At 66.1% G+C, this 56,023-nt stretch carries 58 protein-coding genes and 1 pseudogene (1 of these 59 cut by a window edge); 43 read left to right on the top strand and 16 right to left on the bottom strand.

Annotated features, from left to right (window positions below):
* The 34 genes from PC39_RS14060 to PC39_RS13895 form a co-directional block, all read left to right on the top strand.
* A protein-coding gene (locus PC39_RS14060) for a TolC family protein (protein ID WP_353254038.1) crosses the window boundary here: on the top strand, positions 1-1,096 show its 3' portion. 317 nt of this gene lie to the left of the window's left edge; 1,096 of the gene's 1,413 nt are visible here — the last part of the coding sequence; the start codon falls outside the window, past its left edge; the stop codon is at positions 1,094-1,096.
* A complete protein-coding gene (locus tag PC39_RS14055) occupies positions 1,093-2,385 on the top strand; it encodes an efflux RND transporter periplasmic adaptor subunit (protein ID WP_353254037.1) in 1,293 nt (430 codons plus the stop codon). The genes PC39_RS14060 and PC39_RS14055 overlap by 4 nt, the downstream gene beginning before the upstream one ends.
* An 11-nt stretch (positions 2,386-2,396) precedes the next feature.
* Positions 2,397-5,519, top strand: a complete 3,123-nt coding sequence (locus PC39_RS14050) for an efflux RND transporter permease subunit (RefSeq protein WP_353254036.1) — start codon at positions 2,397-2,399, stop codon at positions 5,517-5,519.
* A 49-nt stretch (positions 5,520-5,568) separates the two neighbouring features.
* Complete coding sequence (locus tag PC39_RS14045) at positions 5,569-5,880, top strand: P-II family nitrogen regulator (protein ID WP_353254035.1); 312 nt, start codon at positions 5,569-5,571, stop codon at positions 5,878-5,880.
* An 87-nt stretch (positions 5,881-5,967) separates the two neighbouring features.
* Positions 5,968-6,351 carry a YHS domain-containing protein gene (locus tag PC39_RS14040; RefSeq protein WP_353254034.1) on the top strand — a complete coding sequence of 128 codons (384 nt, stop codon included), beginning with the start codon at positions 5,968-5,970 and terminating at the stop codon, positions 6,349-6,351.
* Positions 6,344-6,949 carry a ubiquinol-cytochrome c reductase iron-sulfur subunit gene (gene petA / locus PC39_RS14035; protein WP_353254033.1) on the top strand — a complete coding sequence of 202 codons (606 nt, stop codon included), beginning with the start codon at positions 6,344-6,346 and terminating at the stop codon, positions 6,947-6,949. The genes PC39_RS14040 and petA overlap by 8 nt, the downstream gene beginning before the upstream one ends.
* A 37-nt stretch (positions 6,950-6,986) precedes the next feature.
* Complete coding sequence (locus PC39_RS14030) at positions 6,987-7,184, top strand: YHS domain-containing protein (RefSeq protein WP_353254032.1); 198 nt, start codon at positions 6,987-6,989, stop codon at positions 7,182-7,184.
* An 84-nt stretch (positions 7,185-7,268) separates the two neighbouring features.
* On the top strand, positions 7,269-7,934 hold the full coding sequence (locus PC39_RS14025; protein WP_353254031.1) for a methyltransferase family protein: 666 nt from the start codon (positions 7,269-7,271) through the stop codon (positions 7,932-7,934).
* 51 nt (positions 7,935-7,985) lie between these two features.
* Positions 7,986-8,270, top strand: a complete 285-nt coding sequence (locus PC39_RS14020; protein ID WP_353254030.1) for a DUF5676 family membrane protein — start codon at positions 7,986-7,988, stop codon at positions 8,268-8,270.
* Between the two features lie 202 nt (positions 8,271-8,472).
* Positions 8,473-9,414, top strand: coding sequence for a cation diffusion facilitator family transporter (locus PC39_RS14015; protein ID WP_353254029.1), 942 nt, complete (start codon positions 8,473-8,475; stop codon positions 9,412-9,414).
* On the top strand, positions 9,411-10,343 hold the full coding sequence (locus PC39_RS14010) for a DMT family transporter (RefSeq protein WP_353254028.1): 933 nt from the start codon (positions 9,411-9,413) through the stop codon (positions 10,341-10,343). The genes PC39_RS14015 and PC39_RS14010 overlap by 4 nt, the downstream gene beginning before the upstream one ends.
* A gap of 217 nt (positions 10,344-10,560) precedes the next feature.
* Positions 10,561-11,019 carry a hypothetical protein gene (locus PC39_RS14005; protein WP_353254027.1) on the top strand — a complete coding sequence of 153 codons (459 nt, stop codon included), beginning with the start codon at positions 10,561-10,563 and terminating at the stop codon, positions 11,017-11,019.
* A gap of 180 nt (positions 11,020-11,199) precedes the next feature.
* Positions 11,200-11,562: an NADH-quinone oxidoreductase subunit A gene (locus tag PC39_RS14000; RefSeq protein ID WP_353254026.1), complete on the top strand. Its 363-nt coding sequence runs from the start codon at positions 11,200-11,202 to the stop codon at positions 11,560-11,562.
* Between the two features lie 59 nt (positions 11,563-11,621).
* The gene (locus tag PC39_RS13995) at positions 11,622-13,649 is read left to right on the top strand and encodes an NADH-quinone oxidoreductase subunit D-related protein (protein WP_353254025.1); all 2,028 of its coding nucleotides are present in this window, start codon (positions 11,622-11,624) and stop codon (positions 13,647-13,649) included.
* On the top strand, positions 13,646-14,542 hold the full coding sequence (locus PC39_RS13990; protein ID WP_353254024.1) for a complex I subunit 1/NuoH family protein: 897 nt from the start codon (positions 13,646-13,648) through the stop codon (positions 14,540-14,542). The genes PC39_RS13995 and PC39_RS13990 overlap by 4 nt, the downstream gene beginning before the upstream one ends.
* On the top strand, positions 14,542-15,081 hold the full coding sequence (locus tag PC39_RS13985) for an NADH-quinone oxidoreductase subunit J family protein (protein ID WP_353254023.1): 540 nt from the start codon (positions 14,542-14,544) through the stop codon (positions 15,079-15,081). The genes PC39_RS13990 and PC39_RS13985 overlap by 1 nt, the downstream gene beginning before the upstream one ends.
* Positions 15,078-15,389, top strand: coding sequence for an NADH-quinone oxidoreductase subunit NuoK (gene nuoK, locus PC39_RS13980; RefSeq protein ID WP_353254022.1), 312 nt, complete (start codon positions 15,078-15,080; stop codon positions 15,387-15,389). The genes PC39_RS13985 and nuoK overlap by 4 nt, the downstream gene beginning before the upstream one ends.
* Positions 15,386-17,203 (top strand): NADH-quinone oxidoreductase subunit 5 family protein, encoded by a 1,818-nt coding sequence (locus PC39_RS13975; protein ID WP_353254021.1) that lies wholly within the window; start codon positions 15,386-15,388, stop codon positions 17,201-17,203. Before nuoK ends, PC39_RS13975 begins: the two co-directional genes overlap by 4 nt.
* Before the next feature lie 15 nt (positions 17,204-17,218).
* A complete protein-coding gene (locus PC39_RS13970) occupies positions 17,219-18,688 on the top strand; it encodes a complex I subunit 4 family protein (protein WP_353254020.1) in 1,470 nt (489 codons plus the stop codon).
* On the top strand, positions 18,688-20,061 hold the full coding sequence (locus PC39_RS13965; protein ID WP_353254019.1) for an NADH-quinone oxidoreductase subunit N: 1,374 nt from the start codon (positions 18,688-18,690) through the stop codon (positions 20,059-20,061). Before PC39_RS13970 ends, PC39_RS13965 begins: the two co-directional genes overlap by 1 nt.
* Entirely contained in the window at positions 20,058-21,257 is a 1,200-nt protein-coding gene (gene nhaA / locus PC39_RS13960; protein ID WP_353254018.1) for a Na+/H+ antiporter NhaA, read from the top strand. The genes PC39_RS13965 and nhaA overlap by 4 nt, the downstream gene beginning before the upstream one ends.
* A gap of 60 nt (positions 21,258-21,317) precedes the next feature.
* Complete coding sequence (locus PC39_RS13955) at positions 21,318-22,625, top strand: APC family permease (protein WP_353254017.1); 1,308 nt, start codon at positions 21,318-21,320, stop codon at positions 22,623-22,625.
* Positions 22,622-24,277: a BCCT family transporter gene (locus tag PC39_RS13950; protein WP_353254016.1), complete on the top strand. Its 1,656-nt coding sequence runs from the start codon at positions 22,622-22,624 to the stop codon at positions 24,275-24,277. Before PC39_RS13955 ends, PC39_RS13950 begins: the two co-directional genes overlap by 4 nt.
* Positions 24,278-24,353: 76 nt before the next feature.
* Positions 24,354-25,475 carry a phospholipase D-like domain-containing protein gene (locus PC39_RS13945; RefSeq protein ID WP_353254015.1) on the top strand — a complete coding sequence of 374 codons (1,122 nt, stop codon included), beginning with the start codon at positions 24,354-24,356 and terminating at the stop codon, positions 25,473-25,475.
* A 43-nt stretch (positions 25,476-25,518) separates the two neighbouring features.
* The gene (locus PC39_RS13940) at positions 25,519-26,601 is read left to right on the top strand and encodes an AI-2E family transporter (protein WP_353254014.1); all 1,083 of its coding nucleotides are present in this window, start codon (positions 25,519-25,521) and stop codon (positions 26,599-26,601) included.
* 8 nt (positions 26,602-26,609) lie between these two features.
* Positions 26,610-27,098 (top strand): hypothetical protein, encoded by a 489-nt coding sequence (locus PC39_RS13935; protein ID WP_353254013.1) that lies wholly within the window; start codon positions 26,610-26,612, stop codon positions 27,096-27,098.
* A 4-nt stretch (positions 27,099-27,102) separates the two neighbouring features.
* Positions 27,103-27,369 carry a DUF2933 domain-containing protein gene (locus tag PC39_RS13930; RefSeq protein ID WP_353254012.1) on the top strand — a complete coding sequence of 89 codons (267 nt, stop codon included), beginning with the start codon at positions 27,103-27,105 and terminating at the stop codon, positions 27,367-27,369.
* A gap of 2 nt (positions 27,370-27,371) precedes the next feature.
* Positions 27,372-28,025 (top strand): methyltransferase family protein, encoded by a 654-nt coding sequence (locus tag PC39_RS13925; RefSeq protein ID WP_353254011.1) that lies wholly within the window; start codon positions 27,372-27,374, stop codon positions 28,023-28,025.
* Positions 28,026-28,046: 21 nt separating this feature from the next.
* Positions 28,047-29,375 carry a hypothetical protein gene (locus PC39_RS13920; protein WP_353254010.1) on the top strand — a complete coding sequence of 443 codons (1,329 nt, stop codon included), beginning with the start codon at positions 28,047-28,049 and terminating at the stop codon, positions 29,373-29,375.
* A gap of 137 nt (positions 29,376-29,512) precedes the next feature.
* Positions 29,513-30,412, top strand: a complete 900-nt coding sequence (locus tag PC39_RS13915) for a DMT family transporter (RefSeq protein ID WP_353254009.1) — start codon at positions 29,513-29,515, stop codon at positions 30,410-30,412.
* A gap of 495 nt (positions 30,413-30,907) precedes the next feature.
* Positions 30,908-32,179 carry a putative porin gene (locus tag PC39_RS13910; RefSeq protein ID WP_353254008.1) on the top strand — a complete coding sequence of 424 codons (1,272 nt, stop codon included), beginning with the start codon at positions 30,908-30,910 and terminating at the stop codon, positions 32,177-32,179.
* Between the two features lie 9 nt (positions 32,180-32,188).
* Positions 32,189-33,310, top strand: coding sequence for an extracellular solute-binding protein (locus PC39_RS13905; protein ID WP_353254007.1), 1,122 nt, complete (start codon positions 32,189-32,191; stop codon positions 33,308-33,310).
* A 99-nt stretch (positions 33,311-33,409) separates the two neighbouring features.
* On the top strand, positions 33,410-35,839 hold the full coding sequence (locus PC39_RS13900; protein ID WP_353254006.1) for an efflux RND transporter permease subunit: 2,430 nt from the start codon (positions 33,410-33,412) through the stop codon (positions 35,837-35,839).
* Positions 35,836-36,651, top strand: a complete 816-nt coding sequence (locus PC39_RS13895) for an outer membrane lipoprotein-sorting protein (protein WP_353254005.1) — start codon at positions 35,836-35,838, stop codon at positions 36,649-36,651. Before PC39_RS13900 ends, PC39_RS13895 begins: the two co-directional genes overlap by 4 nt.
* 99 nt (positions 36,652-36,750) lie before the next feature.
* Here the strand turns inward: PC39_RS13895 and PC39_RS13890 are convergent, their stop codons facing one another.
* On the bottom strand, positions 36,751-36,942 hold the full coding sequence (locus tag PC39_RS13890; protein WP_353254004.1) for a hypothetical protein: 192 nt from the start codon (positions 36,940-36,942) through the stop codon (positions 36,751-36,753).
* A 46-nt stretch (positions 36,943-36,988) separates the two neighbouring features.
* Between PC39_RS13890 and PC39_RS13885 the strand changes: the two genes are divergently transcribed.
* Positions 36,989-37,294 carry a hypothetical protein gene (locus PC39_RS13885; RefSeq protein WP_353254003.1) on the top strand — a complete coding sequence of 102 codons (306 nt, stop codon included), beginning with the start codon at positions 36,989-36,991 and terminating at the stop codon, positions 37,292-37,294.
* Between the two features lie 111 nt (positions 37,295-37,405).
* Positions 37,406-37,645, top strand: a complete 240-nt coding sequence (locus PC39_RS13880; RefSeq protein WP_353254002.1) for a hypothetical protein — start codon at positions 37,406-37,408, stop codon at positions 37,643-37,645.
* 360 nt (positions 37,646-38,005) lie between these two features.
* Here the strand turns inward: PC39_RS13880 and wrbA are convergent, their stop codons facing one another.
* Together wrbA and PC39_RS13870 are read right to left on the bottom strand one after the other, a co-directional pair.
* On the bottom strand, positions 38,006-38,605 hold the full coding sequence (gene wrbA / locus PC39_RS13875) for an NAD(P)H:quinone oxidoreductase (protein ID WP_353254001.1): 600 nt from the start codon (positions 38,603-38,605) through the stop codon (positions 38,006-38,008).
* Between the two features lie 31 nt (positions 38,606-38,636).
* Positions 38,637-39,473: a pirin family protein gene (locus PC39_RS13870; RefSeq protein WP_353254000.1), complete on the bottom strand. Its 837-nt coding sequence runs from the start codon at positions 39,471-39,473 to the stop codon at positions 38,637-38,639.
* 98 nt (positions 39,474-39,571) lie between these two features.
* Here PC39_RS13870 and PC39_RS13865 point away from each other — a divergent pair, with 98 nt between their 5' ends.
* Both PC39_RS13865 and PC39_RS13860 read left to right on the top strand, forming a co-directional pair.
* Positions 39,572-40,477, top strand: coding sequence for a LysR family transcriptional regulator (locus PC39_RS13865; protein WP_353253999.1), 906 nt, complete (start codon positions 39,572-39,574; stop codon positions 40,475-40,477).
* Between the two features lie 76 nt (positions 40,478-40,553).
* Positions 40,554-41,603, top strand: a complete 1,050-nt coding sequence (locus tag PC39_RS13860) for a glutathione S-transferase family protein (RefSeq protein ID WP_353253998.1) — start codon at positions 40,554-40,556, stop codon at positions 41,601-41,603.
* 99 nt (positions 41,604-41,702) lie between these two features.
* Here PC39_RS13860 and PC39_RS13855 read toward each other — a convergent pair whose 3' ends face one another.
* The 7 genes and pseudogenes from PC39_RS13855 to PC39_RS13825 all read right to left on the bottom strand — a co-directional run bounded on the left by PC39_RS13855 (position 41,703) and on the right by PC39_RS13825 (position 48,584).
* A complete protein-coding gene (locus PC39_RS13855) occupies positions 41,703-42,776 on the bottom strand; it encodes an AI-2E family transporter (RefSeq protein WP_353253997.1) in 1,074 nt (357 codons plus the stop codon).
* A gap of 158 nt (positions 42,777-42,934) precedes the next feature.
* Positions 42,935-45,466, bottom strand: a complete 2,532-nt coding sequence (locus tag PC39_RS13850) for a heavy metal translocating P-type ATPase (protein ID WP_353253996.1) — start codon at positions 45,464-45,466, stop codon at positions 42,935-42,937.
* Positions 45,467-45,519: 53 nt separating this feature from the next.
* Entirely contained in the window at positions 45,520-45,720 is a 201-nt protein-coding gene (locus PC39_RS13845; RefSeq protein WP_353253995.1) for a heavy-metal-associated domain-containing protein, read from the bottom strand.
* Positions 45,721-46,034: 314 nt separating this feature from the next.
* Positions 46,035-46,682 carry a sulfite exporter TauE/SafE family protein gene (locus tag PC39_RS13840; protein ID WP_353253994.1) on the bottom strand — a complete coding sequence of 216 codons (648 nt, stop codon included), beginning with the start codon at positions 46,680-46,682 and terminating at the stop codon, positions 46,035-46,037.
* Between the two features lie 273 nt (positions 46,683-46,955).
* Positions 46,956-47,146: pseudogene (locus PC39_RS13835) on the bottom strand (Tn3 family transposase); the annotation flags it as partial.
* Between the two features lie 140 nt (positions 47,147-47,286).
* Positions 47,287-47,976 carry a DUF4396 domain-containing protein gene (locus tag PC39_RS13830; protein ID WP_353253993.1) on the bottom strand — a complete coding sequence of 230 codons (690 nt, stop codon included), beginning with the start codon at positions 47,974-47,976 and terminating at the stop codon, positions 47,287-47,289.
* A 65-nt stretch (positions 47,977-48,041) separates the two neighbouring features.
* Positions 48,042-48,584 (bottom strand): hypothetical protein, encoded by a 543-nt coding sequence (locus PC39_RS13825; protein WP_353253992.1) that lies wholly within the window; start codon positions 48,582-48,584, stop codon positions 48,042-48,044.
* Positions 48,585-49,179: 595 nt separating this feature from the next.
* On the opposite strand from PC39_RS13825, the gene PC39_RS13820 reads away from it, so the two are divergent.
* Entirely contained in the window at positions 49,180-49,578 is a 399-nt protein-coding gene (locus PC39_RS13820) for a heavy metal-responsive transcriptional regulator (protein ID WP_353253991.1), read from the top strand.
* A 483-nt stretch (positions 49,579-50,061) separates the two neighbouring features.
* Here PC39_RS13820 and merA read toward each other — a convergent pair whose 3' ends face one another.
* The 6 genes from merA to PC39_RS13790 all read right to left on the bottom strand — a co-directional run bounded on the left by merA (position 50,062) and on the right by PC39_RS13790 (position 53,581).
* Positions 50,062-51,711, bottom strand: coding sequence for a mercury(II) reductase (merA, locus tag PC39_RS13815; protein WP_353253990.1), 1,650 nt, complete (start codon positions 51,709-51,711; stop codon positions 50,062-50,064).
* Between the two features lie 23 nt (positions 51,712-51,734).
* Entirely contained in the window at positions 51,735-51,950 is a 216-nt protein-coding gene (gene merF, locus PC39_RS13810; RefSeq protein ID WP_353253989.1) for a mercury resistance system transport protein MerF, read from the bottom strand.
* A 6-nt stretch (positions 51,951-51,956) separates the two neighbouring features.
* Complete coding sequence (gene merP, locus PC39_RS13805; protein WP_353253988.1) at positions 51,957-52,256, bottom strand: mercury resistance system periplasmic binding protein MerP; 300 nt, start codon at positions 52,254-52,256, stop codon at positions 51,957-51,959.
* 25 nt (positions 52,257-52,281) lie between these two features.
* On the bottom strand, positions 52,282-52,644 hold the full coding sequence (locus tag PC39_RS13800) for a mercuric transporter MerT family protein (RefSeq protein WP_353253987.1): 363 nt from the start codon (positions 52,642-52,644) through the stop codon (positions 52,282-52,284).
* An 88-nt stretch (positions 52,645-52,732) separates the two neighbouring features.
* Positions 52,733-53,149: a mercury resistance transcriptional regulator MerR gene (gene merR, locus PC39_RS13795; RefSeq protein WP_353253986.1), complete on the bottom strand. Its 417-nt coding sequence runs from the start codon at positions 53,147-53,149 to the stop codon at positions 52,733-52,735.
* A gap of 51 nt (positions 53,150-53,200) precedes the next feature.
* Positions 53,201-53,581, bottom strand: a complete 381-nt coding sequence (locus tag PC39_RS13790; RefSeq protein WP_353253985.1) for an ArsR/SmtB family transcription factor — start codon at positions 53,579-53,581, stop codon at positions 53,201-53,203.
* 258 nt (positions 53,582-53,839) lie between these two features.
* Between PC39_RS13790 and PC39_RS13785 the strand changes: the two genes are divergently transcribed.
* From PC39_RS13785 to PC39_RS13770, 4 genes are all read left to right on the top strand, one after another.
* Positions 53,840-54,058, top strand: a complete 219-nt coding sequence (locus PC39_RS13785; protein WP_353253984.1) for a heavy-metal-associated domain-containing protein — start codon at positions 53,840-53,842, stop codon at positions 54,056-54,058.
* 57 nt (positions 54,059-54,115) lie between these two features.
* Positions 54,116-54,712: a cytochrome c biogenesis protein CcdA gene (locus PC39_RS13780; protein WP_353253983.1), complete on the top strand. Its 597-nt coding sequence runs from the start codon at positions 54,116-54,118 to the stop codon at positions 54,710-54,712.
* 37 nt (positions 54,713-54,749) lie between these two features.
* Positions 54,750-54,983: a GDCCVxC domain-containing (seleno)protein gene (locus tag PC39_RS13775; protein ID WP_353253982.1), complete on the top strand. Its 234-nt coding sequence runs from the start codon at positions 54,750-54,752 to the stop codon at positions 54,981-54,983.
* 55 nt (positions 54,984-55,038) lie between these two features.
* The coding region (locus PC39_RS13770; protein ID WP_353253981.1) for a cation transporter at positions 55,039-56,023 on the top strand (985 nt) is incomplete at its 3' end.

The following is a 56,023-nucleotide window of genomic DNA, read 5'->3' as shown; positions in this document are numbered from 1 at the left end:
CACCGACAGCTTCGATCTCGACCAGGAGCCCATGACCCAGCTCTCGATCGGGGTCAGCCAGGCGTTCCCCCGCGGCGACAGCCGCGAGATCGCGAGCCGCCGCAAGCGGGAGCTGGCCGCGCGTCAGCCTCTGCTGCGCGCGGACCGCCGGGCCGAGGCCGCCGCTGTCGTCTCGCGCCTGTGGCTGGAGGTCTACCGGACGCAGCGCAGCATCGACCTGATCGAGGCGGACCGGGCGCTGTTCCGGCACCTGGTCGACGCCGCCGAGGCCAAGTACGCCGCCGCCCTGGCCCACACCCGGCAGCAGGACGTGATCCGCGCCCAGCTCGAGCTGAGCCGCCTGGACGAGCGCCTCGCGGCGCTGGCGCAGCAGCGGGACGCGGCGCGCGGCCGGCTCGCGGAGTGGATCGGCGGGGCCGCCCATGCGCCCCTGCCGGAGACGCTGCCCGACCTTGCGCCCGCCGCCCCGGCGCTGGTGGGCGCGGACACGCCGCCCTCCCGGCAGCAGTGGTACGAACGGGTCCGCGAACACCCGGCCGTGCGGGCCGCCGACCGCGATGTCGCGGCCGCCCGCAGCGACGTCGACCTGGCCCGCCAGAAGTACAAGCCGGAATGGGGCCTCAGCGCCCGTTACGGCTACCGCGAGGACGACCCCGCCGGGCGCGACCGGGCGGACCTGTTCTCCGTGGGGCTCACCTTCGACCTGCCGATCTTCACCGGCGACCGCCAGGACCGGGAGGTGGCGGCCGCGGCCCACCGCGCGGAGGCGTCCGCGGCGGACCGCGAGCTGTTGGTCCGGCGCCTGGTCGCCGGGCTGGAGGAAGCCCGGGCCGAGCTCGCCCGGCTCGACCAGCGCCGGCGTCTCTACGAGCGACGCCTGCTGCCGCAACTGCGCGAGCAGGCCGAGGCCGCGCTCGCCGCCTATAACAATGACGACGGCGACTTCGCCGAGGCCGTGCGGGCGCGCATCGACGTGCTCGACACCCGCATCGAGGCGCTCGCCATCCGCGTGGCGCGGCTGCAGACCGTCGCCCGCCTCAACTACCTGCTGGCCCGGGCGCCCGCCGCCGGGGCCGACGAGGGAAGCCAACCATGAACAAGCGTGTCACCCATCCCCTCCTGATCGCACTGGGCGCCGCGGCCGGCGCGGCCGCCGCCCTGTGGCTGGGCCCGGACGCCGGCGGCGATGCCGAGGGCGAGCGCGAGCCCCTGTACTGGGTCGCGCCCATGGATTCGAGCTACCGGCGCGACGAGCCCGGCAAGTCCCCCATGGGCATGGACCTGGTCCCGGTCTACGCGGAGGACGCGGAACCGGAGAGCCCGGGCACCGTGCGCATCTCGCCCGACGTGATCAACAACCTGGGCGTGCGCACGGGCCGCGTCGAGCGCGGCGACTTCAGCACCGACATCCGCACCGTGGGCTACGTACGCTACGACGAGGACCGGCTGAGCCATGTCCACGCCCGCGTCGAGGGCTGGATCGAACGCCTGCACGTGCAAGCCGAGGGCGACCCGGTGACCGCGGGCGAACCCCTCTACGAGATCTACTCGCCCACGCTGGTCAACGCCCAGGAAGAGCTGCTGCTGGCGATGGGCCGGCGCAACGAGCGCCTGGTGACGGCGGCCGAGGCGCGGCTGGCGGCCCTGCGGGTGCCCGAGGCGACCGTCCGCGCGCTCAAGAAGGACCGCCGGGTGCGGCAGACGGTCACCGTGCGCGCGCCGCAGTCCGGCGTGGTGACCGACCTCGCCATCCGCGAGGGCATGTACGTGACGCCGGCGCTGACCATGCTCGCCATCGGCGCCCTGGACGAGGTCTGGGTGATCGGGGAAGTGTTCGAGCGCGACGCGGCCCTGGTCGCGGCGGGCGATCCCGTGACCATGACCCTCGACTACCTGCCGGGCCGCGAATGGACCGGCCGCATCGACTATGTCTACCCCGAGATCGACCCCGAGACCCGCACGGCACGGGTGCGCATGCGCGTCGCCAACCCGGACCGCGCCCTCAAGCCGGACATGCTCGCGGAGATCGAGATCGCGGCCGGCCGCCGCGAGGATGTGCTGACGATCCCGCGCGAGGCACTCATCCGCACCGGCGGCAAGCCGCGGGTGGTGCTCGCCCTGGGCGACGGCCGCTTCAAGTCGATCGAGGTCGAGGCCGGCCGCGTCGGCGACGAGCGCGCCGTGATCCTCGCCGGCCTGAAGGCAGGCGAGCGCGTGGTGACCTCGGCGCAGTTCCTGATCGACTCGGAGTCCAGCAAGACCTCCGACTTCGAGCGCCTGCACCACGGCGACAAGGCCATGGAGGACACCGGCGGCACCCACGAGGGCCACGCCACCGGCGACGGCGGCGATGACGACAATGCCCACGCGGGCCACGGCGGCTAGGGGACGCGACCATGCTCGAAGCCATCATCCGCTGGTCCGTCCACAACCGCTTCCTGGTGCTGCTGGCCAGCCTGATCCTGGTCGGCGCGGGGATCTACTCGCTGCGCCAGACGCCGGTGGACGCGATCCCCGACCTGTCGGACGTACAGGTCATCATCAAGACCAACTATCCGGGCCAGGCCCCGCGGGTCGTCGAGGACCAGGTCACCTACCCCCTCACCACCACCATGCTGTCGGTGCCGGGGGCGGTGACCGTGCGGGGCTTCTCCTTCTTCGGCGACTCCTACGTCTACGTCATCTTCGACGAGGACACCGACATGTACTGGGCCCGCTCGCGCGTGCTCGAGTACCTGTCGCAGGTGGCCCCCACCCTGCCGGACGGCGCGCGGCCGCAGCTCGGCCCGGACGCCACCGGGGTCGGCTGGGTCTACATGTACGCCCTGGTCGACCGCGGCGGGCGGCACGACCTGGGCGACCTGCGCGCCCTGCAGGACTGGTTCCTCAAGTACGAGCTGCAGACCGTGCCCGGCGTGTCCGAGGTGGCGGCCGTCGGCGGCATGGTGCGGCAGTACCAAGTCACGGTGGACCCGGAGAAGCTGCGCGCCCACGACATCCCCCTGGCCCACGTCCAGACCGCGATCGAGCGCGGCAACCAGGAGGTGGGCGCCTCGGTGGTGGAGATGGCCGAGGCCGAGTACATGGTCCGGGTGACCGGTTACATCCAGGGCACCGACGACCTCGCGGCCATCCCCCTGGGGGTGGACGTCAACGGCACGCCGCTGCTGCTGGGGGACATCGCGGACATCGGCGTCGGTCCGCGGATGCGCCGCGGGGTCGCCGAGCTCAACGGCGAGGGCGAGACCGTCGGCGGCATCGTGGTGATGCGCTATGGCGAGAACGCCCAGGAAACCATCGAGGGGGTCAAGGCGAAGCTCGACGCCCTGAAGCCCAGCCTGCCCGAGGGGGTCGAGGTCGTCCCGGTCTACGACCGCTCCGGCCTCATCGAGCGCGCCGTGGAGACACTCTGGCACAAGCTGCTGGAGGAATTCCTGGTGGTCGCGCTGGTGTGCATGGCGTTCCTGTTCCACGTGCGCTCGTCCCTGGTGGCGATCGTGAGCCTGCCGGTGGGCATCCTCGCCGCCTTCATCGTGATGCACTGGCAGGGGCTCAACGCCAACATCATGTCGCTGGGCGGCATCGCGATCGCCATCGGCGCCATGATCGACGGCGCGATCGTGATGATCGAGAACATGCACAAGCACATGGAGCGCACCCCGCTGACCCGCGAGAACCGCTGGCGCGTGGTCGCCGACTCGGCATCGGAGGTGGGACCGGCCCTGTTCTTCAGCCTGCTGATCATCACCGTCAGCTTCCTGCCGGTGTTCACGCTGGAGGCGCAGGAGGGGCGCATGTTCTCGCCGCTGGCCTTCACCAAGACCTATGCCATGGCGGCCAGCGCCGCCCTGGCCGTGACGCTGGTGCCGGTGCTGATGGGCTACTTCATCCGGGGGCGGGTGCTGGCCGAGCACAAGAACCCCGTCAACCGCCTGCTGGTCGGGGCCTACCGGCCGGTGCTGGACGCCGTGCTGCGCCGCCCCTGGGTGACGCTCGCGGCGGCCCTGGCGGTCACCGTGGCGGGCTTCTGGCCGACGGACCGGATCGGCAGCGAGTTCATGCCGCCGCTGGACGAGGGCGACCTGATGTACATGCCCACCACCTACGCCGGCATCTCCATCGGCAAGGCGCGCGAGCTGCTGCAGCAAACCGACAAGCTGATCCGCACGGTGCCCGAGGTGGCGACGGTGTTCGGCAAGGTCGGCCGCGCCGACACCGCCACCGATCCGGCGCCGCTGACCATGATCGAGACCTTCATCCAGCTCAAGCCGCGCGACCAGTGGCGCGAGGGCCTGACTCTCGAGGGCCTGAAGAAGGAGCTGGACGCGCTGGTGGACTTCCCCGGCCTGACCAACGCCTGGGTGATGCCGATCAAGACCCGCATCGACATGCTCGCCACCGGCATCAAGACGCCGGTGGGCATCAAGGTCGCGGGCCCGGAACTGGACGAGATTCAGCGTATCGGTCAGCAACTGGAGTCAATTCTCGACGATGTGCCCGGCACCGCTTCGGTCTACTCGGAACGAGTGTCCGGCGGCCGCTATATCATGGTGGATATCGACCGCGCCAAGGCGGCGCGCTACGGCCTCAACATCGACGACGTCCAGCAGGTCGTCGCCACGGCCGTCGGCGGCATGGATATCACGGAAACCATTGAAGGCCTGGAACGCTTCCCGGTCAACCTGCGCTATCCGCAGGATTACCGGGACTCGCCCGAGTGGCTGGCGCAGATGCCCCTGGTCACACCGGGCGGCCAGCGCATCGCGGTCGGGGATATCGCCCGGGTCTACGTGGAGGACGGCCCGCCGGCCATCAAGACCGAGAACGCCCGCCTGAATGGCTGGACCTATGTCGACATCGAGGACGTGGACGTGGGCAGCTACGTCGACCAGGCACGGCACGAGGTCGCCGACAAGCTCGACCTGCCGGCCGGCTACTCCGTGACCTGGTCCGGGCAGTACGAGTACATGGAGCGGGCCAAGGCGAAGCTCACTTACGTAGTGCCGCTGACGCTCGCCATCATCGTCGTGCTGCTCTACATGAATTTCCGCCGCGTCGCCGAGGTGGCCATCATCATGGGCACGCTGCCGCTGGCCATGGTCGGCGCCATCTGGCTGATGTACCTGCTCGACTACAACTTCTCGGTGGCGGTGGGGGTCGGCTTCATCGCCCTGGCCGGCGTGGCGGTGGAGATCGGGGTGATCATGTTGGTGTATCTCAACCAGGCGCACGCGCGCATGCGCACCGAACGCGACGGACAGGGGGTACGGCCCGACAAGGAAACTTTGCGGGAGGCCGTCCTGCAAGGCGCCGTGCTACGTGTGCGTCCGGTGACCATGACCGCCGCCGCGGTCATCGGCGGCTTGCTGCCGATCATGTACGGCAGTGGTACCGGTTCGGAAGTGATGCAGCGCATCGCCGCGCCCATGGTCGGTGGCATGGTGAGCGCCTTCCTTCTCACGCTGCTGGTGCTGCCGACAGTGTATTACCTGTGGAAAGGGCGCTCGCTGCGCTCATGACAGCGGACGTGAGCGACACAACAGCCAATAGATATAAGCAGGTGGAGCCATGAAGTACCGAAAAGTGACCGCGATCCTTCCCGCCCTAGAGTTGAGCAACGTGGAACAGGCCTTGATCGATCTCGGCGTGTCCGGCATGTCGGTCTCCTCCACGCACGGCTTCGGGGAATACCGAAACTACTTCGCGAAGGACACCATGACGGACTGCGTGCGCGTGGAGATCTTCGCCGATGCCGACGAGGCAACCGAGATCGCAAGGACGATCGCCCGCACCGCGCACAAGGGGCTGGAATCCGACGGTATCGTCGCTATCCTGCCGGCCGAGATGATATGGCACATCCGGGATTATCATGAGCAATAACATTGATTCGCCTCCCTCGCACAACGCTATGGTTGGGATGCGATCGTGGCGTCATGACGGCGATCCGATCAGCCTGGGAGATTCGGCATGAATGAGCAATCCGATCACGAGCATCGAGACCCGGTGTGCGGCATGTTCGTCGACCCGACCAGCGTCCGCAGCCTGGCGCATGCCGGCGAGACCTACTATTTCTGCAGCGAGCGTTGCCGGGACAAGTTCGCGGACGAGCCTAACCGATACCTGCAGCCGCAGCCCCCGGAGGCCCAAACGGCCCCGGCCGGCACGCATTATATCTGTCCGATGTGCGAGGGTGTCGAAACCGCCGGCCATCTGCCGCTGTTATGGGGCCAAGGCACCGGCCCGTCGACAATGCAGCGTATCGCCATGCCCAACCTGCTGGTCCTCCCGGCGATCTACTGTCTCGTGTCACGATGGATCGAACGGCAGAAGCCCGGAGACAATCATGGATGACACCCGAACGGGAAAGGTGAGCGCCCTTCGCCGGCGATTTCTGAGCACCGCCGTAGCCACGATGGGCGCTGCCGGCGTGGCCGCGACGGCGATTCCCTTTGTTCGCTCGTGGCAACCGAGCGCGCGTGCACGCGCGGCCGGCGCTCCGATCGAGATCGGTCTCGATGCGATCGCGCCGGGCCAGCAGGTGCTGGTGACCTGGCGGCGCAAGCCGGTCTGGGTACTGCGCCGCACGCCCGAAATGTTGCGGCGACTGCGCAGCGCGGAGCTGGAGGCGCGCCTGCGGGATCCCGATTCCGAGAAGGACCAACAGCCCGAGTATGCCGGCAATGAGCTTCGATCGATTCGTCCGGACATCCTGGTCGTGGTGGCCATCTGCACCCATCTGGGCTGCATACCGAACTTCCATCCCGAGACCGGCAAAACGCGGTTCGATTCACGATGGCCGGGCGGCTACTTTTGCCATTGTCACGGCTCCAAGTTCGATTTCGCCGGGCGCGTGTTCAAGAATGTGCCGGCCCCTCTGAACCTGGTGATACCGCCCTACCGCTTCACGGAGAAGAGCACCGTCATCGTCGGTGAAGATCCCGTGGCTTAGTCGACACGCAAGCACTTTTACTTCTCAGGAGGCGACCATGAAACGACAAGGAAAGCAACACGACCACAAGGACCCCGTCTGCGGCATGGCGGTCAGCTACACCACCGCGGTCGAGGAATTCGTCTATCAGGGCAAGGCCTATTACTTCTGCTCCACGGCCTGTCGAGAGGCATTCCAGGCGGAGCCCGAGCGATACCTTCCCCATCATCGCCAGCACGGTATGAAGCCGGGATAGCACCAAGGGCGCGTCAACGTCCGGCCAATCGCATCGGCTCGGCAGAAAGCGTCTCGGACCGCCTCTTCCACGGGAGATTGCATCATGAATGAATCGTTCAACCACGCCGGCGCCTGGGGCATCGCGCTGATCGTGATCGTGCTGGTGTCCTGGTTCTTCTACCGCTATTTCGCGCCGAAGAACTGGCGCGAATGGGCTGGCGCCGGGGTGGTGCAGGCCTTCATCATCGCCCTGTACGCGGAGATGTACGGCTTTCCGCTCACCATTTATCTGCTGGTGCGCTTCTTCGGCCTGGATAGCCAGTACGTCAGCGCCAGCCTCTGGTCGAGCCTGGTGGGCCTGGGCGAGACCGGCATGCTGGTATCCATGCTGCTCGGCTACGGACTGGCGTTTCTCGGTATCGGCATCTTCATCCAGGGCTGGCGCCAAGTCCACAGGGCGCGGGTCGAGGGCCGGCTGGTCACCGACGGGCTGTATGCCCTGGTACGGCACCCGCAATACACCGGGCTGTTCATCGCCTTGTTCGGCGAGGGCGTGGTGCACTGGCCGACGCTGTTCTCGGTCGGCCTGTTTCCGGTGATCGTGCTGGTCTACACCTGGCTGGCCCACCGCGAGGAGCGGCAAATGCTGGCCCGGTTCGGCGAGGCCTACCGCGCCTATCGACGGCGGGTGCCGATGTTCATCCCCCGCTGGGGCCAGTGGTGCCAGCTTGTCGATGCCTCGCGCAGCAATACCCATGACGAGGGTTGAAAATGATGATTTCTCACACTCAACCATACCCACCCAAGATGGGGCACGGCCATGAATGATCCGACCCAAACCACGAGTAACCTGCGTATCGGCCCGCTGGGCCACAGCCTGTCCCTGCTGCTGTTGATCAGCTATCTGCTGTGTGTGGGCTTCGGTCTGATCGCACCCGAGTCCATGCAGATGTACCAGGCCTGGGCGCCCCTGCTGCCCGGCTTCGAGTTGCTGAGCTTTTCGGGCTTCGTCATCGGGCTGATCGAGGCTTATCTGTACGGCTGGTATATCGCCATCGTATTCGTGCCGCTGTATCGCTGGTTTGCCGGCCGCAGCGGCTCTTGAGGACAAGTGGTTATGCATCCCACTCAGGGCACCCCAAAATCCCCTCTGGCGCTTCGCTTGCATGCTGCTGCGCAGCCCCCTTTGGAAAAGGGTAGGACCTTCTTCCCCCCTTTGTAAAAGGGGGAATGAGGGGGATTTAGGGATCGAAACCACCTAACCTAAACCTTGTGCAGAACCACATGAGGACAAGGAGGAAACACCCATGAATCATGAGCAAGGCGGGTCCGGCCACGCCGGGCATATGCCCTCCAGCGGGCCGGGCATGGCCATATCGGCCTGGCTGACGGGCGTCTATTTCGTCATCGAGATGGGCATCGGTCTGTGGACCGGCTCGATCGCGGTGATCGCGGATGCCTTCCACACCTTCTCGGCGGTGGGCGGCGTGCTGGTGGCCATCGCCGCCGCGCGCCTGGCCCACCGGCCGGCCGACGAGGACCGCAGCTTCGGCTGGTACCGGTCCGAGATCATCGGTGCGCTGGTCAACGGCGGATTCCTGCTGGGCATGGCCCTGATCGTGATCGTGATGGCCGGGATGCGCATGAGCGACCCCATCGACCTGCCCACTGCGCCCATGCTGTGGGCCGCCGCCGGCGGGCTGTTCACCGAGATCATCTCGCTGGCGTTGATCTGGAAGCAAAGCCGCACCGACCTGAACGTCCGCGGCGCGCTGTGGCACATCATCCAGACCTTCGTGGGCAGCCTGCTGATCATCGTCACGGCCCTGGTAATCAAGTTCACCGGGTTCCTGCTGATCGATCCGATCCTGGGCATGGCCTTCGGCTTCGTGCTGCTGTGGGCGAGCTGGGGCATCATGCGCGACTCGGCCCATCTATTGATGGAAGGCACCCCGGCCGATGTAAGCCTGCCCGAGGTGAGCCAGGCATTGGAGGCGCTCGACGGCGTGAACAACGCCCATCACATCCACGCTTGGGCGCTGACCAGTGGGCGCTACGTGTTCTCCGGGCATCTGCGTATCGCCGACGAAGCCGATAGTCAAGCGGTGCTGAAGGCCGCACACAGCATGTTGAAAGACCGATTCGGCTTTTTCTTCGCCACCCTGCAGGTGGAGACCGCCTGCCTGGACGAGGCCGGCACCGAGGCGATCGATATCACGCGCGCGCCGCCGGGCGAGGGCCAAGCATGAAGACGCTGCTGCTGTTGGCCCTGATCACGGTCTCCGAGGCGACCATCGGCGTATTCGTCAAGCTCACCGACGGGCGGATCCCGATCCAGACGCTGACCTTCTACGCCATGGCCTGCGCGGCGGCGTTTTTGTTCGTCGCGCGCACCCTGGCCAGCGGTCAACGGCCGCGGTTTCCCAAGGGCAACGTCAAGGACACGGCCATCATCGGCGTGCTGATTGCAGCTCAGGGCGGGGTGTTCAACTTCGCCATGTCGCTGGTGCCGATCGCCAATGCGGTGATCTTCTGGAGCATCGCGCCGTTCTTCGTGTTCATCTTCTCGGCGCTGTTCCTGGGCGAAAAAGCCAAAAAGAGCTACATCCTGATCTTCGGTATCGCCCTGACCGGCATCGCGCTCGCCAACCCGCTCGGCGGCGGCTACATGCTGGGCAACTTCGTGGCCCTGGCCACCGGCGCGATCTACGCCGCGATGGTCACCTACATGCGCTACGAGGGCAAGACCGAGACCGGCAACGACATCGCCTGGTCGCTGCTGGTGGCCGCATTGGTGCTCTCGCCCTTCCTGTTGGTCTCCGGGCCCGGCGCGATTACCGCGATGATCGACTACCCGGCGCTCGGGGTCGACCTGCCGGTGCTGCTGTGGGCGGCGGGCCTGGGCGTGGTCTCCACCGGCTTCGCCTACTTCGGCATCTCGATCGTATTGAAGTCGATCAACGCCAACGTCTATGCCCTGGTCGACATCATCGTCTCGCCGGTGGTGGCCTCGACCCTGGGCTTTCTGATCTTCGCCGAGGTGCCGGGCCGGGGCATGATCTACGGCGGCGCGCTGCTGCTGGGCGCCGGCTTCTGGCTGACGCGGGAAATGTCGCGCGGCCAGGAAGACCGGCCCGTGCACCCTTGCCACAGCACACCGGCGGATGCGGCATGTTGAATCAAGCGATTGTTACCGGGCGAGGCGCAGGGATTCCGGGTGCGCCCGGAAGACCGAGGTCCACGCCGGGTGCAAGCCGGGCCGTCCGCATGGGCGCTGTACGGGCGCCGGCCATTGACCGCAGTCCCGTTCACAACCCTGCGCAACGACCCAATCGAGGGAACCGCCCGCGCGGGCGGTTCCCGTTTCCTCACCATGACGACATAGGAGTAGTGTCATGAAAACACTCGTAACCACCACGATTTTGACGTTCGCATTGGCCCTGCCACTCGCATATGCCGGGCAAGGCCAGGGCCATGGCTCGGGCGAGCACGGCAACAGCTCGGGCATGAGCATGCACAAAGGCAAGATGGACAAGGGTGCCATGCACAAGCGCATGCAGAAGATGCGCCAGACCATGCAGGAGATCCAGAAGACCCAGGATCCGAAAGAGCGCCAACGCCTGATGAAGGAACACATGCAGCAGATGCAGGCCGCCATGGGCGACATGCAGGGCATGATGGGCGACGGCGCCAAGCACGGGAAAATGCACGAAAAGATGCGCAAGAAAATGCAGGAGATGGATCCCGAAAAGCGTCAGCAGATGATGCAAAAGCACATGGAAATGATGCAGGGAATGATGGAGCAGATGCAGGACCACATGCAGGCGCAGGAGTCGATGGGTCAGGGCAAGTAGCCCTCGGGCGGTGCCGGGGTGTCCGATCGATGGCCGCCCCGGGCCTTACCGAAGGGAGCGTACCTGGTCATAAATGCTTGTATGTCCTCCAAGCGAGGAGTAATGAATCATGATGCACGACACGATGACGAGATCGATACTCTGGATGGACCGGTTTTCCGTCAGGGATAACTGCGCGCGATGACTCCCTTGGCACAGTACGGATTGTTGCTGGGCCTGGCGTTCGGCACCGGCGGCGTGGTGCTGAGCCTGTATGGCCTGGCGCGCAGCGTGGGGCGAACGCGCCGGGAGCCGGGCAAGGACGTGCCGGCGACCGCCGGGGAACTGTCGCGGAACCCTGTGTGGGTGCGCTACCACGCGCGCTACTACGGCTATGCCCTGCTGTTTTTGGCCTTCGACATGGAGATGGCCTATATGTACCCCTGGGCGGTGGTCTACAAGCAGGAAGGGCTGGTGGCCCTGCTCGACATGGGGGTGTTCCTCGCCATCCTGTTTTTCGGGCTGCTCTACGGCTGGAGCCAGGGCGCCCTGCGGCGGCAATGATGCTCGCCGGGGCGCGCCAAGGAAAGTTATCGGGCCTGCGTAGGCTGACCGCCCATGCCATGGCGCGAGATCTGCGCGCCCTGGTGATCCCGGGGCCGGACGTGGCGCGCGCGTTTGGCCTGGACATCGAGGCCGCGGGCATCCGCATCGCCGTCACGCCCCGCGACGCCAATGTGCTGCTGCTGGTGGGCGAGCTGCCGCCGCGGCTGGGCGCGGCCGCGGCGGTGGTCTACGCCCAGATGGTGCGCCCGCGCGCCATCCTCGCGCTGGGCGCGCGGACACCCTCGCCGCTACCGCGGGCCGACGTCGCGGCGGCACTCTCACAGCCGGAGCTGACCGCCGCGGTCGCGCGACTGCGCAAGGCATTGGCCGCGGGCGCCTTCGCCGACGCGGTGACGGACTTCGATGCCCCCGTGCTGCACGTCACGATCCAATACGTCTGCCCCATGCACCCCGAGGTCGTCGAGGACGAGCCGGGCAGCTGCCCCAAGTGCGGCATGGAGCTGGTGGCACGCGAGGCGGGCGGCGAAGATGGGGGACACGACCACCGCCATGGCCACGGCGGCCATGAACACGGCGCGCACGACGATTCGGCGCACGAACATCAAAGCCATCACGGCCACGGCGATCACGACCACGAGGCGCATGGACAACACCACAGCGCTCACGAACATCACGAGCAGGATCATTCCGAGCACGTCCACCAACACGATGCCCACCAGGGCCATGGGCACCACGGTCACGACGACGCCGACCCGGCCGGCCATTCGCACGCGGACCACGACCACGACGGTGCGCAACGGCATCACAACCCCCACGAGGCTCATGGGCACCATGGCCACGGTGGCCATGACCACGGCGCGCACGGCGATTCGGCACACGAACATCACCGGCACGGCGAGCACCGCCATGCCGGGCACGGCCACCACCACGAGGCCCATCAGGACCACGCGCACTCCGATCAAGACGACGCCGACCCTCATCACGGCGAGCACCCGCATTCGGGCCATGATCATTCCGGACACGCCCATTCGGGCCACGGGCACGGCGGTCACGACCACGGCGACATGGGCTTCATGTCCATGATCGAGGTCACCAAAGACCTGCCGCGCAGCGCCGACGGCCTACCGATGGATTGGATCGAGGTGCCGTTCGGGCCGCTCTTCCCCGGTCTGCCCGGCGGCCTGCGGCTGACGCTGACGCTCGACGGCGACGGGGTGACCGAGGGCAGAGCGGAATCCCTGGCCGGCATGGCCGCATCGAGCGCCGATGTAGATACCGACGCCGATGCCTTCGTGGAACAGCTGGCGATGGCAACGCCGCTGGCGCCGGTGAGCTACCGATTACTGGTCTGCCGGGCCATCGAGCGGGCGGCGGGACAGGAAGAGGATGCCGCCACTGCCCGCGCACGCATCGGGGCGCTGGAACGCGAACGCATCGCCAGTCACCTGGGCTGGCTGGCCCAACTCGGGCAGCAGATTGGTTTTGACTGGCTGCGGCGGCGGGCCGCCGGCTTGCAGCGGGATGTCCTGCGTGCCGACCATAGCCGACTTGTCGCGCTGCGCCCGGCTTTGCGCGCACTCGCCCGGCGGCTCGAACGCACGCCCTTGCTCAAGGCCCGACTGAGGGGGATCGGCCCTGTGACGGCCGATTCCGGGTTGCGCGGCCCCGTGGCGCGCGCGGCGGGATGCCGGGAAGACGCACGCGGGGCGGACGCGACCTACGCGGAACTGGGCTTCGAGATGCACGCCGGCGAGACCGGGGACGCGCTGGAGCGCCTGCGCCTGCGGCTGACCGAGATCGCGGCCAGCCTTGATCTCATCCAGGCGGCCGGCACCGCCGAACTTCCGGTCATGCGCGATATCGGCTCTGCTTCCGGAAGCGGCGAGGCTGCCGTGGAAACGCCACGCGGGCGGGCCGAATTGCGCCTGACACTCGACCGCGGCCGGGTGGTATCGGTAGAACTGGATACGCCTTGCAACCACCATATCGGTCGGGTCGCCAGCCTGGTCGAGCAGCAGGAGCTGGGCGATGCCCTGGTGGCGGTCGGCTCGCTGGACCTGTCGCCCTGGGAGGTGGCCTCGTGACGATCCTCATGGTGCTGCTGGCGCTGCTCGGCGGCGCCTACCTGCTTGCCGTGCTAGAGACCTGGAGCATGACCGGGCGCCTGCGCCCGGCCGCGCCCCTGCACGCGGGCTTGGCGTTGCTGGGCCGCGAGTCCGTCGTGCCGCGCACCCCCGACCGGATTTTCTATGAAACCGCGCCGGTGCTGCTGCTGATCGTGGCGGTGCTCGCCGCCGCGGTGCTGCCGCTGGGACCGGATCTGATCATCGCCGACCTGGCCACTGGCGCGCTGTTCGTCAACGCGGCGCTGGCCTATGTGCTGGTCGCGCTGATCATGGCCGGCTGGGGCCCGAACGGCGCCTACGCCATGATCGGCGGCTGGCGCTTTCTGGGCCAGCTCATCGCCTACGCCATGCTCATCGTCATGCCCATCACCGCCGTGGCCATGCGCGCCGAGTCCCTGCTCAATACCGCCATCGTCGCCTCCCAGGCGGGCCTGTGGAACATCGTCTATCAGCCGCTGGGCTTCGTGCTGTTCGTGATCGCCGCCATGGCATTGGCGTTCCGGGCCCCATTCGACCTGCCCACCGCCGCCGGCGTGCTGGCCGGCGGCGTGGACGCCGAATACACCGGCGTGCGCCTGGCGGTGCTGCGGCTGGCGCGCCTGCTGCTGGTGGTCACGCTGGCCGCGGCGACCACGGTGTTCTATCTCGGCGGCTGGCACGGCCCGTGGCTACCGCCCTGGGTCTGGAGCCTGGGCAAGACCCTGGCCGTGGCCGCGGCGATGCTGCTGGCCGGCCCCTACCTGCCCCGCATCCGCGAGGCGGACCTGCTGAGCTGGTGCTGGAAGCTGGGGATCCCCCTGGCCCTGCTCAACATCTTCGTCGTCGGTCTGCTGATCCTGGTGGTGCCCTGATGCTTGCACAAGCCTTCTTCGTCGCCGTATTCGGCCTTGCCGCCATCGGCTTCGGCGTGGCGGTGTTCCGCACCTCCTCCATGGTGCGCTCGGCGCTGGCGCTGCTGTTCTCCCAGACCGCCATCGGCGCCATGTTCCTGGCGATGCAGACCGAGTTCCTCGGCGTGCTGCAGATCATGATGATGGCCACCGAGATGAGCATCATGGCCATCTTCATGGTGATGTTCATGATGGACCCCGGCGGCCTCGGCGGCATGGACATGACCCACCAGAAGCGCTTCTCGCTGGGCGCCGGTGCAGGTGCCGCGGGTGTGGCGATCGCAGTGGCGCTGCTGGCCGACTGGGGCCCGGTAACGGCGACCGCACCGGATGCGGGACAGCAGACGCGGGCGCTGGGCATTGAGCTGCTGGGACGCTCGATGCTCATCTTCGAGACCGCAGGGGTCACCATCCTCACCGCGATGATCGCCGCAACGGCGGTCGCAATTCCGGTGCACAAGCCGGCGCCCGGACACAACGATCAGGAGACCCCGGAATGACCCCAGTTCTGATTCTGGCGCTGCTGACCGGTGCGGTGCTGTTCGGCGTCGGCGTCTACGGCGCGCTGTCGCAGACCAACCTGGTCATGATCATGATGGGGGTGGAGCTGATACTGGCCGGCGCGCTAGTGAACCTGGTCGCCTTCTGGCGCTTTCTGCATCCCGAGGTCTACGCCGGCCAGATGTTCGTGCTGGTGGTAATGACGGTGATGGCAGTCGAGATGGCGGTGGGCTTCGGTGTCGCTATCGCGCGCTTCAGGGTCAAGGGCTCGGTGGAGATGGAAGAAGCCGGAGACCTGAAGGGATGAGCCCGCTCGCGCTGACGGTGCTCGCGCCGCTGGCCGCGGCGGTAACCATCCCGCTGCTGCGCCGGGGCGCGCCCGGCTTGGCTGTTGGCGGCGCGGCGCTCGGTCTGATCGCCAGTGTCTGGCTGCTGGCCGGCGTGGCCGGCGGCGAGACCCCTGCGCTGGTCCTGCCCGGCCTGCCCGGGATGCCGCTGCGGCTGGCGGCCGAGCCGCTGACCGCGCTGCTGGCCGTGGTGGTGGCCACGGTGGGCAGCCTGGTGCTCGTCTACGCGGTCGGCTACATGCGGCGCGAGCCGGGCCGGGTGCGGTTCTTCGCCCTCATGTCCCTGTTCCTCGCCGCCATGCAGACCCTGGTATTGGCCGGCGACTGGGTCCTGCTGCTGGGCGCCTGGGAGATTATCGGCCTGTGCAGCTATCTGCTGATCGGCTTCTGGTTCCAGCGGCCCGAGGCCGCGACCGCGGCCGGCCGGGCGTTCCTGTACACCCGCAGCGCCGACCTGGGCCTGTATGTCGCGGTGTTCCTGCTGATCGCCACCGCCGGCAGCAGCGAGATCGCCGCCAGCCTGGATGCGGGCGGCGGCACGACGCTCGCCGCCGGGCTGCTGTTGCTGCTGGCCGCCATGGGCAAGTCCGCCCAAACACCCCTGCAGGACTGGCTCATGCGGGCCATGGCGGGCCCCACGCCGGTCTCGGCGCTGCTGCACTCGGCCACCCTGGTGGCCGCCGGCGCCATCCTGCTGATTCGTACAGCGCCGATGCTGCCGCCCGGGGCGCTGCTCGCGGTGGGGCTGGTGGGTGGCGTCACCACCGTGGTGACCGGACTGATCGCGCTCGCCGAGGGCGACCTCAAGCGCCTGCTGGCGGCCTCCACCGCCAGCCAATACGGGCTCATGCTCCTCGCGGTCGGCGCCGGGGTGCCGCTGGCCGCCCTGCTGCACCTCATCGCCCACGCCGCCATCAAGAGCGCCCTGTTTCTCGGTGCCGGCACCTTCCAGCACGCGCGCGGCGACACCGCCTTCGAGTGCCTGCGGGGCGCCGGTCGCGCCCGGCCCTGGACCTTCCTCGGCTTCACCCTGGCCGCGCTGGCGCTGGCCGGTATCCCGCCGCTCAGCGGCTTCTTCTCCAAGGACGCGGTCATCGCCGCGGCCCTGGCCGCGCCCGGCGCCGCCTGGCTCGCGCCGCTGGCGCTGGCGGGCACCTTGCTGACCGGGGCCTATATGGCTCGGGCCCTGCACCTGCTGTGGCGGGGCGCCGGCGAGGACCGACCGGTGACCGGCGCCCGCTGGATGGGCGCGGGACTCGCCGGCCTGGTCGCCATCGCCGTCGCCCTGGGCGCCGCCTTCGGTGCCATTGGCGACCTGCTGGCCACGCCCGTGCCCAAGGGCACTTGGGCGATGCTGCTCGGGCTGGCCGCGGCCCTGGGCGGCCTGGCGCTCGGCTGGCTCGTGCCGGTCCGGCGCCTGCTCGGCCCCTTGTACCGCCGGGCGCAACACGGGCTCGTCATCGCCGGCGGGCTTACGGCGTGGATCGGGCGACCCACGATGGCTATTGCCCGGGGCTGCGAGCGGCTGGAGCGCGGCCTGCATACGACCGTGCTAGGCGTCGGCCACCTGGCCCTGGCCATCGCGCGGCGGGTGCGCAGCGGCGACGAGCGTCGCATCGACGGCCTGATCTTTACGCTGGTGGCCGGCGTGCGCGATCTGGGCGCCCAGGCGCGGACCCTGCAAAGCGGCCTGATCCACCGCGAGCTGGCCCTCAGCGCCGCGGGCGCGGCCGCGCTGCTTGTCGTCCTGCTCGCGATGCTATTGCGTTTTTGAAAGGAATCCCTGCCTATGCCACCCATCGTATCCATCACCCTGTTCCTGCCGCTGGCCGGCGCGCTCGCCATCCTGGCGTGGCCAAAGGCGCCGGCGCGGGCCGTACATGGCATCGGCATCGCCGCCGCCGCCGGCACCCTGATCGGCGCCCTGGCGATGTGGGGGCGGGGCGTGAGCGCCGCGGGCTTCGCTCAGGTCGAGCAGATCGAGTGGATCCCCTCCATCGGCGCCGCCTACCGGGTCGGGGTCGACGGCATCAGCCTGCCGTTGGTGCTGCTCACCGCCGTGCTGTTCCTGCTCGCGTTCGTCTACGCTGCCAATCTCCGGCAGCAGCCGCGGGCCTTCGTGGCCCTGGGCCTGCTGCTCGAGACCGCCGCCATCGGCACCTTTACCGCGCTGGACGCCATCCTGTTCTACGTGTTCTTCGAGGTCTCGCTGGTGTCGATGTACTTCATGATCGCCGGCTGGGGGCACGAGGAACGCCAGCGCGCGGCGCTGATGTTCTTCCTTTATACGCTGCTCGGCAGCCTGCCGCTGCTGCTCGCCATCCTGGGCCTGTATCTGGGCAGCCCCGAGCCCAGCTTCGACATGCGCGCCTGGATCGCCGATCCGCCGCTGGCCGGCGCGGCGGCCACCTGGGCGCTGGTCGCCATGCTGATCACCTTCGCGGTCAAGATCCCGGCCATCCCCGTACACACCTGGCTGCCGGCGGCGCACGTCCAGGCGCCCACCGTCGGCAGCGTCATCCTGGCCGGCGTCATGCTGAAGTTCGGCACCTACGGGCTAGTCCGCTTCGCCCTGCAAATGACCCCCGACGCTTTCCGCGATGCGGGGCTCATCATCCTGGCCCTCGGAGTCGTCAGCGCACTCTACGGCGCCTTCGCCGCCCTGGCGCAGACCGATCTCAAGCGCCTGGTGGCCTATACCTCGATCAACCACATGGGCTATGTGATCGTCGGCGTGGCGGTGGCCGCGCTGGCCCTGGATCCCGGCGTGCGCGCCATCGCCCTGGACGGCGCCGTGCTGCAGATGGTCAGCCACGGCCTGGTCACCGGGGCCCTGTTCTTCCTGGTGGGCATGCTCCAGGACCGCACCCACACCCGCGAGATGGGCGAGTTCGGCGGCCTGCTCAAGACGGTGCCGGCGCTCGGCTGGTCCTTCGTGCTGGCCGCCTTCGCCTCCCTGGGGCTGCCGGGGCTGGCCCACTTCCCGGCCGAGTTCCAGGTATTCCTGGCCACCCTGCGGGTGGAGCCGGTGGCCGTGATCGTGGTGTTGGGCATCGCCATCACCGCCGGCGTCTACCTCAAGGCCTTGCGCGAGACCTTCCTGGGCGAGGACCGGCCGCGCTGGCAGGGCCTGCCCGATCTGAGCCTACGCGAGTGGCTGGCGCTGGCGCCGCTGCTGGCGCTGACGGTGGCCGTCGGCGTGGCGCCGTCCTGGCTGCTGGACGTCATTCACCGCACCACGGCGGCGCTGGCGCTGTGATGGCCCGGGACCTGTCGCTGCTGATCCCGGAGATCGCGGTGCTGCTGACCGCGGTCGGCGCCCTGAGTGCGGAGATGCTGCGCGCCCCCCGGGCCGCGCTGGCGATCGCCGTCGGCGGGCTGCTGGTCGCCACCGGCCTGAGCTGGCCGCTGCTGGGCACGGACACCACCGTGTTCGGCGGCAGCTTCCGGATCGACGCGCTAAGCGTCTGGGCCAAGCTGATCCTGCTGCCGGCCACCGCGCTGTGCCTGCTGCTGGCACGGGTGGACGTGCGCGGCACGGCGCGCGAGGGCACGGTCTACAGCCTGCTGTGCTTCGCCACCCTGGGCGCGCTGGCCCTGGCCGGGGCGGGCGATGCCATGTTCCTGGTGCTGGGCACCCTGCTGACCGGCCTGGCCACGTTCGCGCTGGTCGCCTACCCGGACAGCGACGCCGCCACCGAGGCCGCAATGAAGTTCTTCGTGTTCGCCTCGGTCACCGGCGCGATCATGATCTTCGGCCTCAGCTATTGGTTCGGCGCCGCCGGCTCGACCCTGCTCGCCGAGTTGGCAGGTGTAGAGGACATGCCGCTGGCAGTCATCCTGGGTCTGATCGCGGTGGTCGTCGGCCTGGGCTACAAGGCATCGCTGGTGCCGTTTCACTTCTGGGCGCCCGATGCCTATGAGGGCGCGCCCGTCTCGGTGGCCGCCTACCTGTCGGTGGTGCCCAAGGTCGGCGCCTTGTTCGCCTTTGCCCAGGTGGTGCGTGACCTGCCCGCGGACAGTGGCTGGGCGCCGGTCATGGCGGGCTTGGCCGTAGTGACCATGACCTACGGCTACCTGGCCGCGCTGGTGCAGGACAACGCCGTGCGCCTGCTGGCCTATTCCTCGATCGCCCAGTCCGGCTACTTCCTGCTCGGCATCGTCGCGGTGGGCACGAGTGCGCTGGCGCTGCCCTCGCTCATCGTCTTCGCCGCCGCCTACGCGGCCATGAACCTGGGGGCGTTCGCCGTGGTCGCCGGCGCCGGACGCACCCTGGATGCACTGGCGGGCCTCGGGCGCGCGCGGCCGTGGATCGGGGTGGCAATGGTCATCTTTCTGATCTCGCTGGTCGGCATCCCGCCGCTCGGCGGCTTCGTCGGCAAGTTCCTGCTGTTCGCCGCCGCGATCGACGCCCACTACACCTGGCTGGCGGTGGTGGCCATCGCCAACAGCGTGCTCTCGCTGGCGGTCTATCTGCGCATCGTCGTGCCGATGTACCGGCGCGTGGAGACCGCGGGGGCGACCTTCCCCGGGCAGGGGGCATGGATCGGCGTGGTGACGTGGGTTGCGTTCGTCGCCACCCTGGCGATCGGTCTGGCCGCCCAGCTGATCCTGGCGGGACCGATGGCATGACCGCGATAAGCCTGCGAGCGCGGCGTGAACGGCTGGCGGGCCTGCTGACCGTGGCGGCGATGCTGCTGGCCTTTGCGCTGGCGAACTCGCCCCTCGAAGATCTCTACCGACTCATTCACCACACACCGGTCTCGATTCAGGTCGGCCAGTTCCGCATCGATCGCCCCCTCATCATCTGGATCAACAAGGGCCTGATGGTGTTCTTCTTCCTGCTGATCGGCTTCGAGGTCAAGCGTGAGATCCTCGAAGGCCGCCTGTCCGACCGCAAGCGCATCGCCTTGCCCGCCCTGGCGGCGGTGGGCGGTATGACCGCGCCCGCGGCGGTCTATCTCGCGCTCAATGCAGGCACCGCGACCACCGAAGGTTGGGCGATACCCACGGCCACGGACATCGTGCTGGCATTGGCGGTATTGTCGCTGTTGCGGCCTCGGGTACCCGAGATGCTGATCGTATTCTTGACCGCGCTGGCCGTATTCGACGATGTCGGCGCGATCCTGGTGATCGCCCTGTTCTATTCCGAGGGCCTGTCCGCGCCCGCCCTCGCCCTAGCGGGCGTGGGCATCGCCGTGTTGGTCGCACTCAACCGCTACAAGGTGATCGAGACCATCCCCTATGTCCTGGGCGGGCTATTCCTCTGGGCGACGGTCCTGAAGTCCGGCGTCCACGCGACCCTGGCGGGCGTCGTGCTTGCGTTTGCCATACCATTGCGGGTACCGACGGCCCAGGGCGACGTTTCGCCCCTGCGGCGCATGGAGGACCATCTGCACCCGTGGGTTCTGCTCGGGGTTGTGCCGCTGTTCGCGTTCTTCAACACGGGGATCTCGGTATCGGGGCTCACGGCGGAGGGCCTGTGGACGCCGGTGGCCCTAGGCATCATCTTGGGGCTGTTCCTCGGCAAGCAGCTCGGTATCTTCGGCGCCACTTGGCTTGCGGTCCGCCTCGGCGCGGGACGGCTGCCGCCGGAGGTGACCTGGACGCAGATCTATGGCGTCGCGCTACTCGGCGGCATCGGCTTCACCATGAGCCTGTTCATCACCTCGCTGGCCTTTGAAGCCCCGGATGCCCTGGTCAGTGCCCGCTCGGCGATCCTGCTGGGATCCGCCCTGTCGGCCGTGACCGGCCTCCTGGTTTTGCATTTCGGCTCGTTCCCTCGGTCCGCGGAAAGGCAAGTCTCTTCAACGCAGGGTGGCCAATAACGGCTATGGCCTTGAAACTCTCACAAGCCATTCGCAGGCACCCAATCCGAGACAACCGCTATGCAGCAATATGAAAAAGACAGCCTGACGCTAACCGGTGCCGTATCGATGGGCACCGGCGTGATGATCGGCGCCGGCATCTTCGCCCTAACCGGTCAGATGGCGGAACTGACCGGCGGGCTATTCCCATTGGCATTTTTGGCCTCGGTGGTCGTGGTCGGCTTCAGCGCCTATTCGTACGTCAAGATGTCGCAGGCCTACCCTTCGGCCGGCGGCATCGCGATGTATCTGGAAAAGGCCTATGGCCCCGGCGTCACCACCGCCTTCCAGGCCCTGCTCATGTATTTCTCGATGGTGATCGCGGAAAGCTTTCTGGCGCGGACCTTTGGCGCCTATACCCTGCAGCTGTTCGATATCGACCAGGGCGGCATGCTGGTGCCGACGCTGGGTGTCGGTCTGCTGTTGCTTTCCTTCGCGATCAACCTGGCCGGCAATTTCATCATTGGCGGCGTCTCTCTCATATTGGCGTTGATCAAGATCGGCGGGATCGCGTTGTTCGCTCTGGTGGGCTTATGGGCCGCGGACTTCCAGGTGACGCGGGTACCCTTGAACACGGTGGATGCCTCCCTGGGCGGCTTTCTAGCCGCCACCGCCCTGGGCGTTCTCGCCTTCAAGGGCTTCACCACCATCAACAACAGCGGCGCTGAGCTGGTCGACCCGCACCGCAACATCGGGCGGGCCATCATCATCTCCATCGCCCTCTGCGTGGTGATCTATTTCCTGGTGGCGCTGGCGGTGGCCAGCAATCTGTCGCTGTCCGAGATCGTCGCCACCAAGGATTACTCGCTGGCGGCGGCGGCCAAGCCGGCCATGGGCAGCTACGGGCTGTGGTTTACCGTCCTGCTGGCCATTGTCGCCACAGCCACCGGCGTTATCTCAAGCATCTTCGCGGTCTCGCGGATGCTGGCGATGCTCTCGGAGATGAAGCTGGTGCCGCACCGCCATTTCGGTATGCCCGGATCGCTCCAGAAACACACGCTGGTCTATACCGTCGTGCTCGGCATCCTGTTGACGGTCTTGTTCGACCTTTCCAGGATCGCGGCCTTGGGCATCATTTTTTACCTGATCATGGACATCGCCATGCATTGGGGCGTCTTCCGCCATCTGCGCAAACGGCTGCAAGCCAACGCCGCCGTTCTGTTGACGGCCATCGCTCTGGATGCCGTGGTCTTGGGCGCCTTCGTGATAGTCAAGGCCAGGACCGACATGGGCGTCATACTCATTGCCTTGGCCACCATGTTGGCCATCTTTCTGGGAGAAAGGCTGTTTCTACGCGGCTACGCCGACCAGTCAAAAGGCAGCGCATGATGGCCGAATCGCCCAGCTCCGCGACAACCGCTGACGAGCCCGTCCGCATCAACCGTACGACCACCGCCGTGTCGCTGGTGCTGATCCTCCTGTTCGTGGGCATCGGCGCAGTCTGGCCCGACCAGTCCGCGGCCGTGTTCGATCGCATCCAGAACTGGGTACTGCTCACCTTCCGCTGGTACTTCGTGGCCATCGTCGGCTTCGTGCTGGCGTTCGTCCTGTGGCTGGGGCTCGGGCGCTATCGTAACGTGCGCCTTGGCGGCGATGAGGAAGCGCCGGAATTCACCTACCTCTCCTGGTTCTCGATGCTGTTCGCCGCCGGCATGGGCATCGGGCTGATCTTCTGGAGCATCGCCGAGCCGCTCAGTCATTACGCGGCCAATCCGTTCGTCGCCGCGGGCCAGACCCCGGCGGCTGCCTCGGCCGCCATGCGGCTGACCTTCTTCCACTGGGGGCTGAGCGCCTGGGGCATCTACGCGCTGATGGCGCTGGGGCTGGCGTATTTCGCTTTCCGGCGCGGCCGGCCGCTGGTGCCGCGTTCCATACTGCACGAGGTGTTCGGGCGCCACGCCGATGGCCCGCTCGGCCAGATCGTGGACATCGCCACGGTGTTCGGCGCGGCCTTCGGCATCGCCACCTCGCTGGGGCTGGGGGTGCAGCAGATCGAGGGCGGGCTGACCTATCTGATCGGCGCCGAGACCGGCCTCACGCGCGAGCTGTGGATCCTGGCCATCATCACGCTGATCGCCATGGTTTCCGCGGTCTCCGGCGTGCGCCGCGGGGTGCGCCTGATCAGCGATTTCAATCTCATGCTCAGCGGCGTGATCCTGCTGTTCTTCCTGGCGTTCGGGCCCACGCTGCACGTGCTCAACCTGCTGGTCGAGACCACCGGCGCCTATCTGCAGACGCTGCCGGAACTCAGTACCTGGACCGATGTGCAGGAACACAGCGGCTGGCAGGAGAACTGGACCCTGTTCTACTGGGGCTGGTGGATCGCCTGGTCACCGTTCGTGGGCATGTTCATCGCCCGTATCTCGCGCGGACGCACGCTGCGCGAATTCGTGATGGGGGTGCTACTGGTGCCGGTGCTGCTGACCTTCGCCTGGCTGGCGATCACCGGCGGCACCGCCCTGTATCTGGAGGTGTTCGAGGGCGCGAACCTGCTCGCGCCGCTGCAGAGCGATATCACCCAGCCACTCTACCGCACGGTGGAATTGATCGCGCCCGGCGGCTTCGCCCCCCTGGTCTCCGGGTTGCTGGTTCTGCTGGTCGCGACATTCTTCATCACCTCCTGTGACTCCGGCACGCTGGTGATCTCGACCATCCTGTCCAACGGCGCCAGCGAGCCGCCCCTGCCGCTGCGGGTGGTCTGGGGGCTGACCCTAGGCGCTTTGGCTGGCGTGCTGCTGCTCGCCGGCGGACTGGCGGCGCTGCAGACCGCGGCCATCGTGGCCGGCCTGCCGGTCGGGCTGCTGCTGATCGTGGTCATGGTGGCGCTGGTGCGGGGGCTGCACAGTGAGCCGCAGGCACCGCGAGCCGGCGAGCATACGCGTGCCGAGTGCGAGCCCTGGACCGGCATGCCCAGCCCCAATCGCTCCGCTGGAGACGGGGACGAATCGGGCGGCCCCCGGACCAGCGGCAAGCCGCGCTAGGCCGACGCATGCATTGCGTTGCAGGTAGCGTCGCGTACGCGCATGGCGGGGCCGTCGCCCGGCCCGGAGCGGCGGCGTGAGCTACCTTACGCGTCGCCGCCGCGACCGCTGCGAACCCCTGCTGTGGCCCGGCGACGAGCCCTTCCGGCTGTTCACGGAGGGCGACGAACTTTACACCGCCATGCTCGCGGCCATCGACCGGGCCGAACGCGAAGTGGCGCTGGAAAGCTACATCTTCGCGGACGACGAGGTGGGCCGGCAATTCGCCGAGGCCCTGGCCGAGCGGGCACGCGCCGGCGTGCGCGTATCCGTGCATCTGGACGCGGCAGGCTCGCTGTTCTGGGCCTCTCGGGGCCTCGATCGCCTCCTGCGGCAAAGCGGCATTCGGCTACGCTGGTTTCACCGCTGGCACTGGACGCGGCCGCTACGCTATAACCAGCGCAACCATCGCAAACTGCTGGTGGTGGATCGCCGGCAGGCCTATCTGGGCGGCTTCAACATCCATCGAGAGAACTCGCGACGGTATTACGGCGAGCGCCGCTGGCGCGACACTCATGTGGCCATGACCGGCGCCCTGGCCCGGCAGGCCCACGCGGCCTTCCGCGCCCTGTGGCAAGGCCGCCCCTACCATCCCGATCCCGCGTCGGAACGGCCCAGCGCCGTGGTATTACCCAACAAGTCGGCGGACTGCCCGCACCGCCTGCACTGCGTGTTCGCGGCCATGTTCGGCTCGGCACGACAACGCATCGACCTGACCACCCCCTATTTCGTGCCCGACGCGTGGACCCAGCAGGCCCTGGCGGATGCAGCCGCGCGCGGAGTGGCCGTGCGCCTGCTGGTGCCCCATCAGAGCGACATCGCACCGGTGCGCTGGATCGCAAGGCGCATTTATACACGCTTACAGCGCCAGGGGATCCAAGTCTTCGGCTATCGCTCACGCCTGCTGCATGCCAAGACCCTGGCCGTGGACGGGGACTGGGCCAGCGTGGGTACCGCCAACCTGGACTACCGCAGCCTGTTCCTCAACCACGAGCTCAATCTATGCGCCCGCAGCCCCACGCTGGCGGCGGCGCTGGAGAGGCAATTCGAGACGGACCTTGCCGACGCCGAGGCATTCGACATCGCCGCCCGGCCGCATCGGCCCATCGGCGACCGTCTGCTGACGCCGCTTGCCTGGGCGGCACGGCGCTGGCTGTAGGACTCTGGATATGCCAGCCTCGGCACAGCGTTAAAGCCGCGATATGACCGACTCCGAACCCAACGCCAGCCACAGCCGCCAGACGCTCGTCGTTCTGCTGAGCATCATCACCATCATCCTGGTGGGGTGGGCGCTCAAGGCCACCTACGTGGTGACCATGCCCCTGACCCTGGCCTTTTTCGTGACCCTCGTCCTGCGTCCCCTGCAACGCCGGCTGGACGGCTGGCTCCCCGCCCGGCTGCGATGGCTGAGCGTCATGGCCTGCATGTCAATGTTTGTGGCCGTGCTGGGCCTGCTGGGCGGAACCGTCTGGTTGAGCCTGGGCATGCTGTTCGAGAAGGCGCCCGCCTATATTCAGTCCGGCCAGCAGCTTTGGGACCAATGGCAAGCGTTGGCACAGCGCCACGAAGTGCATCTGGAGATGCTCGCCCGACCCCTGCAGGACCTGTCCAGCCAAGCGCTTGCGCTGGTGACGTCCGGGGTAGGCTATCTCTGGCTGCTGACGGCCATGCTGCTGCTAGTGTTCTTCCTGGTGCTGCTCATGCTCATCGAGGCCGGGGAATGGCGCGAGAAAATCGCCTCCAGTCTGGGTGAAGCCCGGGCCCGGGCAATCATGGGAACCGTTTATGCCGCCTCGGAGCAGGTGCGGCGATTCCTGGTCGTCAAGACCTGGATCAGCGCCCTCACCGGGGTCAGCAGTGGCCTGTGGCTATGGTGGCTGGGCGTGGACTTCGCCCTGCTCTGGGGCATCGTGATCTTCCTGCTCAATTTCATCCCCTATGTCGGCTCGACCATCGCCGTGGTACCGCCGACGATCATCGCCCTGCTGCAATTCGGGCCGTGGCAGGCACTGAGCACTCTCGTCGGGCTGATCATTATCCAACAGGTGCTGGGCAACTTCGTGGACCCGCGCTTGGCGGGGCGCACCCTGGCCATCCCGCCGATCGTGGTGCTGGTCTCCATCGTCTTCTGGGGCTGGGTCTGGGGACTGGCGGGCGCCCTGATCGGGGTGCTGCTCACCGCCACCCTCGTCATCGTCCTCGATCACATCCCCGCCTTGCGCCCGGCGGCCATTTTGCTCAGCCGCAAGCCGGCCGGCTCACTGCCGGCCGGAGCGTGTGATTAGGGTTCGGCATGTTCCTGCAAACACTGTCATCCAAGCCGTTGCTCGCCCCCGAGCTGCCGCTGGCATTCTTCGGCTTTCTGCTCCACTTCGTCTGGGAGATGTGGGTGGTGCCGTTTTATGCGGCGATCGGCCAAGCGGGCCACTGGGACGTGATCTGGCTGTGTACCCAGGCCACCTTCGGCGACGTGATCATTATGCTGTTTGCCTTCTGGGGGGCGGCGCTCGTCGCCGGCACCCGCGCCTGGGTATTGGCACCCAGACTCCTGCCATTCAGCGTCTACCTTGGCATCGGCCTGGCGGTGACCGTGGTCTTCGAGCATCTGGCCACGGCCATGCTCGACCGCTGGGCCTATGCCGAAACCGCACCGGTGCTGCCCGGGCTCGGCACCGGCCTGGCGCCGCTGCTGCAATGGCTGCTGCTGCCGCCGCTGGCGCTGAGTCTGGCCCGCCGGCAACTGATCGGCGCGATCCATATGAACCCATCGAACCGGGAGTGAAACCATGACTACCCATCGTCACGAACCAAGCTCGCATGAGCAGCGCCACGCCAAGCCGCATCCGGCACGCTACTGGCCGGTGCTGGCGGTCTTTCTGGGGCTCGCCGTGTTCCTGCTCTGGGAGGAGCACCAGGCGCACATTATCGGCATCCTGCCCTGGCTGCTGATCCTGGCGCTATGCCCGCTGATGCATGTCTTCATGCACGGCGGTCACGGTCACGGCGGCCATGGCGGACATGGCACCCATAACGACCAAGATAAGGAAGACTAGCCATGCATGAAACAGCCTCGGCCTACGGCCTGTGGGGGTTGGTGCTGATCAACTCCTTCATCTTCATCTTCTTCGCCTTCAGCTTCTTCAAGCCCCAGACCAAGCGGGACTGGCGCAGTTTCGGCGCTTTTTCCGCCTTCCTGGTGGCGCTGTTCACCGAGATGTACGGCTTCCCGCTGACCATCTATTTGCTCTCCGGCTGGCTGCAGAGCAATTATCCCGGCGTCGACTGGCTGTCACACGACGCCGGGCACCTGCTGGAGATGCTGCTCGGCTGGGAGGCGAACCCGCACTTCGGGCCGTTCCACCTGCTCAGCTTCGCCTTCATCGGCGGCGGCTTCATGCTGATCGCGGCGGCCTGGCGGGTGCTCTACGCCGCCCAGCGCGTCGGTGAACTGGCCGTCACCGGCCCTTACGCGCGCCTGCGCCATCCGCAATACCTGGGCTTCATCCTGATCATGTTCGGCTTTCTGCTGCAGTGGCCGACCCTGCTCACCCTGGCCATGTTCCCGGTACTGACTTATATGTACCTACGCCTGGCACGGCACGAGGAACGCGAGGCCGAGGCCGAGTTCAGCGCCGCCTGGCGGGCCTATGCGGCCAGGGTGCCGGGTTTCATTCCGAGTTTCACTGCCAACCGCCGAACGGAGAATTAGCATGAACTCGATGAGTGTGCGATGAACAGTGGAGCGAACGCCATCAATGACGACCTTGAACGCACGATAGCTGGCCGAAGTTGCCGTATGAATAACCGATCTGCGGAAGAACTCAACCGCTTGTGCCCCTGTCCCACGACGCGCGCGGAAACTCTAAAACCAACGCCCGCGGGCAACGATTCACATGCCTACGCTGACAGCATCAACCAGGAAACCCTATCGCATTTCTTCGCTTCGGTTGCTGTTTTCGTCACCAAAGCGGAAATCGAGCGGATGCAAGCAATTATTAGCTCCGTGGAACGAGTTGCAGCTTTGGGCCCCTACCAGTCAAAGGTATTGGGCTGGGCGCCTCCGATTGCGGGGCATAACCCTGGCGGCGCACTCGGTGTTTTCATGGGTTACGACTTCCATATCGGGAAAACAGGTCCGCAACTGATCGAGATCAATACCAATGCCGGTGGCGCATTTCTGAATTCAATCCTGATCCAGCCTCAGAAAACCTGCTGCGGGGCACCCTTCGTGTCGCCCTTAAAAAGCGAAGGTTCACTCGATGATCAGATTGTGCAAATGTTCGAGTCAGAATGGCACCGACAAGATATGGGTCGTGCTCTATCCACGATAGCGATCGTTGACGAGAGCCCACAAGACCAGCACCTTTTCCCTGATTTTGTGCTCGCAAGGCAGCTTTTTCAGAGCCGAGGCTACCATGCAATGATTGCGGATCCGTCAGAACTCGTCTGGAAAAATGGGCAATTATGGCACCAGGAACAGTCGGTGGATTTAGTCTACAACCGATTGACGGATTTTCCATTGGAGCACCCGAAGCACAACGCATTGAAAGCTGCCTATTTGAACAATGCGATTGTCTTGACGCCGCATCCAAGGACCTACGCCCTGTTCGCGGATAAACGCAACCTCACATTGCTGTCCGACGCAGCGCAACTGAAAAGCTGGGGCGCCGACGATGAGGATATCGACATCCTCGAGGCCGGCATTCCGCCCACCATCCAAATCACTGAAGCCAACGCGGAGGCTGTTTGGCGACAAAGAAAAAATCTGTTCTTCAAACCGGCGCATGGCTTCGGCAGCCGCGCGGCTTACCGTGGAGACAAGGTCACCCAAAAGACATGGGCGAATATCCTGAAAGACCGCTATGTTGCTCAGCAACGCGTGGCGCCGGCTCATCGAACGCTTAAAGTCGACGGCCAGGACACGAACTTGAAGTTCGATATTCGGGCCTATGCCTACCACGGCGAAGTGCAAATGATCGCGGCGCGCCTGTATCAGGGCCAGACAACCAACTTCAGGACTCGGGGCGGCGGTTTTGCTCCTGTTCTATATGTCGATTAACGACTGTCTACACCCTCTTATATGATCCAAGCAAAAGAAGACCCGAATCCTCCCGATGTTGATACGATGGATCGCCCGAGTCCGCACAAGCACCTCCACTGGCCGCATTGGACAGCATCCGGCTGATCAACGCAGCCATGCAAACCCGCGATGTCCTGCTCATGGTGCTGGTCGCCTTCCTCTGGGCGATCTGCTTCCCGCTTATCCAGGTTGGTCTGGGCGAAGCCCAGCCACTGGTCTTCGCCGCCGCGCGGGCGGCTCTGGCCGGGGTGTTGGTGCTGCTACTGGCTGTTTGGTTGGATCGCCCGTGGCCAAGCGGCCTTGCCAATCTGGGACTGATCGCCGCCATCGGCCTCTCCTTCACCGGCCTGGGCTTCGGCGGCATGTTCCTGGGCGGCGGCAAAATCTCGCCGGGTCTGGCCACCGTGCTGGCGAATATCCAGCCCCTGATCGCCGCCGTGCTGGCCATGATCTTCCTGTCCGAGCGGCTCACCCCGCGCATCGGCACCGGTCTGCTGTTGGGCTTCGTCGGCGTGGTGGTGATGTCGCTGCCCAGCCTGTCGGGACCGGACCACGCGGCCGGCATGCAGGCCTTTCTGTGGATCAGCCTCGGCGCGGTGGGCACGGCGGTGGGCAATGTCCTGCTCAAGGCGCTGGCGGGCCGCGCCGATGTGCTGATGGCTACCGGGCTGCAGCTGCTGGTCGGCGCGGTGGCGCTGGCGGTAGGCGCGCAAGCCCTCGGCGAGGGCTGGGAGATCGCCTGGACGATGCGCTTTGTCGCCAGTCTCGTCGGCCTCGCCGTGTTCGGCACCGCGCTCATGACCGCCCTCTGGTATTACCTGCTGGCGCGGGCGCCGCTGAACCGGCTCAACACCTTCACCTTTCTGACGCCGGTCTTCGGCCTGCTGCTGGGCGGCCTGTTCTTCGAAGAGCGGCTCAACCTGGTTCAGGTCTTGGGCATCGTCGTCACGATCCTCGGGATCCAGTTGGTCGCGACCGAGCCCGGCCGACGGACAGCGGCTGGCCGTCGCGGTTGAGATGGACACCATAAGCCAGGACGGCGCAAGACGGTGTCAGGCCAGACGACCCCTGGCCTGCGCCCTAGCCCGCATCCGTCACGAGGCCGTGCGAGGCGACACTAATAATAGCAATGATTTCAGACTCTTATACTAGATTTGGTGTCGTTTGCCGTGGTGACACTTTGTCACCGTCGCCTCGCGCTATCACGCCCCTGGCTTGCCCTCGCGCGCCCGGCTTGCCGTTCACGCAAACCTCCGCCCGAGGCGCGGAGCAGGGGCCCCAGCTTGGCTGGGGATGCGACCGCCGGCGGGCGGAACAAGCTCCGCGGCAACGGGCTCGTTCGCTCCGCCGAGGGTCGCACCCCACCGCTTCGCGGCGGGGCCCCGCTCCGCCTCTCGGAGCGAAAGCTATGGCTACGCTTTGCGCTCCACGGCGGCGCCGGATCGCACTGCGGCCGGCGCCAGGAACGCGATGCCTCATGACGAATGCGGGCTAGAACAACGGGGATTGCAATGAACGAGCGTCCGCTGGCATGCGCCCTGACCCTGCTGTTGGTCTTTTCGCCGGCGACCCTGGCCGCCACCGAAGCCGACGCGCTGCGGGAGGAACTCGATGCCCAACGCAAACGCATCGAGCAACTGGAGCAGCGCATGGAACGGCTGACCGAAGAGGGGCGGCTGGTACCGACGGAGGTGACCGCGCAGCAGGCGGAACAACCGGCGGATCGCCTCGAGATCGGCGGCGCGGCCCGCTTCAACCTCTTCTACAATGATTTCGACGACGCCGGCGACGACAAGTACGGCGATTCCGCTTTCGAGCTGTTCCGTCTCAACGTGGACGGCCAAAAGGGCGGGTTCACATTCTCCGCCGAGTACCGCTGGTATCCCTACACCGAGACCATCCATCACGCCTGGGGCGGCTACGCCTTGTCGGAGACCAGCGAGCTGCGGGTGGGCGTGAACAGGGTCCCCTTCGGTCTGCTGCCGTACGCCTCGCACACCTACTGGTTCGGTCTGCCCTACTACGTGGGCCTGGGCGACGACCACGATCTCGGCGCCAAGTATCTCTACCGCGAAGGCCCCTGGGATCTGCAGCTGGCCTTCTACAAGAACGGCGAATGGGGCAATGCCGCCGACCCCGGCCGCTACGCCCCGGATGTCGTGCGCACCGGCTGCGACCCAGACGCCGGCAACCTCGCCAATTGCAACGAGGACAGCAATCAGTTCAATGCCCGGCTCGCCTATACCCTCGGGCAGAACGGGGCCTGCCCGACCGAGGTGGGACTGTCCGGCCAATGGGGCCAGCTGCACAACATCGCCACCGGGGACAACGGCAGCCGTTGGGCGGTGGCCGCGCACATGGACGCTCGTTGCGGCCGCTGGAATTTCCAGTTGCAGGCGGGACGGCAAGTGCTCGACCCGGACAACCCGCCCGGCGTCAGCGACGACACCGTGCAGTTCGGGCTGCTGGAAGCGACCTACGATCTGGCCAGCCGGGCAAACCTCGGCGTCGCCAATATCGCCTACAACTTCCCGGTGCCGTGGGAGCCGATCGACTCGCTGACCTGCTACCACGATTTCAGCGTATACCTGAAGGACGAGAGCGGCTTCCAGGACTCGCGCCTGAACACCACCGGCTGCGCCGTGGGCGCGGCCCCGATCTTCGCCTATCTCGACTGGATCAACGCCGAGAACGCGCCGTTCTTCAGTGTCGCCGATCCATTCGTGCGGGGCGCCTCCGGGTCCGACAACCGGCTCAACCTCAACGTCGGCTTCTACTTCTAGGGGGACGGCATGGGCAAGCGAATTCGAATCCAACGACTGCGCCGTTCGGCCCTCGTCCTGGCCGCGCCGCTTGTGGCCGCGTTGCTGCAACCGGCGGCGGCCGCCGACTTGAACGTGGTGTCCTGGGGCGGCGTCTACATGAAGAGCCAGATTCTGGGCGCGGTGCGACCGTTCGAGGATACCACCGGCAAATCCGTGGAAGTCCTCAGCTACAACGGCGGGCTCGAAGAGGTACGCGCCCAGGTCTATTCCTACAACGTCAAATGGGACGTGATCGACATCGAACTCGGCGACGCCCTGCGCGGCTGCGAGGAAGGCCTGTTCGTCGAGGTCGATCACGACGACCTGCCGCCGTCGCCGGACGGCGTGCCGGCGCGCGAGGATTTTCTGCCCGGCACCCTGACCGAATGCGCCGTCGGCAGCGTGATCTGGACCACGGTGCTGGGCTATCGGGCCGGCAGCTTCGGCGACGACCCGCCGGACAGTGTCGAGGACTTTTTCGATATCGACCAATACCCCGGCCACCGCGGCATGCGGCGCACGCCCAAGCGCAATCTGGAGTGGGCGCTGATCGCGGACGGGGTGCCGGCGGACAAGGTCTACGAGGTACTGGCGACGCCGGCGGGCCAGGACCGCGCGTTCGAGACACTGTCCCGCATCAAGCCGTTGCTGGTCTGGTGGGATACCGGCATCGAATCGATCCGCAACCTGCGCAATGGCGACGTACGGTTGAGCACCGTCTGGAGCGGGCGCGCCTGGGAAGCCGATACCCATCGCGGCGCCGAACTCGAGCTCATCTGGAACCATCAGATCTGGAGCGTGGATCTTTGGGCGGTGCTCAAGCACGGCCGCCGCCAGGACCTGGCGATGGACTTCCTGCGCTTCGCGACCTCGACCGAAACCCTCGCGCGGCAGACCCAATACATCCCGTACGGTCCGGCCCGCCGCTCGGCCGAGGCGCTTGTGCCGGAGGCGATGTTGGCCTATCTGCCGACGGCCGAAAGCCACATGGCCGCGGGCGCACTGGAATTCGATGCCGAGTTCTGGTCGCGGCATTTCGACCGCATCAACCATCGCTTCCAACGCTGGCTTGAGCGTCCGGTACGGGTCCCGGAATACCTACCGCGCTGACCCCCGGCGGCGCGCCCGATTCACCGCGCTGCATGCCCTTGACTCCGTACTTAACACCAGGGTTTAGACTTGGACTTGCCGCAGGGAGAGACGACACGAATGGGAAAGGAGGCATATTCAGCCGGTGGCTTGCAGGGCAATGGACCGATTCCGGCCTATGGCCGCTGGCTGACCGCCCGGCCCTGGCGGGTGCTGCTGGTAGCCGTGTCGGCCGCGCTCGCGGCGGCCTGGGGCGTCCAGTATCTGAGCTTCTCGGCGGACTACCGGGTCTATTTCGGCGCGGACAACCCGGACCTGCAGGCCTTCCAGCGGTTCGAGTCCGCCTATACCACCTCCGACAACCTGGTCATCGCGGTGCGCCCCAGGGACGGCGAATTATTCACCCCGCGCATGCTCGGCCTGCTGCACGAGCTGACCGAGGCCGCCTGGCAAATCCCCTATGCCACGCGGGTCGATTCGCCGAGCAACTTTCAGCATATCTCCGCGCAGGGCGACGACGTGGTCGTCGCCGATCTGGTGCCCGATCCGGCCGCGCTGACCCAGGCGCAGGCCGAGCGGATCAAGGCGCGCGCCCTGGCCGAACCGGCCCTGGTGGGACGGCTGTTGTCCGAGGACGCCAGCACCGCGGGCGTGTTCGTCACCCTGAAGTTTTCCGGCGAGGACCACACCGATCACCTGCCGCAGGCCGTCGAGGCCGCCTACGCGCTGGCCGAGCGTTACCGGGCCGAATATCCGCAGGCGCGGATCGCGGTCAGCGGCGTGGCCGCCTTCAGCTATACCGAGGTGGCGCTGAGCAAGGCCGACCTGGCCACGCTCACACCCATCATGCTCGCGCTCATGGCGCTCTGCATGCTGGTGTTGCTGCGCTCGCTGACCGCCGCCCTGGTCACGCTGGCGATGATCGGGCTGTCGGCCGCCACCGCCCTGGGCGTGGCCGGGTGGCTGGGGATGCAGATCAACGCCTCGTCGGCCATGGCGCCCACCATCATCCTGACGCTGGCGGTGGCCGACAGCGTGCATATCCTGGTGAGCGTCTTCGACGAGATGCACGCCGGCCGCAGCAAGCGCGACGCCCTGGTCGAGAGCCTGCGGCTCAACGCCCAGCCGGTGTTCTTGACCACCCTGACCACCGTGATCGGGTTTGTCAGCCTCAACTTCTCGGATACGCCGCCGTTCCGCGAGCTGGGCAATATCACCGCCATCGGCATCTCGGCGGCCTGGGTCTACGCCATGACCCTGCTGCCGGCCATGATCGTACTCCTGCCCCTGCACCCGCGCACGCGGGTCGGGGCCGGGCGCGGCATGATGACCCGTTTCGGGCAGTTCGTGGTGCGCCGGGCGCGGCTGGCGTTCACCGCCAGCCTGGTCTTGTCGCTGGTGCTGCTCGCCTTGATCCCGCGGCTGGAGATCGACGACCAGTTTTTGGCATGGTTCGATGCCGACCTGCCGTTCCGCCAAGCCACCGACTTCATCACCGACAACCTGACCGGCCCTTACACGCTGGAATACTCGGTGCCCGCCGCCGGCGAGAACGGCATCAGCGACCCGGAATACCTGCGGCATCTGAGCCGCTTCGCCGCCTGGCTGCAGACCCAGCCGGACGTGGTGCACGTGGATCAATTCGGCCAGGTCATGAAGCGGCTCAACCGGGCCATGCACGGCGACCAGCCGGACTGGTACCGGCTGCCGCGGGACCCGGCGCTGGCGGCGCAATACCTGCTGCTCTACGAGCTGAGCCTGCCGGCCGGGCGCGATCTCACCAGTCAGATCAACTTCGACAAGTCGGCCTCGCGGGTGACGGTTACCCTGGACCGGGTTTCGTCCAATCGCATCGAGACCCTTGCACACCGTTCGGAGCAGTGGCTGCGTGACAACCTGCCGACCTATATGCACACCCAGGCCACCGGCACGATGATGCTGTTCACCCACCTGACCGCGCGTAACATCCGCGCCATGCTGGTCGGCACCGCGCTCGCCTTCCTGCTGATCGCGGCCACCCTGGTGATCGCCCTGCGCAGCCTGCGGCTGGGCCTGATCAGCCTGATTCCCAACTTCCTGCCGGCGCTGCTCGCCCTCGGCCTGTGGGCGCTGCTGGTGGGCGAGATCGGCCTGATCGTGTCGGTGATCGCGGCCACCACCATGGGCCTGATCGTCGACGACACCGTGCATATCCTGAGCAAGTACCGGCGCGCGCGCCGCGAGCACGATCTGGCGCCGGCCGATGCCATCGTCTACATGTTCGCCCACACCGGCAACGCCCTGCTGATCACCACCGTGGTGCTGGTGCTGGGCTTTATGGTGCTCTATCTCTCGGACTTCCGGCTCAACTCGAACATGGGGCTGCTGACCTCGATCGCGCTGGCCTTCGCGCTGATCCTGGATTTTTTCCTGCTGCCGCCCATCCTGATGGCCCTGGGCAAACGCGGCGATCGTACAACGCCGGCGCGTGCCGGCGACAAGCCGCGGGCACAGACAGACCCTGCCTCGGGCGCTGCCGCCCTTCATCGCAACCCACGGAGCCCGCCATGAATCGACACCTGTTCACCGCTGTCCTCGCCGCCGGCCTGCTGGGACCGACGGCCGCCCTGGCGGCCCCGAGCCAGGCGATCGAGAACGCCGACCAGCCCGGCGCCAAGGGCCGGGCCATCGTCGAGGCCGCCGAGGCCCGCCGCAGCGGCTTCGGCGACTACCGCGCCGAGCTGGAGATGACCCTGCGCGACCCCAGCGGCCGCGAGGCCACCCGCCGCATGCGCATCCGCACTCTGGAACGGCCGGCCGGCGACTGGAGCCTGATCGTGTTCAAGGAGCCCAAGGATGTCGAGGGCACCGCCCTGCTCACCCACAGCTACGCCACCCGGCCGGACGACCAGTGGCTGTATCTGCCCGCGCTCAAGCGGGTCAAGCGGATCGCCTCCAACAACAAGTCCGGCCCCTTCATGGGCAGCGAATTCGCCTACGAGGACCTGTCCTCCCAAGAGGTGGAAAAATACACCGACTACCGCTACCTCGGCGACGCCAGCGTCGACGGCGTGGCCGCCTGGAAGGTCGAGCGGCGCCCGGCCTACGAGAATTCCGGCTATACCCGCCAGGTCGCCTGGATCGGCAAAGACCAGTACCGGTTGTGGAAGGTCACGTTCTACGACCGCAAGAACGCCCTGCTCAAGACGCTGACCGTGGATGACTACGAACGCTATCTGGAGGAATACTGGTATCCGCACACGATGGTCATGGATAACCACCAGACCGGCAAGTCCACGGTCCTGCACTGGCGGAACTACCGCTTCCGCAACGGCTATACCGAGCGGGACTTCGATCGCAATGCCCTCAAGCGCGCGCGCTGATGCCGGTCCGCCTGGGTCGTGTGCTGGCCGCCCTCTCGATGGCGGTCACGACACCGGTCACCGCGGCTATCCAGGACGATCTGTTCCTGGGCACGCGGATCACCCCCCAACGATGTCCAGGGCCCGCAGATCCTGGCCGGCGCCATTCTCGACCTGGAGACCGATGCGGTATTCGCCAGCCTGGAGGTCAGCCGCCGCATCGGCACCGCCATGCGCCTGTCCCTGGTCGGGTGCCTGTTCTCGCAAATCCCGGTCACCGACCCGGTGTTTGGCGTTCGAGACGACGATCATGTAAAGATCGTGCTGGGACGGTTTTTCTAACCTCGCGTGCACCATCATGCCCCCGGCACGCCTGGCACTGGCCAGCGGACCGCTGGTAATCGGCCATATCGGTATCCGGTTCCGGCGTTCGCTGTCATTCATCGGCCCGAGCATCAACGTGGCGGCGCGCATTCTCAAGCTGGCGCCACCGGATGGCATCGTCGCCACCGACCCGGTATTCCAGCATGCCCGGCGCACCGACCCCGACCTGGCTGCCGCGTTCACGCCCATGGTGGTCGACGAGTCGCTCAAGGGCGTGGACGCCGATACCGTGTGGGTCCATCTGGCCGGGCCCGGCGAGATTATCGACTGCAAGGGCTGAACGCGGGCATGGCCGCGAATTTTTCGCAATGGCCCCCGGAACGAAAGCGAAGCCGCCCCATCGGCATCGCCTCGATATCTAAACATGCAACCCAAACCAAAGGAGAAGACAATGTACGATCACTACATGAGCTTCGGCTCCGGCCACTGGCTGTTCATGCTGCTGTGGATTGCCGTGATCCTGCCGCCGTTCTGGAAGATCTTCTCCCGGGCCGGCTTTTCCGGCTGGCTCAGCCTGCTGATATTCATCCCGCTGGTGAACCTCGTGGTTCTTTATGTGGTCGCGTTCGCCGAGTGGCCGGCCCTGAGATCTACCGCAGCCAGGGAAAGCGGCGAAGCTGGCGGCGAGTAGACCAGCACTTTGCCGGGCGATCAGGAGGCTGCCCGCCATGACAACGGCAAAAGCGGCGGACAACTCCATGCGCTTCGAACAGGTCCGGGATGCCCTCGATCACGTCATCGAGTACCACGACGAGTTGGCGGATGAATACCGCAAGCTGGCCAAGCAGGCGCATAACGAACGCGTGCGCATGCTGCTCGTCTATCTGGCCGGGCACGAGGACAAGCTGCGTCAGGGCCTGGAACGTTATGAGTCGGGCGACCATCGCTCGGCGCTCAACCCCTGGATGCGGAACGCGCCCGACCCGGTCCCCGCAGGCCCATCAAGCGGCGTAAACAGCCTATCGCTGTCCGCGGGACCGGGCTCACCAGGTCACCCCCCGAGCTGCGCCGCCACGCGGGCGACATGCTCGCCCTGGAAACGGGCGATGGTCAGCTCGCGTGCGTACGGCTGGCGCGACCCGTCGCCGCCGGCGATGGTCGAGGCGCCATACGGCGTGCCGCCGCCGACCTGGCTGATGTCGAACAACTCCGGCGTACCGTAGCCGATCGGCACCAGCACCATGCCGTGGTGCGCGAGCGTGGTCCATACCGAGGTGATGGTCATTTCCTCGCCGCCGCCGGTGCCAGTGGAGGTGAACACGCTGGCGACCTTGCCGAACAGCGAGCCCTTGGCCCACAGGCCGCCGGTCTGGTCGAAGAAGGTGCGCATCTGCCCGGCCATGTTGCCGAAGCGGGTCGGCGTGCCGATCACGATGGCGTCGTAATCGGCCAGCTCCTGCGGCGAGGCGATTGCCGCGGCCTGATCCGTCTTGCCGCCGGCGCCCGCGAAGGCGTCCGCGTCCATGGTCTCGGGCACGCGCTTGACGGTCACGTCGACGCCCTCGACCTGGCGGGCGCCTTCGGCGACGGTATTGGCCAGGGTTTCGATATGGCCGTACATGGAATAGTAGAGCACCAGTAGTTTGGTCATGTCATTGACTCCTTTGCTGTTGTGAAAAAGATCAGGCTTCTTGGGTGAGCACGCCGTCACGATACTCGCGCAGAGTCTGCTCGATTTCCTCGCGCGTGTTCATCACGAAGGGACCGTAGTGGGCGATGGGTTCGCCGTGCGGTGTGCCCGCCAGCAACAGGGCCTCGCTATCCGCATCGGCCGCGAGCCGCAGTCGCGTGCCCGAGCCCAGACGCGCCAGCTCACCCCGGCCCAGCACCTGATCGCCGACTTGCAACCGGCCCGCGAACACATGGACAAGCAGTGTCGGCGCGGCCTGATCGAGCGTCACCGCGCCGCCGGACAGACGCAGATGCGCCACCGCCGCGTCCCCAGCCAGGGCATCGAGCGGCCCGGTCACCTGCTCGCCGTGCAGCCGCCAGTCGCCGCCCAGGGCGATCAACTCACCCGCCGGGACGCGGATGCGCGGCATCTCGGCGGCGGCCACGTTGCGGTAGGCTGCGGCGCTGAGCTTGTCGGCGGCCGCCAGGTTCAGCCAGAGCTGGAAGGCGTGCAGGCCGTCGCCCCCGGTCAGCGGCATCTCCGAATGCACGATGCCGCGGCCCGTGTGCATCCACTGCGCCTCACCCGCGCCGATGCTGCTGCTGTGACCCAGATGATCTGAGTGGGTCAGGCCGCCGCGCAGCACATAGGTCAGGGTCTGGATGCCGCGGTGCGGGTGCGGCGGGAAGCCGCCGCCGATGTCTTCAGGGCGTTCGGCGCCCAGCTCGTCGAGCATCAGAAACGGGTCCAGCCCGCCGCCGAAATCATGAATGCGGGAAATCCTGACCCCGTCGCCATCCTGGCTGGGGTGGCTGTGCAGCCGCCGTTCGATCTGTCGTTCGCGCATGCGATCCTCCACGGGTTGTGTCGCATTGCCGATAGTTTAGGGTTATTATTTCGAAAGAAAAACGCATAATTTTGGATTTATCTTTCGAGTAAAACGAAATGTCGCGGGTCACCCTGGCACAATGGCGGATGCTGGCAGCGGTCGTTGATCATGGCGGCTTCGCGCGCGCGGCGGCGGCGATCCACAAGAGCGCGTCCACCCTCAACCACGCGGTGCACCAGCTGGAGTCCCAGCTCGGCGTGACCGTGTTTGAGCGGGCCGGGCGGCAGGTGCGCCTGACCGACGCCGGCGCGTTGTTGTTGCGCCGCGCCCGGCAATTGATCGAGACCGCCGATGCGCTGGAGGATGTCGCGGACAGCCTGGTCCGGGGGCAGGAAAGCGAGGTCGCGCTGGCGGTGGATCAGAGCTTCCCGCCGGAGGCGCTGGCGTATGCGCTGGACACCTTCGCCAATGGCTACCCGCTGGTGCGGGTGCAATTGCATGAAACCGTGCTCAACGGAGCGGTGGAATTGCTTAACGAAGGGCGCGTGGCGCTGGCGGTGTCCGGACTGGCGGCGCAGGGTTTTCTCGGCGAACCGTTGACCACGCTGCGCTTTATCGCCGTGGCCCATCCCGCGCACCCGCTACACCGCCTGAATCGGCCGCTGGACCTGCGCGACCTGGAGCAGCACCGGCAACTGGTGGTGCGCGACTCCGCCCTGCGCCAGTCGATGGATGCCGGTTGGCTCAAGGCCGAGCGACGCTGGACACTCAGCCACCTGGCCACCTCCCGGGATATGCTCGAGCGCGGACTGGGCTTTGCCTGGTTTCCCGAGAGCCGGATCCGCGACGCGCTGGACGCCGGCAGGCTGAAACCCCTGCCGCTGGGCGCCAGCGGCAGCCGACTGGTGCCGCTGCAGTTGATTTTCAGCGACCGTGACCGCGCCGGACCGGCGACAAGGGCGCTGGCGCAAGCCTTGCAGGGCGCGGTTGCCGACCAGGATTTCGATAAAAACGAACGATAACGCCGATATTTTGCGTTTACAGTCGATCGTTTCGTTTTACTCTGGCGGTAGGTTTCCGTATTAGGAGGACAGCGGCATGGGCCTGTTGATCGACGGCGAATGGCGCGACCAGTGGTACGACACCAAAAAGCACGGCGGCGAGTTCGTGCGCGAATCCGCCCGTATCCGCGACTGGGTGACCGCCGACGGCGGCCCCGGCCCGCAAGGCCAACCGGGCCTGCCCGCCGCGGCTGGCCGTTACCACCTGTACGTGTCTCTGGCCTGCCCCTGGGCCAACCGCACCTTGATCATGCGCCGGCTCAAGGGCCTGGAGAACATGATCGGCGTGTCGCACACCAGTCCGCTGATGCTGGAGCAGGGCTGGAGCTATAACGTGGATGAAGGCGCCAGCGGCGACGCGGTCAACGGCGTGGATTATCACCACCAACTCTATACCCTGCACGATCCGCACTACACCGGCCGGGTCACGGTGCCGGCGCTGTGGGACAAACAATGGCGCAAGCTGGTCAATAACGAATCCGCCGATCTGGTGCGGATGTTCAATTCCGCGTTTGATGACATCACCGGCAACCGGCTGGATTTCTATCCCGACGACCTGCGCGAGGAAATCGACGCGGTCAACGCCGATGTCTACGACCACATCAACAACGGCGTCTACAAGGCCGGCTTCGCCACCGCGCAGAAAGTCTACGATAAGCACGTGCTGGCATTATTCGAAGCGCTGGACCGCATGGAAGCGCGGCTGTCAAAGCAGCGCTATCTCGCCGGCGAGGTTCTCACCGAGGCGGATATCCGGCTGTTCACCACCCTGATCCGCTTCGACGCGGTCTACCACGGCCACTTCAAGTGCAACCTGCGCCGCATCGAGGACTATCCCAGCCTGTCCAACTACCTGCGCGAGTTGTATCAGTGGCCCGGCATCGGCGACACCGTGGACTTCGACCACATCCAGCGCCACTATTACGTGAGCCACGGCAACATCAACCCCACGCGGATCGTGCCGCAGGGCCCGATCCTCGATCTGGCGCGGCCCCACGACCGCGACCGGCTGCCGGGACGCGGCATCCGCGAACGGCCGCAGGCCTATTGCTCCGAGAGTCGTACTATTAAAAGGGGGCTGTCTTAGCTCCTATTAGCCCTGACCCATTGTCTCAGTTGCCTTAACTGCGTTCTTGGGCTGGGGTTGTCAAAACGCCACTCGCACTCTTTGAGAAACAGATCTCGGTTATCTAGGACAGCCCCTTTGCAACTGCGACACGGAAGGCTGCACGTCCGGCAGGGGCGCATTCGGCGCCCGGCGGCTGAGCAGAACGGCCACCGGACGCAACGCGGGGATATGCTCGAACACGATGACCAGGGTGGCGGTGAGCAGCACCCCGATCAGGGTTCCGACCAACCCCCAGACCCAGCCCCAGAACACGATGGAAACCAGCACCACGATGGGCGAGATCGCCAGGCTGCGCCCTTCCAGGCGGGGATCCACGACATTGCCCAATATCTGTTGGATAACAATCAGGCCGGCAATCACCACCAGCGCGTAGGCGGGCCCGAACTGCAGCAGGGCAATGATCGCCGCCGGAAACACTGCGACGGTGGAACCGATGTAGGGGATGTAATTGAGCAGGAAAATCAGGAGGCCCCAGAGCAGCGCGAAATCCACCCCGAGCAGCCATAGCCACAGTCCGCTGCTGGCCCCGGTGAGCGCACTGACCAGGGTCTTGACCACTAAAAAACGGCGCACCTTCTCCGAGGCGGCATAAACCGTTGCCATGATCGCCCGTGAGCGCGCCTCGCCAAGGCCGGCGGCCATCTTGTCCCGCCACTCGCCGGCCTCGATCAGCATCAGCAGCACCAGGAAGAAGACCAGGAACAGCATGGCCATCAGCAGCCACAAATAGCCGAACCCGGAAGTCAACCAGCCGAGCGCCGGTCCGCTGAGATCACGCAGCGGTTCGGTTAGCATGTCCACATGCATGGCGTGACGCTCGGCCAACGCCTGCAGTTGTGCCCAGAGCTGTTGAGCGGACTCGGCATAAGCCGGCGCCTTGGCCAGCACCATGCTCAAACTCAGCCATAGGCTGGCCACCAGCGTGCCGAGCACCGCCAGGAAGACGGCCATGCAAACGACGAGACTCAACCAGTGCAGCGGCCGGGGAAGCCATATGTTGAGTCGGCGCTGCAGCGGCCGCAGGACAAGGGCGACAAAAAAGGCCAGCGTCAACGGCATGGTGACCACATAGGTCACCTTGAGCGCCCAGCCCACCAGGATGGCGGTGATCACCGCCAGCAGGACGATCATGGTCCGGCGACCGTGATCCGCGTTGGAAGCATCCTCAACCATGACCGGTTATGGTCTCACGGCTACCGCCGCTGAGCTGCCTGCAACCGGTACCGGGCGGGTGCCGCCGAGCCGGCCAAGCCGACGATGCGGGGCCGGACGCCACTCGACCTCGCTCGTCAGGCGGCCCGCTCGAACTCGTCCGCCGCCGGTGCGGCGGGGCGATCGCTGCCCGACTGCTCGCTGGTTCCGTGGGCCAGCGGCGCCCGGTAGCGGCGCAGGCGCAGTGAGTTGGTCAGCACGAACACGCTGGACAGGCTCATCGCGGCCGCGGCCGCCATCGGGTTGAGCAGCCAGCCGGTGAGCGGATACAGCACGCCGGCCGCGACCGGAATCAGCAGCACGTTGTAGCCGTAGGCCCAGACGAAGTTGAGATGGATCGTGCGCCGCGCGCGGCGCGCGAGGTTGATGGCGTTGACGATCTCGCGCAGGTCGTCGCGCATCAGTACGACATCGCCGGACTCGATCGCGATATCGGTGCCGGTGCCGATCGCGATGCCGACATCCGCCTGCGCCAACGCGGGGGCGTCGTTGATGCCGTCGCCGACGAAGGCGACCTCGCCCGACGCCCGCTGGATGCGCTGGACCTCGCGGGCCTTCTGATCCGGCAGCACTTCCGCCATGACCCGGTCGATACCGAGCTGGCCCGCAATCGCCCGGGCTGTCGTATCGTTATCGCCGGTCAGCATGGCGACTTCCAGACCCTGATCGTGCAGGGCCCGGACGACTTCCGCGCTGCTGGACTTGATGGGATCGGCCACCGCCAACACGGCCAGCAGCCGGCCATCGACGGCCGCATAGATCGGGGTCCGGGCCGCGTCGGCAAAACGCTGCGCCGAGTTGGCCAGCGGCGTCGGATCGACATCGAGCTGCTGCATGTAGCGCGCGGAGCCGACGTGGACCGAGCGGCCCTCGACGCGCGCCTCGACACCCAGGCCGTTGATCGCCTGGAACTGCTCCGCGGCGGGCACGTCGAGGCCGCGTTCACGCGCCGCCCGAACTACCGCATCGCCGATCGGATGCTCACTGCGGGCCTCGACGGCGGCGACCAGGCGCAGCGCTTCATTGTCGTCGTCCGGGTTATCCTCCCCGTGGGTGATCTCGAAATCGGTAAGCTCGGGCCGGCCCTCAGTGAGGGTGCCCGTCTTGTCGAACACGACCGAGCGCACGCGGGCCAGGTCTTCCAGCGCCGCGCCACGGCGGAACAGTACGCCCATCTCGGCGCCCTTGCCCGTGGCAACCATCACGGCGGTCGGCGTCGCCAGCCCCATCGCGCAGGGGCAGGCGATCAGCAGCGTGCTGACGGCGGCCACGAAGGCAAACGACAGGGCCGGGGTCGGACCGATGGCGAGCCACGCGCCGAAGGTGACCAGCGCGATCGCGATGACGATCGGCACGAACACGCCGGCGACCTTGTCAGCGACCATCTGGACGGGCGGCTTGTCGGCCTGGGCCTGCTCGACCGTGCGGATGATCTGCGCGATCACAGTGTCGGCCCCGATCCGCGTCGCCCGGAAAGTCAGCGAGCCGTTTTTGTTCACGGTCGCGCCGATGACCTCGTCGCCCACCTGCTTGCGTACCGGCACCGGCTCGCCCGAGATCATCGATTCGTCGACGTAGGAATCGCCTTCGATCACCTCGCCGTCCACCGGCAGACGCTCACCGGGACGAACGATGACGATGTCGCCGGGCACGACGGCCTCGACCGCGATCTCTTCCACTTCGCCGTCGCGGGATACGCGCGCGGTCCGGGCCTGGAGGCTGACGAGCTTCTTGATCGCCTGCGAGGTGCGACCCTTGGCGATGTGCTCCATGTAGCGCCCGACCAGGATCAGCGTGACGATCACCCCGGCCGCCTCGAAATAGCTGTGCGCCGTGCCCTCCGGGAATATCCAGGGCACGGTCAGGGCGAGGAGCGAGTAGAAATAGGCGGCCGAGGCGCCGATCATCACCAGGCTGTTCATGCCGGGGCTCAGGTGGCGCATCTCGGCCCAGCCCTGGGTGTAGAACGACCGCCCGGCGTAGAACAGCACCGGCGTGACCAGCAGCCACTCGATCAGGACCCAGCCGCGTTCGGGCAGCAACTCGAGCATGCCATCGCCGATGCCCGGCATCATCTTGCCCATGCCGACCGCGACCAGCGGCAGGGTAAGGGCGGCCGCGAACCACACGCGGCGCTGCATCGAGCGGCGCTCGCGATCCTCGCTGTCGTCCTCCGCCTCGCTGTCGCTCGACGGCAGGCGCGGCTCGTAGCCGGCCGCGCGGATGGCCTCGCCGAGGCGCGGCGGGGTGACGGTCTCCGGCAGGTAGCGCACCACCGCCTTCTCCATGGGCAGGTTGACGCTGACCGAGGCCACACCCGGCGTACGCCGCAGCTCGCGCTCCACGCGGCTCACGCAGGAGGCACAACTCATGCCGCCGACACCGATCTCGGCCTCCGCAACACCCGGCTCATAGCCGATCTCGCTGACCGCATTCAGGATCGCGTCGACATCGGCCTGATCGGCGTCGAGGGTGACCCGGGCCTTGCCGGTCGTCAGGTTGACCTGTGCATCGCTGACACCGTCCTGCTTGCCGAGCGCGCGCTCGACGCGGCTCACGCAGGAGCCGCAGCTCATGCCGTCGACGGTGAAGACCAGTTCCTCGCTCATGATTCCATGCTCACGTGGTGCGTCTGGTAAGGGCTACGGGCAGCGCAGGCTCGTCAGACGACCTCCGCATCGAAGCCCTTGCTGCGGATCGCGTCGGCCACCGCAGTCGGGTCGGGGCTGCCGTCAACAATGACTTTCTCGTCGGCGCGGCTCACGCTGACCACCTGCTCCACGCCGGGCACATCGGTGACCGCCGCCTCGACCGCCTTCTCGCAGCCGCCGCAGTTCATGCCTGTAACTTTCAATTGCAGCATCGTAATGTTCCTGTCGTCTCAGAGTACGTTTGTATGGCCGCAGCACGGGGTGCGGCAGTTCGAGTTCACACCGTGCTCCGATCTCGTGAACACATACTAAACTCTGTAGTTGGGTACAGAGTCAACCGAGTGGTCACAACCCGGTCGGGCGACGCGCCTCAGTTGCACCCGGGCGCGGCACAGCGTGTCGGCCTCGTTGAGCCGCTCTTCGAGCGGCGGCGATGCCCGGTGTAAGCGTAGACGCTGAGCCTTGCAACAGTGGCGAGGTCAAGCACGGGGAAAATGAAGGCTCCAAATCCTGCTTGGCCTGATGTCTAGAACACACCCGCCAAAAAACCGATGCCCATCAAGGCTAGGATAGCGGCCGACACCAGCGTCAATTGACGCTGTGCGTGCTCCAGGCGATGGCTCAGATGTTTCATGCCGTAGAGCAGCAACAGCGTCAGGCCAATGAGTGCGGCGATCACGGCAAGCGCATAAACGAGCATGATTTCCAGGCAGTAAGCCGTGCCGGCGCACATCGCCATGATCTGGAATTCCTCTTCGTGCACAAAGCCGAGCGTGAACGCGAATGCAGCGAGTCCGGCCAGACCGGCGCTCGCGCCCGGCCTATGACCGTGCTCATGACCGTGGTGGTGATGATCGCCGTTATCGCGTAACGCACTGCGCAACTGCCAAAAGGCAAGCGCGATCAGCAGCCCACCCGCGACCCAGTCGATCCAGGCCGCTTCGCCCAAATCGAAATAATCCTTGGCGAACCAGAACAGCACGACCACGGCGATACTGCTGATCAAGTGCCCCACACCAATGACCGTGGCGGCAACAACCCCGGCGCGTTTCGGCCTCGGCCGGGCGAGCGCCCAGGCGCCGGCCACGGGCCAGCCGTGCCCGGGCTCGATACCGTGCAACAGACCCAGCCCGATGGCGCCCATGAACACGCCCAGAATGCTTTCGACCGCCATTGCGTTGCCTCCCGTAAACTCGCCGTGATGCGTTTTGACTGCTGCTCTCGGCGGTATGACCGGTTGGCGTCGCGCGACGCTCGCAACTGGGACGCCAACGCGGGCACTGGCAGTTTAGTGTAGCCGAACAGAATCGGCGTGAGCGTCGGCAGTCAGGTCTGAGCGACCGCAGCGTTTCTGCCGAACGACGCGCCCGGACGCAGGCGCACTGCCATCAACAAGGCCGCTTGGCGTATGCCTGCACGGGTGCGTATGTCGTTAATACCTCGGCTGGGACGAGGTGGTGCATTCACCCCAGTATGCCGCGAACGGTCGGTGAGCTTTGCATTGGTTAGTTCGGCTAGCGCCGCCGCACAGGTCTCGTCATGGACATGCCATGCTTGAAGCCAGGTCAACCGGACGTAGGTCGCCTCTGGACTGGATTCGGCCATTCTGGCCAGGCTCAGGTTGATCGCGTCGGCCAGAGCCGTGGGTCAGCGGAGCGAGCATGCTGCGCGGGCAGCGGGAATCTCTGGGTCGGACATCGGCAATGCCTCAGCCTCTGGTTTCGAGTACTGATCACGCCAATATGTTCTTGGCGTCGGCATACGTGCAGAGGAACGAGTCAACCAACCGGGGCGGGCTCCGTCACGCCCTGTCGCAACAACCGCCGTACCATCGGAAAGGCGGTCATGAAACCCAATAGCAGCCCGCCCCACATGACAAACCAGAACGCGATCGTGACCGGTGGGTAGCCCAATACAAAAGCCACGATCAGCATGGTGGTGCCCATACCCATATCGAAGGCGACGATCGCCAGCACGGAAAGCTTCAGGGCCACGCGCAGCCGCTGGCCGGCCGACCGAATCTGCCCCGCCAGGGTCAACGAGCGGTATTCGAAAGCGGCCAGCAATGGTAGCGCAAACGCGGCAATGAGCAGAATCATGGGCCACACGCCCTGGCCGGCGATCGTGACACCGGTGGCTACGACGATCGGCACGGCAATGAGGTGACCGATGAAGGATGCCGCGCCCCCGGGGAGCGTCTCGACAGCCGCCGTGGCATCCAGGCCCAATGCCGGCGGTGTGCCATGTCGCTGCTGCCACTTCGGCGTGGCTGGACGGCCCCATCGATAGTAGGCGATAAGCGCCAGCGGACCGGCATAGACCGCGGTGATGGGCCACACCGCCTCCCAACTCGTCATTGCTTGCCGGTAACCGCCCAAGTAAATATCGGCGAGGATTATTGTCGCGCATAACAGCCCGACGCCCGTCACGGCCCAGGCGAGCAGCGTCAGCCACAGCGGTATCGTCATCACAACTTCCTTCTACCGTTCGGTTTTTCTTAAAAAATCGAGCTAGATGGTCGCAGCGACTATGCCTACTTCTCACCGACCGGCAGCATCAGATGGGCATAGGGTGTGCCCGCTTTCATGACCCACGGCATTTCACCTCGCGGTTCGGTCGGATAGCCTTTGAAGTCCGCTGGGTTGGGAGCGACCAGCATGATGTGGGGCCCCATCCGCATGTCCGCCGTCGTCATGCCGTGCAGCATATAGGCAACCCCGACACGCTCGACGTGCGGCTTTTTCCCTTGCGCCCGGGCCTTGAGGTAAGCCCGAAACTGTGTATCCAGGCAGGCGGGAGTCCTGCCGTTCGGACCGGCAATTCGGCACACCCATTCGCCGGCGCCTTTCTGGAGCACCTTGCCCTGCGGGCTGATCACGGTGGCCTGACGGACGATGGACGCGGGTCCTGCGGTCCGGATCTGTTCTATCAGCGCGGCGTCTTTCTGTGTCTGTTGTTTGCTTCCGTTCTGCCCGTCTTGATTTGGCCCTGCAAGAGTAGCAGGCACCCCGATGAGCCCACCCAGGATCGTCAGGATAGCCGCGAGCACGGCTGCATTCGTCTTGTTCCGCTTCATGCTTCATCTCCGTTGGCTTTCGGGTCGGTTGCGCCGTTTGTTTCCGTGATAGCCAGCACCAGGCCCGTATCGTTGCTGTTTTGCCTCATGACTCGCGCCTCTGGTTGTTCACGTCAGTCGTCCATCAATCAGTGGCTTATCGAGTAGGCATAAAACTAATAGCTGGACCCGGCTCCAGATCAACTCTTTTTGCCGTCAATTAACAACCACGCGATCGAGTGGACCGAGGCGCTGGCCCCCACGAAGAGCCACACCCGAGTCTCCGTGGCCATGGTTGTGGATGATCGAAGTGTTCGCTTCGCGTACGACTCGCGCATTTATCCGTGCTTTGCGCTGTGGAAACGTTCCATGATTCAACGCCAGTGGTTATTGCAGAAGCATATAAATCCCAATTTGGAGCTAGCTCCATGTCAAACAGGCTTGGAGCGACGCTACCCAAGGGACGATTGCGGGCTTGACCTGGAGCCAACTCCAGTATGCAAACTAATTTCGAAGGCTGATTCCACAGTCAACCTGGCGCCCTCATACTTGGTGTTGATTTCGACTTTCAAGTTGCGGTAATCAACCGCGCTGCCGTAACGACCCAGAGACCGCCATGTTCGGAACCCCCATCGGCGAAACCGCCAAAATGACCGGCCTATCGGTCGATACACTGCGTTACTATGAAAAGATCGGCCTGCTGCCGCGGGTCGCCCGCGACTCCGGCGGCCGACGCCGCTACGATCAGGCAGATGTGTCGCGGCTTCACTTCATTCAACGGGCCCAGCGCTGCGATTTTTCACTCGACGAGATTCGCCAGCTCCTTGAACTTCGAAGCTGCCGCGACGAAGCCCGGCCGGCGGTCGCCCGGTTGACGGCGCACAAGCTGGACGATATCCAGCGGCGCCTGACCGATCTGGAGCAGCTTCAGCGCGAACTGCGCCAACTGCACGAGCTATGCCAGGGCAGCAATCAGGGGTGTCCGATTCTCGAAGGACTCGAACAGCCGGATTGACGCAGGCTGGAACTGCTCCGGCCCGCCGGCTACGCTATCTTTCGATGACGAAGCACGCGTCGAACGAACGCTGCTTTGATCAACCTGACTCCAGAGCGAAGCCGCGACCAAGATCGCCATTACAGCAATGATCAGAGCCGTGCCCAGGCTGCGCGTGCCCGCGATCACAGGCGGCAACATGACGCCGAGCCAGGCCACGCCGCCGCCGAGCAAGCCGACCCAGAACGGGGCATAACGTCGCGCGGCGCCGCGGAGTGCGCGTCCCTGCGTGTGCCGATCCACAGCACGGAGAGCGTCATCAAGGGGCCCAGTACATAGATATTGAGAATCGAACTGAAGGCACTGAAACCCAGGGCGGCGGCCAGGGCCGCGAGAATGGGGCCGGCCCCGAGACAACAGGCACTTACGAACAACGAGCCGACCAAGCCTGTAGATTGACGTTGAAAACTCATGATGGGACCTCGCGGAATGGACCAATCCGGTTTATCCGGCACAACATGAAAGCTGTTCCACGTCCTTGGTGAAGGTCTGGGCGCAGAGCTTGAGCGCCTCGACGTGCACCAGATACGGAAACAGCAGATCGCCGAGGGCCTCGACGGTCATGCCCTGATGCACGGCCAGCGCCGCGGTCTGGATCATCTCGCCGGCCTCGGGGGCCAGGACCTGGGCGCCCAACAGGCGATGGCTGCCGGCCTCGGCGACCAGCTTGACGAAGCCGCGGGTCTCGAAGTTGGCCAGCGCCCGCGGCACATTTTCCAATCCCAAGGTGCGCGTCTCGGTTGCGATGCCGTGCACCTGGGCCTGGCTCTCGTCCAGGCCCACCGTCGCCACCTGCGGCTCGGTGAAGATCACCGCCGGCATGGCGGCCAGGTCCAGGGCGGCCTCGCCGCCGGTCATGTTCACCGCCGCGCGGGTGCCGCCGGCGGCGGCGACATAAACGAGCTGCGGCAAGTGGGTGCAATCGCCGGTGGCATAGATATGCTCGGCACTGGTTCGCAGGGACTCGTCCACTTTGATGCCGCCACGCTCGTCGGTCTCGACACCGACCCGCTCCAGATCCAGGTCGCGGGTGTTCGGGGCGCGGCCGGTGGCCACCAATAGACGGTCGCCGCGGATCGGACCGTCCCTGGCCTCCAACACGAACTGCTCCGATTCGTAACGGACCGCGCTGGCCTGGGTGTGCTCGCGCACGTCAATGCCCTCGGCGCGGAAGGCTTCGGTGAGACCCGCGCCCAGATCCGGATCCTCGCTCGATAGCAATGTGCCACGCGCCAGTATCGTGACTTTCGAGCCCAGGCGGGCGAAGGCCTGGGCCTGCTCGACTGCCACCACCGACGAGCCGATGACGAGCAGGTGCTCCGGGGCTTGGTCGCTGAATACAGCGTCGTCCGACGTCCAGTACGGGGCATCGGCAAGACCCGGAATCGGCGGAATCAAGGGCGAGGCGCCGGTGGCGATCAGCACGCGATCGGCGGTGACCCGCGTTTGCCCGCCGTCCTGCAAGTCGACGAACAGGGTGTGGACGTCCTCGAAGCGGGCGCGGCCGCGGATTATATCGATGCTCGGGTTGTCGTCCAGGATTTTCTGGTACTTGGCTTGGCGCAGCTCGGCGACCCGCGCCTGCTGTTGGGCCGTGATACGCGGTCGGTCGATGGCCGGCGCATGATCGGCCAGGCCCTCGAAGGGATTGTCGCGCTGGTATTGGGCGAGCTGCGCCGCGCGGATCTGGATCTTGGAGGGCACGCAGCCGACATTAACGCAGGTGCCGCCGATGACCTCGCCGGACTCGATCATGGTCACGCGGGCGCCGGCCTCGGCGGCGCGGATCGCGGCCGCGAAGGCGCCGCCACCGCTGCCGATGATGGCGATGTGCAGGCCGCTGCCGTCGCCGCCCGCGGCGATCGGCGGCCCGGTGGCCGCCTGATCGTCGTCCAAGGCCCGGGCGTCGTAGCCCTTGGCGCGCACCGCCTCGATCAGCGCGGTCTCGTCCGCGCCGTCGGACAGCTCGACCTGGGCGCGGCGCGCGGGATAGGACACGTCGGCGCGCACGCCGGACAGCGCGTTGAGCGCGTCTTCGACCGTGCGGGCACAGTGCTCGCAGGTCATGCCGGTAATGGCGAGGGTGCGTTGCATGGCGATATTCCCAGGATATGAATTCAGCAGTTTTTCGCCGTCTGGCGCCGCCAGACGGCGTAGATCGTCAGGCCGATAAAGAAGGCCAGCGCCGGCGGCAGCACGTAGTCGAGAGTGCCGACCAGAGCCGACAGGCCGACCACGCCGAACAGGATCACCAGCACCGGCGTGAAGCAGCACAGGGCGGCGACGATTGTGCCGACGAGGCCGGTGCCGAGCAGCTTCTCGTTGCGGCTCATGACGCCCTACTCCTTGCGCTTCGAGGGATAACCGGCGTTGGTCGTGGCTGCGGTCAGATCCGATACCGTGGCGCGTTCCGGGTCGTAGATCACGGTGGCGATCTTGGATTCGAAGTCGACCTTGGCGGATTGCACGCCCTCGACCCGCTCCAGGGCCTTGCGCACGGTGACCGGGCACATGGCGCAGGTCATGTTGTCGACCCTGAGAGTCACGGTTTCCTCGGCCGCGGCGCCGACGGCCGGCATCCAGGCCGCAAACAGCAACAGCGTTGTGATGAGGGAAGCAATGAATCGACGTCGGTGCATGGGATCACTCCTCGGAATTCAGGCTTCAAAGAAAGGCCGGCGCGTACCAGGGGAAGGCCAGCAGAACCAATATCGGCACCGCCACCAGCCAGAAGATCAGGCGCTGGCGGCGCTTGACCGCCGGATTGGCGCAGGCCTCGCCGGGCGCGCAATCGTCCTCGCGGCGATACAACCGCCAGCCGGCGAAACCCAGCAGCGCCATGGTGGCGATGACGAAGATCGGCCGGTAGGGCTCCAGCGCGGTGAGCGAGCTCATCCAGGCGCCGCCCACGCCGATGGAAAGCAATACCAGCGGCGCGACGCAGCACAGGGAGGCGCCGATCGCCGCCAGCACGGCGCCGACCTGGGCCCAGGCGGTGCGACCGGAAGTCGCGGTAGACTCGTTCATGACCTTGCTCCGTATCCAATAGTCCAACGAACGCAGCAAAGCCTAAACGCGGTACCTGGGTACCGTGTCAAGCCTTTTCAGGCATGGGTCACTCGGATCTGGAAAGGGTTTCGATCAACGGGCAATGGGTGGGCTCCTCCCCCTGTCGACAACGCTCGATCAGCTCGTCCAGGGTCCGGCGCATGGCAGCGAGCTCCTCGACGCGCGAGCTAACCAAGTCACGCTGATGCTCGGCCACGCGGCGCACGTCTGCGCAGCGCCCGTCACCCAGATCCAGCAGCTCGGCGATCTCGGCCAAGGAAAAACCGAGCGCCTGGGCGCGTTTGATGAAGCGGATGCGATCCACCGTCTCGGCGGGGTAACGGCGGTAGCCAGACAGCGGTTTGGAGGGTTGCTCGATCAGACCGCGACGCTGGTAGTAGCGCACGGTTTGCAGATTGACACTCGCGGCCTTGGCCACCTGACCGATGGTCATGTCAGAACGCTGCGGCGTGGACTGTTTCATGCCGAATCGGATCGCTCAATTACTTGCGTAATCTGCGTCATCGCGTCCGCCTCACGCGCTGTATTCAAGCGGGGCGACCTGCGTCGCCAGGTTTGCCAGTTCGGTCTCGAGACGCGCGAACGGCGCCGCCTTGTGCAATCGGTAGTAGACCATGCGCCCGTCGTGGCGCACGGCCAGCCAGCCTTGCTGGCGCAGTTGCTTGAGTTGCTGCGATGTGGCGCCGAGACTCAAGCCCAGCAGCACGGCGATGTCGCACACGCACAGCTCGCCGTGGCGCAGCGCCCGCAGGATGGTCAATCGGCGCGGATTGCCCAAGGTCTTGAACCACGCCGCCGCGTCGGGATCGCGTTGCTCGTCTTCGTCCAAGCGTGCTTGTACCGCGGCGACGGTGTCGGGGTGAAAACAGTGTTGCGCGCAAATTGTGTCGGCCATGATTGAACTCAGAATCATTTTCATTATTTCGAAAAATAACAAGTAATATTTCAAGCATCAAAACGGTATCCATCGTGCTCGTCACGTATTCGTCGACCGCTCAGGTCGACAGACGGTTTCTCCGATCCGCGAGCGGCGCCGCCAGAATAACTTGGACATTCACGCTCTTGACCTGGAGTCGACTCCAGCTTCTATATTGCTCTTCAGACTTGTGGAAACACGGGTTCGACGTCCGGCCACGAATCTGAGGAGGGCATTATGCAGACCACCACCTTGACCATCGACGGCATACACTGCCAAGGCTGTGTCGAGATCGTGACCCACGTCCTGGAGCAGCAGGCGGGCGTGAAAGGCGTCACTGTATCGCTGGAGTCGAAACAGGCTCGGATTGCGCACGACGCCGACCAAACATCGGCGCACACCTTGGCGCAAGCCGTACAGGAAGCAGGTTATACGGCTGCGTCGATCCCGGCGTAGCCGATGGACACCGCACAATGGCTGGCTTTGTCGGCGGGCCTGGGGCTGTTCGCATTCGTGGAGCCATGCTCGGTGGGCAGCCACCTGCTATTTCTGAAAGTGCTGGACCGGCTGCCGCCACGCCAGCGGTGGTGGCAAACCACGGTGTTTGCCGGCGTGCGGGCCGCGGCCATGGCTGCACTGGGCGTACTGGCCGCCTGGCTGGGCAGCCGTTTCCTGGGTGTCCAGCACGGGCTCTGGGCTGCGCTGGGCAGCCTCTACGTCGTGCTCGGCGTGGTCTATGTCGGCGGCGGCGCAGGATGGCTGATCCGCGCCAGCGACCGCCTGCTGCCACGAATTTCGACGCACGGCGCCGGCGCAACGCTGGGCGCGGTATTCGCCCTGAATATCCCCGCCTGCGCCGCGCCGCTGCTGGCGGTGCTGCTCGGTGGTGCGGCCGCCCAGGCCGCGGCCGGCGGCGGCATCGCGTATGGCGCCGGGTTACTCGCCGTGTTCGGCTTGGCGCTGTCCTCGCCACTATTGCTGGCGGTGTTCACCAAGCCCGGCCGGCGTGTGCTGGACACCATTGCCCGCTGGTCGTCGCACATGCCGCGTGTGACCGGCCTGGTGCTGATTGCACTGGGGCTGTGGTCCATCGGGCTCGCCATCGCCTAGCGCGTTCCATTTGCTCAATTGCCGGAGGAATGACGTTATGTCTGAAGTCATCGCCGAATCCACGCTGACCTGCCCGCACTGCGGGCACGCCGAACGCGAGACCATGCCCGTCGACGCCTGCCAGTACTTCTACGAATGCGCCGGATGCGGTGAATTGCTGCGGCCGAAAGCCGGGGATTGCTGTGTTTTCTGCTCGTATGGGAGTCAGCCGTGCCCGCCCGTGCAGCAAGGCCGCCAATGCAGCGGTGAAGCCGACAGCGACCACGCCTGAACACCCTATCGCCGCAATATCCGCATCGGTTCGATCGGCAGTGAGAGGCAACACAATGAACGATACAGCGATCCCAGACGATGTCACCCCGTGGCACGAGGAAGCCACGAACGAGACGGCCATCCGGCGCGTGCGCGCCCATATCGGCGGCCTGCACTGCTCGCTGTGTACCGGCACGATCGAGCAGGCGCTGGGTGCCAAACCCGGCGTCTCAAAGGTGGCGGTGAGCCTGACCCACGAGCAGGCGCTGGTCGAGTTCGACAGTCGGCAGGCCAACGCCAAAGATCTGATGGGCACCCTCCAGCAGATCGGCTATACCCTGAGCGACCCGCGCAAGGTCGAACCATTCGAGCGCCAGGAACAAGCACTGGCGGTTGAGCGCAATCGCTTCGTGGTGGCCCTGGCGATGAGCCTGGCCACGGTCGGGCTGATTGTCGAGGTCGCCAGTCTCTGGACGCTGGGGCTGTCGGCGCTCGTCTATGTCACCTTGGTCGGTTTTGGTTATGCGGTCCTGCGCGGCGCCGGCAGGGTGACCGCGCTGGCCGGCAGCGGCGGGCTGGCCGCGGGCGGGGTCGCATTGTTCGCGCTTCGGATCGGCGGCGTGCTCGCCGACACCGAGCCGCTATTGGCCGCCGCACTCGCGGTGGCGATGGTGTTCGGCCTGGCCCGGCACATGGGCATGATGGCGTTTCAGTCTTTGCGCCGCGGTATTCTGAATCAGCATGTGCTGGTGGAGATCGGCGCCTTCGCCGGCCTCGCCGGCGGCGCGATCGGGCTGGTGGTGCAACCGACAAGCTACCCCACGGCGGCGTTTTTTGCCGTCTCGGTCATGGTGCTGACCTATCACCTGTTCTCGGAATGGCTGTCGCTGATCGTCAAGACCCGCAGCGCCCAGTCGGTCAAACGACTGCTGGACCTGCAGCCCGAGACCGCCCATGTGATGACCGACGACGGCGAGCGGGATTGGCCGGTCGAGGCAATCGAGACCGGCATGCTCGTGCGGGTGCGCCCCGGGGAGCGCATTCCGGTGGACGGCGAGA

It is taken from the genome of Salinisphaera sp. PC39 (assembly GCF_040361335.1).
GTDB lineage: Bacteria > Pseudomonadota > Gammaproteobacteria > Nevskiales > Salinisphaeraceae > APNM01.
The sequence above is the reverse complement of the archived record's forward strand: the minus strand, read 5'-3'. Positions and strand labels throughout refer to the sequence as shown.

Coding starts and splice junctions, on each gene's coding strand:
- PC39_RS13865 (WP_353253999.1), top strand. CDS start 39,572: ATGTCGCGGGTCACCCTGGCACAATGGCGGATGCTGGCAGCGGTCGTT.
- wrbA (WP_353254001.1), bottom strand. CDS start 38,605: ATGACCAAACTACTGGTGCTCTACTATTCCATGTACGGCCATATCGAA.
- PC39_RS13790 (WP_353253985.1), bottom strand. CDS start 53,581: ATGGCCGACACAATTTGCGCGCAACACTGTTTTCACCCCGACACCGTC.
- PC39_RS14010 (WP_353254028.1), top strand. CDS start 9,411: ATGAAGACGCTGCTGCTGTTGGCCCTGATCACGGTCTCCGAGGCGACC.
- PC39_RS14025 (WP_353254031.1), top strand. CDS start 7,269: ATGAATGAATCGTTCAACCACGCCGGCGCCTGGGGCATCGCGCTGATC.
- PC39_RS13950 (WP_353254016.1), top strand. CDS start 22,622: ATGATGGCCGAATCGCCCAGCTCCGCGACAACCGCTGACGAGCCCGTC.
- PC39_RS13910 (WP_353254008.1), top strand. CDS start 30,908: ATGAACGAGCGTCCGCTGGCATGCGCCCTGACCCTGCTGTTGGTCTTT.
- PC39_RS13825 (WP_353253992.1), bottom strand. CDS start 48,584: ATGAAGCGGAACAAGACGAATGCAGCCGTGCTCGCGGCTATCCTGACG.
- PC39_RS13915 (WP_353254009.1), top strand. CDS start 29,513: ATGCAAACCCGCGATGTCCTGCTCATGGTGCTGGTCGCCTTCCTCTGG.
- PC39_RS14005 (WP_353254027.1), top strand. CDS start 10,561: ATGAAAACACTCGTAACCACCACGATTTTGACGTTCGCATTGGCCCTG.
- merF (WP_353253989.1), bottom strand. CDS start 51,950: ATGAGCCGCAACGAGAAGCTGCTCGGCACCGGCCTCGTCGGCACAATC.
- PC39_RS14015 (WP_353254029.1), top strand. CDS start 8,473: ATGAATCATGAGCAAGGCGGGTCCGGCCACGCCGGGCATATGCCCTCC.
- nhaA (WP_353254018.1), top strand. CDS start 20,058: ATGACCGCGATAAGCCTGCGAGCGCGGCGTGAACGGCTGGCGGGCCTG.
- merR (WP_353253986.1), bottom strand. CDS start 53,149: ATGAAACAGTCCACGCCGCAGCGTTCTGACATGACCATCGGTCAGGTG.
- PC39_RS13900 (WP_353254006.1), top strand. CDS start 33,410: ATGGGAAAGGAGGCATATTCAGCCGGTGGCTTGCAGGGCAATGGACCG.
- PC39_RS13970 (WP_353254020.1), top strand. CDS start 17,219: ATGCCACCCATCGTATCCATCACCCTGTTCCTGCCGCTGGCCGGCGCG.
- PC39_RS13955 (WP_353254017.1), top strand. CDS start 21,318: ATGCAGCAATATGAAAAAGACAGCCTGACGCTAACCGGTGCCGTATCG.
- PC39_RS13855 (WP_353253997.1), bottom strand. CDS start 42,776: ATGATCGTCCTGCTGGCGGTGATCACCGCCATCCTGGTGGGCTGGGCG.
- PC39_RS13830 (WP_353253993.1), bottom strand. CDS start 47,976: ATGACGATACCGCTGTGGCTGACGCTGCTCGCCTGGGCCGTGACGGGC.
- PC39_RS14055 (WP_353254037.1), top strand. CDS start 1,093: ATGAACAAGCGTGTCACCCATCCCCTCCTGATCGCACTGGGCGCCGCG.
- PC39_RS13935 (WP_353254013.1), top strand. CDS start 26,610: ATGTTCCTGCAAACACTGTCATCCAAGCCGTTGCTCGCCCCCGAGCTG.
- PC39_RS14040 (WP_353254034.1), top strand. CDS start 5,968: ATGAATGAGCAATCCGATCACGAGCATCGAGACCCGGTGTGCGGCATG.
- PC39_RS14050 (WP_353254036.1), top strand. CDS start 2,397: ATGCTCGAAGCCATCATCCGCTGGTCCGTCCACAACCGCTTCCTGGTG.
- PC39_RS13860 (WP_353253998.1), top strand. CDS start 40,554: ATGGGCCTGTTGATCGACGGCGAATGGCGCGACCAGTGGTACGACACC.
- PC39_RS13885 (WP_353254003.1), top strand. CDS start 36,989: ATGCCCCCGGCACGCCTGGCACTGGCCAGCGGACCGCTGGTAATCGGC.
- PC39_RS13930 (WP_353254012.1), top strand. CDS start 27,103: ATGACTACCCATCGTCACGAACCAAGCTCGCATGAGCAGCGCCACGCC.
- PC39_RS13785 (WP_353253984.1), top strand. CDS start 53,840: ATGCAGACCACCACCTTGACCATCGACGGCATACACTGCCAAGGCTGT.
- PC39_RS13995 (WP_353254025.1), top strand. CDS start 11,622: ATGGCGCGAGATCTGCGCGCCCTGGTGATCCCGGGGCCGGACGTGGCG.
- nuoK (WP_353254022.1), top strand. CDS start 15,078: ATGACCCCAGTTCTGATTCTGGCGCTGCTGACCGGTGCGGTGCTGTTC.
- PC39_RS13925 (WP_353254011.1), top strand. CDS start 27,372: ATGCATGAAACAGCCTCGGCCTACGGCCTGTGGGGGTTGGTGCTGATC.
- PC39_RS13905 (WP_353254007.1), top strand. CDS start 32,189: ATGGGCAAGCGAATTCGAATCCAACGACTGCGCCGTTCGGCCCTCGTC.
- PC39_RS13845 (WP_353253995.1), bottom strand. CDS start 45,720: ATGCTGCAATTGAAAGTTACAGGCATGAACTGCGGCGGCTGCGAGAAG.
- PC39_RS13800 (WP_353253987.1), bottom strand. CDS start 52,644: ATGAACGAGTCTACCGCGACTTCCGGTCGCACCGCCTGGGCCCAGGTC.
- merA (WP_353253990.1), bottom strand. CDS start 51,711: ATGCAACGCACCCTCGCCATTACCGGCATGACCTGCGAGCACTGTGCC.
- PC39_RS13920 (WP_353254010.1), top strand. CDS start 28,047: ATGAACAGTGGAGCGAACGCCATCAATGACGACCTTGAACGCACGATA.
- merP (WP_353253988.1), bottom strand. CDS start 52,256: ATGCACCGACGTCGATTCATTGCTTCCCTCATCACAACGCTGTTGCTG.
- PC39_RS13890 (WP_353254004.1), bottom strand. CDS start 36,942: ATGATCGTCGTCTCGAACGCCAAACACCGGGTCGGTGACCGGGATTTG.
- PC39_RS13840 (WP_353253994.1), bottom strand. CDS start 46,682: ATGGCGGTCGAAAGCATTCTGGGCGTGTTCATGGGCGCCATCGGGCTG.
- PC39_RS13870 (WP_353254000.1), bottom strand. CDS start 39,473: ATGCGCGAACGACAGATCGAACGGCGGCTGCACAGCCACCCCAGCCAG.
- PC39_RS13850 (WP_353253996.1), bottom strand. CDS start 45,466: ATGAGCGAGGAACTGGTCTTCACCGTCGACGGCATGAGCTGCGGCTCC.
- PC39_RS13965 (WP_353254019.1), top strand. CDS start 18,688: ATGGCCCGGGACCTGTCGCTGCTGATCCCGGAGATCGCGGTGCTGCTG.
- PC39_RS13880 (WP_353254002.1), top strand. CDS start 37,406: ATGTACGATCACTACATGAGCTTCGGCTCCGGCCACTGGCTGTTCATG.
- PC39_RS13975 (WP_353254021.1), top strand. CDS start 15,386: ATGAGCCCGCTCGCGCTGACGGTGCTCGCGCCGCTGGCCGCGGCGGTA.
- PC39_RS14030 (WP_353254032.1), top strand. CDS start 6,987: ATGAAACGACAAGGAAAGCAACACGACCACAAGGACCCCGTCTGCGGC.
- PC39_RS14020 (WP_353254030.1), top strand. CDS start 7,986: ATGAATGATCCGACCCAAACCACGAGTAACCTGCGTATCGGCCCGCTG.
- PC39_RS13895 (WP_353254005.1), top strand. CDS start 35,836: ATGAATCGACACCTGTTCACCGCTGTCCTCGCCGCCGGCCTGCTGGGA.
- petA (WP_353254033.1), top strand. CDS start 6,344: ATGGATGACACCCGAACGGGAAAGGTGAGCGCCCTTCGCCGGCGATTT.
- PC39_RS13820 (WP_353253991.1), top strand. CDS start 49,180: ATGTTCGGAACCCCCATCGGCGAAACCGCCAAAATGACCGGCCTATCG.
- PC39_RS14000 (WP_353254026.1), top strand. CDS start 11,200: ATGACTCCCTTGGCACAGTACGGATTGTTGCTGGGCCTGGCGTTCGGC.
- PC39_RS14045 (WP_353254035.1), top strand. CDS start 5,569: ATGAAGTACCGAAAAGTGACCGCGATCCTTCCCGCCCTAGAGTTGAGC.
- PC39_RS13775 (WP_353253982.1), top strand. CDS start 54,750: ATGTCTGAAGTCATCGCCGAATCCACGCTGACCTGCCCGCACTGCGGG.
- PC39_RS13985 (WP_353254023.1), top strand. CDS start 14,542: ATGCTTGCACAAGCCTTCTTCGTCGCCGTATTCGGCCTTGCCGCCATC.
- PC39_RS13940 (WP_353254014.1), top strand. CDS start 25,519: ATGACCGACTCCGAACCCAACGCCAGCCACAGCCGCCAGACGCTCGTC.